This window comes from Vagococcus acidifermentans (assembly GCF_003987655.1).
Classification (GTDB): Bacteria; Bacillota; Bacilli; order Lactobacillales; family Vagococcaceae; genus Vagococcus_B; species Vagococcus_B acidifermentans.
The window spans coordinates 57672-115342 of the sequence record NZ_NGKC01000003.1 but is presented as its reverse complement, the minus strand read 5'-3'; the positions used below and the strand labels follow the sequence as shown (position 1 = coordinate 115342).

45 protein-coding genes, 4 pseudogenes and 1 other annotated feature (2 of these 50 cut by a window edge) are annotated in these 57671 nt (G+C 38.7%); of the genes and pseudogenes, 15 read left to right on the top strand and 34 right to left on the bottom strand.

The annotated features are described in order from the left end of the window. The 9 genes from CBF27_RS04025 to CBF27_RS03980 form a co-directional block, all read right to left on the bottom strand. A protein-coding gene (locus tag CBF27_RS04025; RefSeq protein ID WP_000804748.1) for a CD3337/EF1877 family mobilome membrane protein crosses the window boundary here: on the bottom strand, positions 1 to 370 show its beginning. It extends 1808 nt beyond the left edge of the window; only the first 370 of its 2178 coding nucleotides appear in the window; it begins with the start codon at positions 368 to 370; the stop codon falls past the left edge of the window. Positions 371 to 372: 2 nt separating this feature from the next. Further along, positions 373 to 2820 (bottom strand): conjugal transfer ATPase TcpF, encoded by a 2448-nt coding sequence (gene tcpF, locus CBF27_RS04020; RefSeq protein WP_000331160.1) that lies wholly within the window; start codon positions 2818 to 2820, stop codon positions 373 to 375. Then, a complete protein-coding gene (locus CBF27_RS04015; protein ID WP_000723888.1) occupies positions 2804 to 3196 on the bottom strand; it encodes a conjugal transfer protein in 393 nt (130 codons plus the stop codon). Before CBF27_RS04015 ends, tcpF begins: the two co-directional genes overlap by 17 nt. 88 nt (positions 3197 to 3284) lie before the next feature. Beyond that, positions 3285 to 3782, bottom strand: a complete 498-nt coding sequence (locus CBF27_RS04010) for an antirestriction protein ArdA (protein ID WP_000342539.1) — start codon at positions 3780 to 3782, stop codon at positions 3285 to 3287. Positions 3783 to 3898: 116 nt separating this feature from the next. Continuing rightward, positions 3899 to 4120, bottom strand: coding sequence for a hypothetical protein (locus CBF27_RS04005; protein WP_001009056.1), 222 nt, complete (start codon positions 4118 to 4120; stop codon positions 3899 to 3901). A gap of 42 nt (positions 4121 to 4162) precedes the next feature. Then, positions 4163 to 5368 carry a MobT family relaxase gene (gene mobT / locus CBF27_RS04000; RefSeq protein ID WP_000398284.1) on the bottom strand — a complete coding sequence of 402 codons (1206 nt, stop codon included), beginning with the start codon at positions 5366 to 5368 and terminating at the stop codon, positions 4163 to 4165. A 177-nt stretch (positions 5369 to 5545) separates the two neighbouring features. Further along, positions 5546 to 6931: an FtsK/SpoIIIE domain-containing protein gene (locus tag CBF27_RS03990; RefSeq protein ID WP_000813488.1), complete on the bottom strand. Its 1386-nt coding sequence runs from the start codon at positions 6929 to 6931 to the stop codon at positions 5546 to 5548. Positions 6932 to 6959: 28 nt separating this feature from the next. Continuing rightward, positions 6960 to 7346 carry a YdcP family protein gene (locus CBF27_RS03985; RefSeq protein ID WP_000985015.1) on the bottom strand — a complete coding sequence of 129 codons (387 nt, stop codon included), beginning with the start codon at positions 7344 to 7346 and terminating at the stop codon, positions 6960 to 6962. A 15-nt stretch (positions 7347 to 7361) separates the two neighbouring features. Further along, positions 7362 to 7676, bottom strand: a complete 315-nt coding sequence (locus CBF27_RS03980) for a YdcP family protein (RefSeq protein WP_000420682.1) — start codon at positions 7674 to 7676, stop codon at positions 7362 to 7364. Between the two features lie 806 nt (positions 7677 to 8482). Between CBF27_RS03980 and CBF27_RS03970 the strand changes: the two genes are divergently transcribed. The 3 genes from CBF27_RS03970 (at position 8483) to CBF27_RS03960 (ending at position 13185) form a co-directional block, all read left to right on the top strand. Beyond that, positions 8483 to 11137, top strand: coding sequence for an adhesive domain-containing protein (locus CBF27_RS03970; protein WP_126812660.1), 2655 nt, complete (start codon positions 8483 to 8485; stop codon positions 11135 to 11137). 121 nt (positions 11138 to 11258) lie between these two features. Continuing rightward, on the top strand, positions 11259 to 11474 hold the full coding sequence (locus CBF27_RS03965) for a hypothetical protein (RefSeq protein WP_148112276.1): 216 nt from the start codon (positions 11259 to 11261) through the stop codon (positions 11472 to 11474). 37 nt (positions 11475 to 11511) lie between these two features. Next, a complete protein-coding gene (locus CBF27_RS03960) occupies positions 11512 to 13185 on the top strand; it encodes a hypothetical protein (RefSeq protein WP_126812656.1) in 1674 nt (557 codons plus the stop codon). A gap of 75 nt (positions 13186 to 13260) precedes the next feature. Here the strand turns inward: CBF27_RS03960 and CBF27_RS03955 are convergent, their stop codons facing one another. The 3 genes from CBF27_RS03955 to CBF27_RS03945 all read right to left on the bottom strand — a co-directional run bounded on the left by CBF27_RS03955 (position 13261) and on the right by CBF27_RS03945 (position 15431). Beyond that, positions 13261 to 14202, bottom strand: a complete 942-nt coding sequence (locus CBF27_RS03955; protein WP_126812653.1) for a Rossmann-fold NAD(P)-binding domain-containing protein — start codon at positions 14200 to 14202, stop codon at positions 13261 to 13263. Between the two features lie 131 nt (positions 14203 to 14333). Continuing rightward, complete coding sequence (locus CBF27_RS03950; RefSeq protein ID WP_126812651.1) at positions 14334 to 14633, bottom strand: nucleoside triphosphate pyrophosphohydrolase family protein; 300 nt, start codon at positions 14631 to 14633, stop codon at positions 14334 to 14336. A 21-nt stretch (positions 14634 to 14654) separates the two neighbouring features. Continuing rightward, complete coding sequence (locus CBF27_RS03945; protein ID WP_126812649.1) at positions 14655 to 15431, bottom strand: MBL fold metallo-hydrolase; 777 nt, start codon at positions 15429 to 15431, stop codon at positions 14655 to 14657. 269 nt (positions 15432 to 15700) lie between these two features. Here CBF27_RS03945 and CBF27_RS03940 point away from each other — a divergent pair, with 269 nt between their 5' ends. The 6 genes from CBF27_RS03940 (at position 15701) to CBF27_RS14475 (ending at position 19281) form a co-directional block, all read left to right on the top strand. Further along, the gene (locus tag CBF27_RS03940) at positions 15701 to 16525 is read left to right on the top strand and encodes a MerR family transcriptional regulator (protein WP_126812647.1); all 825 of its coding nucleotides are present in this window, start codon (positions 15701 to 15703) and stop codon (positions 16523 to 16525) included. A 3-nt stretch (positions 16526 to 16528) separates the two neighbouring features. Then, on the top strand, positions 16529 to 17032 hold the full coding sequence (locus tag CBF27_RS03935; RefSeq protein ID WP_126812645.1) for a ClbS/DfsB family four-helix bundle protein: 504 nt from the start codon (positions 16529 to 16531) through the stop codon (positions 17030 to 17032). Between the two features lie 118 nt (positions 17033 to 17150). Further along, entirely contained in the window at positions 17151 to 17771 is a 621-nt protein-coding gene (locus tag CBF27_RS03930) for a pentapeptide repeat-containing protein (RefSeq protein WP_245985944.1), read from the top strand. A gap of 76 nt (positions 17772 to 17847) precedes the next feature. Further along, entirely contained in the window at positions 17848 to 18258 is a 411-nt protein-coding gene (locus CBF27_RS03925; RefSeq protein WP_342774785.1) for a DUF1622 domain-containing protein, read from the top strand. Positions 18259 to 18460: 202 nt separating this feature from the next. Further along, a complete protein-coding gene (locus CBF27_RS03920; RefSeq protein WP_245985941.1) occupies positions 18461 to 19114 on the top strand; it encodes a diacylglycerol/lipid kinase family protein in 654 nt (217 codons plus the stop codon). 44 nt (positions 19115 to 19158) lie between these two features. Then, positions 19159 to 19281 (top strand): hypothetical protein, encoded by a 123-nt coding sequence (locus CBF27_RS14475; protein ID WP_281273644.1) that lies wholly within the window; start codon positions 19159 to 19161, stop codon positions 19279 to 19281. A gap of 103 nt (positions 19282 to 19384) precedes the next feature. Here the strand turns inward: CBF27_RS14475 and CBF27_RS03910 are convergent, their stop codons facing one another. Both CBF27_RS03910 and CBF27_RS03905 read right to left on the bottom strand, forming a co-directional pair. Then, complete coding sequence (locus CBF27_RS03910) at positions 19385 to 19909, bottom strand: DUF3267 domain-containing protein (RefSeq protein ID WP_126812637.1); 525 nt, start codon at positions 19907 to 19909, stop codon at positions 19385 to 19387. A 24-nt stretch (positions 19910 to 19933) separates the two neighbouring features. After that, positions 19934 to 20593 carry a GPP34 family phosphoprotein gene (locus CBF27_RS03905; protein WP_126812635.1) on the bottom strand — a complete coding sequence of 220 codons (660 nt, stop codon included), beginning with the start codon at positions 20591 to 20593 and terminating at the stop codon, positions 19934 to 19936. A gap of 150 nt (positions 20594 to 20743) precedes the next feature. Here CBF27_RS03905 and CBF27_RS03900 point away from each other — a divergent pair, with 150 nt between their 5' ends. After that, positions 20744 to 21619, top strand: a complete 876-nt coding sequence (locus CBF27_RS03900; RefSeq protein ID WP_126812633.1) for a helix-turn-helix domain-containing protein — start codon at positions 20744 to 20746, stop codon at positions 21617 to 21619. A gap of 62 nt (positions 21620 to 21681) precedes the next feature. On the opposite strand, the gene CBF27_RS03895 is transcribed toward CBF27_RS03900, so the two are convergent. The 7 genes from CBF27_RS03895 to CBF27_RS03865 form a co-directional block, all read right to left on the bottom strand. Beyond that, positions 21682 to 23853 (bottom strand): sensor histidine kinase, encoded by a 2172-nt coding sequence (locus tag CBF27_RS03895; protein ID WP_126812631.1) that lies wholly within the window; start codon positions 23851 to 23853, stop codon positions 21682 to 21684. Further along, a complete protein-coding gene (locus CBF27_RS03890) occupies positions 23828 to 24526 on the bottom strand; it encodes a response regulator transcription factor (protein WP_126812629.1) in 699 nt (232 codons plus the stop codon). Before CBF27_RS03890 ends, CBF27_RS03895 begins: the two co-directional genes overlap by 26 nt. A gap of 828 nt (positions 24527 to 25354) precedes the next feature. Continuing rightward, positions 25355 to 26764, bottom strand: a complete 1410-nt coding sequence (locus CBF27_RS03885; RefSeq protein WP_126812627.1) for a PTS mannitol transporter subunit IIBC — start codon at positions 26762 to 26764, stop codon at positions 25355 to 25357. A gap of 15 nt (positions 26765 to 26779) precedes the next feature. Next, positions 26780 to 27214, bottom strand: a complete 435-nt coding sequence (locus CBF27_RS03880) for a PTS sugar transporter subunit IIA (protein WP_126812625.1) — start codon at positions 27212 to 27214, stop codon at positions 26780 to 26782. Beyond that, a complete protein-coding gene (locus CBF27_RS03875; RefSeq protein WP_126812841.1) occupies positions 27207 to 28385 on the bottom strand; it encodes a mannitol-1-phosphate 5-dehydrogenase in 1179 nt (392 codons plus the stop codon). Before CBF27_RS03875 ends, CBF27_RS03880 begins: the two co-directional genes overlap by 8 nt. An 8-nt stretch (positions 28386 to 28393) precedes the next feature. Next, positions 28394 to 28951: a 6-phospho-3-hexuloisomerase gene (gene hxlB, locus CBF27_RS03870; protein WP_126812623.1), complete on the bottom strand. Its 558-nt coding sequence runs from the start codon at positions 28949 to 28951 to the stop codon at positions 28394 to 28396. Then, the gene (locus tag CBF27_RS03865) at positions 28941 to 29651 is read right to left on the bottom strand and encodes a ribulose-phosphate 3-epimerase (RefSeq protein WP_126812621.1); all 711 of its coding nucleotides are present in this window, start codon (positions 29649 to 29651) and stop codon (positions 28941 to 28943) included. The genes hxlB and CBF27_RS03865 overlap by 11 nt, the downstream gene beginning before the upstream one ends. A gap of 238 nt (positions 29652 to 29889) precedes the next feature. On the opposite strand from CBF27_RS03865, the gene CBF27_RS03860 reads away from it, so the two are divergent. Continuing rightward, the gene (locus CBF27_RS03860) at positions 29890 to 30639 is read left to right on the top strand and encodes a DeoR/GlpR family DNA-binding transcription regulator (RefSeq protein WP_126812619.1); all 750 of its coding nucleotides are present in this window, start codon (positions 29890 to 29892) and stop codon (positions 30637 to 30639) included. 150 nt (positions 30640 to 30789) lie between these two features. Here the strand turns inward: CBF27_RS03860 and CBF27_RS03855 are convergent. From CBF27_RS03855 to CBF27_RS03840, 4 genes and pseudogenes are all read right to left on the bottom strand, one after another. Then, positions 30790 to 32115: pseudogene (locus CBF27_RS03855) on the bottom strand (family 4 glycosyl hydrolase). Positions 32116 to 32144: 29 nt separating this feature from the next. Then, positions 32145 to 33566: a PTS transporter subunit EIIC gene (locus tag CBF27_RS03850; protein ID WP_126812617.1), complete on the bottom strand. Its 1422-nt coding sequence runs from the start codon at positions 33564 to 33566 to the stop codon at positions 32145 to 32147. A gap of 3 nt (positions 33567 to 33569) precedes the next feature. Beyond that, on the bottom strand, positions 33570 to 34373 hold the full coding sequence (locus CBF27_RS03845; protein ID WP_126812615.1) for a carbohydrate deacetylase: 804 nt from the start codon (positions 34371 to 34373) through the stop codon (positions 33570 to 33572). A 200-nt stretch (positions 34374 to 34573) separates the two neighbouring features. Beyond that, the gene (locus CBF27_RS03840) at positions 34574 to 35287 is read right to left on the bottom strand and encodes a MurR/RpiR family transcriptional regulator (protein WP_126812613.1); all 714 of its coding nucleotides are present in this window, start codon (positions 35285 to 35287) and stop codon (positions 34574 to 34576) included. 297 nt (positions 35288 to 35584) lie between these two features. On the opposite strand from CBF27_RS03840, the gene CBF27_RS03835 reads away from it, so the two are divergent. Further along, positions 35585 to 36478, top strand: a complete 894-nt coding sequence (locus tag CBF27_RS03835; protein ID WP_126812611.1) for a VOC family protein — start codon at positions 35585 to 35587, stop codon at positions 36476 to 36478. Between the two features lie 509 nt (positions 36479 to 36987). On the opposite strand, the pseudogene brnQ reads toward CBF27_RS03835, so the two are convergent. Next, positions 36988 to 38258: pseudogene (gene brnQ / locus CBF27_RS14330) on the bottom strand (branched-chain amino acid transport system II carrier protein). 171 nt (positions 38259 to 38429) lie between these two features. Then, positions 38430 to 38686, bottom strand: a binding site (T-box leader). 158 nt (positions 38687 to 38844) lie between these two features. Next, positions 38845 to 39219: pseudogene (locus CBF27_RS14580) on the bottom strand (transposase); the annotation flags it as partial. Between the two features lie 316 nt (positions 39220 to 39535). Between CBF27_RS14580 and CBF27_RS03810 the strand changes: the two are divergent. Further along, on the top strand, positions 39536 to 40849 hold the full coding sequence (locus CBF27_RS03810; protein WP_170174997.1) for an ISL3 family transposase: 1314 nt from the start codon (positions 39536 to 39538) through the stop codon (positions 40847 to 40849). Between the two features lie 114 nt (positions 40850 to 40963). Here the strand turns inward: CBF27_RS03810 and CBF27_RS03805 are convergent, their stop codons facing one another. Next, entirely contained in the window at positions 40964 to 42151 is a 1188-nt protein-coding gene (locus tag CBF27_RS03805) for a Cna B-type domain-containing protein (RefSeq protein WP_342774786.1), read from the bottom strand. An 11-nt stretch (positions 42152 to 42162) separates the two neighbouring features. Then, positions 42163 to 45717 (bottom strand): collagen binding domain-containing protein, encoded by a 3555-nt coding sequence (locus CBF27_RS03800; protein WP_126812606.1) that lies wholly within the window; start codon positions 45715 to 45717, stop codon positions 42163 to 42165. 212 nt (positions 45718 to 45929) lie between these two features. Here CBF27_RS03800 and CBF27_RS14575 point away from each other — a divergent pair. Then, positions 45930 to 46088: pseudogene (locus CBF27_RS14575) on the top strand (IS256 family transposase); the annotation flags it as partial. Between the two features lie 802 nt (positions 46089 to 46890). Here the strand turns inward: CBF27_RS14575 and CBF27_RS03790 are convergent. Together CBF27_RS03790 and CBF27_RS03785 are read right to left on the bottom strand one after the other, a co-directional pair. Continuing rightward, a complete protein-coding gene (locus tag CBF27_RS03790; RefSeq protein WP_425469917.1) occupies positions 46891 to 47757 on the bottom strand; it encodes a GIY-YIG nuclease family protein in 867 nt (288 codons plus the stop codon). 72 nt (positions 47758 to 47829) lie between these two features. Continuing rightward, the gene (locus CBF27_RS03785; protein ID WP_126812601.1) at positions 47830 to 50442 is read right to left on the bottom strand and encodes a DEAD/DEAH box helicase family protein; all 2613 of its coding nucleotides are present in this window, start codon (positions 50440 to 50442) and stop codon (positions 47830 to 47832) included. A gap of 303 nt (positions 50443 to 50745) precedes the next feature. Here CBF27_RS03785 and CBF27_RS03780 point away from each other — a divergent pair, with 303 nt between their 5' ends. Further along, positions 50746 to 52248, top strand: coding sequence for a transposase (locus tag CBF27_RS03780; RefSeq protein WP_126812599.1), 1503 nt, complete (start codon positions 50746 to 50748; stop codon positions 52246 to 52248). 215 nt (positions 52249 to 52463) lie between these two features. Here the strand turns inward: CBF27_RS03780 and CBF27_RS03775 are convergent, their stop codons facing one another. The 3 genes from CBF27_RS03775 to CBF27_RS03765 all read right to left on the bottom strand — a co-directional run. After that, positions 52464 to 54437: a DNA methyltransferase gene (locus CBF27_RS03775; protein ID WP_126812597.1), complete on the bottom strand. Its 1974-nt coding sequence runs from the start codon at positions 54435 to 54437 to the stop codon at positions 52464 to 52466. Positions 54438 to 54509: 72 nt separating this feature from the next. Continuing rightward, entirely contained in the window at positions 54510 to 57113 is a 2604-nt protein-coding gene (locus tag CBF27_RS03770; protein ID WP_126812595.1) for a DEAD/DEAH box helicase, read from the bottom strand. Further along, positions 57113 to 57671, bottom strand: the final stretch of a protein-coding gene (locus tag CBF27_RS03765) for a HamA C-terminal domain-containing protein (RefSeq protein WP_126812593.1). The gene runs 917 nt beyond the window's last position; the window shows 559 of its 1476 coding nt (coding positions 918-1476); the start codon falls outside the window, past its right edge; the stop codon is at positions 57113 to 57115. Before CBF27_RS03765 ends, CBF27_RS03770 begins: the two co-directional genes overlap by 1 nt.

Below are 57671 nucleotides of genomic sequence, written 5' to 3'. Positions count from 1 at the left end.
AGGAATAGGCTTCCTGTACTAAGTAACCTGTCGCATTGGAAACATACAAACTGATTGTCCAAATAAAATTGGTAATGGCATATAGTCCATACATGACCTGTTTTCCAATCCCGTCCGACCAGTTCCACGGAAGCCAGCCCCAGCTATTATCCACATAAAAATCCAGTTGATAGTTTTCAAGTGGGTATCGGCTGTATTCATTTGCCACATTGACCGTATCATCTACCAAGCCCGCAGCTTGAACCACCGTTCCCAGCATGGCTAAAAGAAAAATGGCAATCACAAGTGTGAAAGCCACTGTCATTGCCACTTTACCTAGACGTTTCAGCGTCCAGTTTGATTTTATTCTGTTTACTATTGATGGTTTCACATTTACACCTCTTTTCGCACAGGTGGTCTGGTATCAAAGGCATGGAGCAGTTCTTCAAATACAGGGTGGAACTGTATCACACCGACACGACCATATAAATCACTGATAAGGCATTGCCCGTTTTCCAAATCACGCAATCGCTTCTGATTGTTTTCGTCCTCTGGGTCTACACCAAAAAAGGCTAAGGTCTTTTTAATCTCGTTAAGGTCAGTGGAACGAAATGCAAATTTTAAGCCGAGGTTATTTTTCAGTTTTTCATCTAAGAGGTCGTCTGTATTTTGGGTCACGAAATATACCCCAGCGTTCATAGCACGACCAGCCCGAACCAGCTTCATAGATAGTGTTTTTCCTTGTGCTACCTGTAAAAAGCTCCATGCTTCGTCTAAATCTACAATCTTGAAAATGCTTCGGTCTGTATGGATAAAGTCTAAAGCAAAGGTACTAATGACAATCAGCATAGCAACGGATAAAAGCTCCATAGTGGTATATTCCTCAAAGGAAGTTTCCTTGTCGGGAAGTACCAAGTCCGCAACCTGTATAATGTTCAGTTGTTTTTCTAAGCTGATAGACTGCTCCACATAACCATTACTGAATAATAAATGTGCAAAGTCATAGTCTGTAAAACTTTCGATATGGTCGGCTATACTGGTACTTAGTGGCGTATTCTCAACCCGTAATTCCTCAATCACTTTCATCAACCCTCGTACTTCACTATTGGTTACTGCACGAATGGCTTTTCTAAGGATTGGGAAGCGTTCCCCATCACGAGAGGAAATCCCCGTAAGGAATGTCAGAATATCAATAGCCAGTGATTCAGAATCTTTGGGATTTTTCATAATCACATAAGGGTCAAGTAAGCCTTTGTTTTTCTCATCAGAAGTCAGAGTGACGATATTGATTTCATGGGAAATCTCTGGCAAGGTTTCTTTCCATCTGCCACGTTCTGCTTTTGGGTCTACAATCACTGCTTGTGCCCCATAAAGCACCGCATAATAGACGATAAGGTTATTCGCAAAGGATTTACCACCACCCAGCGAACCAACAAAAGCCGACGCTAACGCATTGGTTACTGAACCCTTAACCCCTTGACTGGCAAGAGCAGGTTTCAGATAGACATTGCGTCCAGTATCTAAGCTGTAGCCAACATAAATCCCCTCATTTTCCCCCAGCATTTGAGTAGCACCAAAACCTAAACCAGCGAGGAAATCAGAGGTCACGTATTGAATATAATCATTCATATAACGCTTGCTGGCAGGTAAAAATTCTTCATGTAAGCCGAGCATATCCCCAAATGGTCGTACCAGTTTTACGCTTAAATCGTCATAAAAATCTTTCACTTCATTACAACGACGTTTGAGTTCGTCAAGATCATTTGCTGATACCCTTACCACATAAGACAGCTTGTACATAGATTCCTTGCTTTGGTCTAAATTGGTTTCCAGCTCATTCACACTTTCCAGAGCTTCCGCCACATTGGAGCTGGTTTCATTATCACTTTGCCAAGCGTGGTTATCCAAGTCTTTCAGTTCTTTCTTTTTATTGCGGACAGTAGATAGGGCTTTACGATTCGCTACAATTTCCACATTCATTGACGTATCAATCGGGAATGTAAATTGCTGTTGCTGGTAGTAGAAGATTTCAGAGGACGGGAAGTCCAGTTCTCCGACAATGCTGTTAATGGTAAAGTAAGCTACATAGACGGTTTCATCTTCCTGCTGGATTTTCAAATATCGCTGTTTTTCTTCCACCAAACAGCGAGTAGGCTTAATCAAGTCATAGTATTTAATCAGCGTTTCATTATCCAGCTTTTTCTTTGATAGATGGTACTCATACTCTTCATAGGCAGTGCCTGTCTGTCCGTAAAGGTGTTCAATCAGATAGCCGAAGTCGTCCTTATCTAACCTGCGGATTTTGAAACGACGAGAGATTTTATTTTCTAAGAGCTTTTCCATCTTCTGAAAACGCAGGATTTCATCATTACTCATACTAACAAAATCGCCCATCAGCTTATGGTTCACATCATAGACAAAATCAGACAAAGCATTTTTTGCTTCAACGGTAAGACTTTTCATAGAAAACTCCTGATCGTTGAGAAGCAACTTAAAGCCGATAAAGAAACGGTAGTTCACTTGATTTTCGCCAATCATGGATATTAAAGCGTCTGTCTGTTGGTCGATTTTGTCATAGGCAACCGCTTTGAGCTTGCCAGTGACTTCATTTTTGGAACGCTCTTGTGCAGAACGTATGCTGGATTCTGTACTGATTTGTAAAGCATGAATTTTGCCATCACGATTTTGTGCGATAAGCTGTCTGAAAGAATCATGCACTTGTATTTTCTGTTCTGGACTTAGAAATGAGTAATTGTAAGGAACAAGCTCATAGTAAGCATAACATTCCCCGTCTTTATTCCAGACGAGATTGTTTTCAATGTATTTAATTGGATATGCCATAAAATTCACTCCTAACTGCTGTAATGGCTTCTTGTGGCTGGTTTCTGCCAAGCGTTACTTTTTTTCCTGCATAGGTCAGCTTTGGTCGCAGTGCATAAGCAATGACAGACTTCAAAAATCCATAAGGCTTTTTACCATCAAAAGTTTTTGTAGACATAAACCATGTGAAAGCCACAGGAATCCCAAAGTATTTGAGAAATGCTCCCTCTATCATGGAAAGAGGGGGCAAGTTGCCAAGTATCATCACTGCAAAGAGTGACACGACAAACCATGTCATTTGCGTAAAGGTTATGGGAAACGGAAGTCTAAAATCATTGATAGAATACAGTACCTTTTCCACAGACCAGATACTGGTATAGCTTCGTATTTTCTTCATGTAATCAATCCTTTCATAAAAAATAGGGGTAGCTGATTGAGCCACCCCGTAAAATAGAAAATCTGCCAGTAGTAATGTACCGACAGATTTAATAGACGATTTCAAAAATCCCATGATTGGTTGAGATAAACGTTCCTGAAAGGTCTAAATCCCGACCATAGGCTTGATAATCAATATAGTTTTGAAGACTAGCTGGTACTTCGCCTAAAGCACCCGTTTCTTCAATGTAGTAGCGTGCCACGTCATACATATCATCACAATCGGAATGAATGATAATATCCTCTTGATGTTCGCTTAGTTCTTCAATGCTTGAAAAATGAGTGAGCAGAGCAGATAGCTCCGATTGTAATTCTTCGGGTAATTCCGATACCATTTCCCATAGTCGATTGAGTTCGCCAATGGAAGTGTATTCGTCAACCGTAAAGGGTAACTCGTAGTCATGAATGGCGTATTCCTCATATTCATCATTCAAGCCGATTTTCTCTTTGACTTCCTCAAAGTCAATGGGAAAGGTAAACCACGCACCGACCAATTCGCCCTCATTGTATTTGCCTAAATTCGCAATATAGACTTGCATATCGTCCATATATTCACGTCCTTTCTTTGTAGAGATTCAAAAATCCCTACCGCACTTCGTTTGGTGTACCATTCCTTTGCGGAACATAAGAAAACCACTTATATTCCACAAAAGAACGGTTTTATTTAAGCACCAATAATGCGATTGAATAGCTCTAGTAAAATGTCTTTTACTCCAGCAGCGTTGAAGACTAAGCCAACCGCAATAATCGCAATAATTAAAAAGCCAATCAGTTTGCTAAACTCACGCTTGAAGCCAAGATACAAGCCAATCACAACGATTGCTAAAAGCACCAGTGATTGAGCGTTTGATAGAAACCAGTTATAAAGGTTTTGTCCAAAATTCATAAAAATGTTCTCCTCTCTATATTCAATGAATTTGTATTTGAGTTATTTTTTTGTTGTTATCACGTCCTGTTCTTTTACTGACTGTTGCTTCAAAATCTGCTTGTGTCGGTCTGTCAGTTTCGCATGGTCGAGAATGTCTTTTACAACCTGCGTCTGGTTGATTTCATCAAGTTTAATCGCAACCTTTAAGGTCGGGGCAACTTGATGAGATAGCCAGTTCAGCGTCCTTTGGAAGGAGTAAGGCTCTGGTTTTGTGGTTAGTTTTAATCGTTCACGATTGTTCCCAATAAACCAAGCCCATTCTTCATTCAGTTTCCAATCAGAACGAGGTTTGGAATCGTCTTTATCTACAAAACGGATATACCGATTGATAATTTTAAAGGCGGTATGCTCTGGATTGTCATAGACGAGTAAATCACGGACTGCATAATAGGCACGCTCATTTTTCAATCGAATCTCAAAACGGTTTTTTACTTCTGCGTCTTCAATGGGAATATCATTTTTCTTGTACTGCTCGTAGTCCTTTTCATAGATACAGAAATAAACTTCACTTTGTAATGAACCGATATAGAGGGTGTTTCCCATACATTCCTTTTCCTCTTTGCGTACCAGTTCGCCACTGCGATAGCTTTTAAAACTGCGGAAGACGGAGATACATTCTTCCTGTTGGCACTTTTCAGTGAGTACAGGGATATTTAAAATCCCTGTCTTATCGTTAATGGCAAGGTCAAGGCGTTTCATCACACCGCCAGCCACCAAAACGTCCATAAAGAACTCATACCAGCTTCTTTGTTGTGCCAGAAGATAGCTTTCAAATTGTCTGCACCCACGACCTTTCAATTCCACCAGAACTCCTTTGTCCAGTTCATGGGAGCAAAGGACGAATATGTCGCCTAAAGCATAATGCTCTGAATAAGAATAGAAACCATAGTCCTCATGAAGAAAATAGGACAGTTTCAGTTGTAAGATGTTTTCGACCACCTGCTGTACGTCTGTTGTCGGAAAGCGAATTCTTACATAATCAAACAGCATTTCAAGGGGAGCGTCGGGATTGAAGCGTTCCAGAGCTTCCCAAAGGGACTGCTGTAAATCCTCTGATGGCTTGACTTTTCCTGTTTCAATATCGCTTAGATACTGCCTTGTAATACCAGTCGCAACAGCTAAACGGTTTTGAGATAGTCCATAAGCCAAGCGTTTTTCTTTTAAATGCTGTAACCAAGTTTGTTCATTCAGTAAAAATCCCTCCAATCAAAAAGGCGTATGTCAACTTTTAAAGCCCATTTGACATACGCTGAAATTTTGTAAATCCCTTGTAACCAAAGGATTTTCTAATGTTTTTTTGACTGTTTCCTGTCGATTTGTACCCCCCTGTTAGATACGGGGGGTTAAGTGCTGGCGTGGCTATTGCCACACCAGCCAGCAAGATCAGTCCACACCTGCGACTTCCGCTTCGCACGTCGCCTGCGTGGACTGTCTGCTGTTGGATAACTTTTTAATTTCCTCCAAGAAATCATATCCTTTTGGTACAAGGGGAGTATAAAACTCTGATATGACACTTGTTCCTACATCAACATAGCCACGACCTTTGATTCGCTTTAAGAAGAAATCCTTTTGTACGTCACTGCCAAACATCATGCCATAGCCCATTTCAGACATACGACCTAAAGCCACTCTGAAATTAAACTGATCACGGATTCCGTCGCCTAAATATTTTGCGTCTGGACGTTGACAAGCCAGTATTAGAAAGAAGCCAGCTTGACGACCTAACATGACAATCTGTTTCAGCTTATTCATAACTGCGGTGTTTTCTTTTGTTCCCAGCATTTCCATGAAAGCGACGTATTCATCAAAGATTAAGAAGTGTGCCGGGAGACCTAAGTAAGCATAATTTTTGCCAGTCTTATAGTTCTTCATCTGCTTCATTTCCTCACTACGTTTCATCATTTCTTCATAGAATGTTTCAATGCAAGAAAGCAAGTCTTCTTTTCTATAGTAGACATTTGCCATCACAGAACCTAAGTCCGCAAGATCAGCATTTTTCGGGTCAAGAATATACAGTTTTGAATCTGTATGAAGCAAGGCTTCAATCAGTGTCAGTATAAAGTAAGTTTTACCGCCACCTGTACCACCAGCAATCAACATATGAGGGAGCTTATCATATTCCCACCATACGTTTTTCATTAAGCGAAGTTTACCATCTTTAGCTTCTACTTCATCAATAGAAATACGACTGGCTATGGTGTCATAGAGCAAAGTATATTCCACATAGGAATCCTTTAACTCTTTATCCGTCAGCTCACAGTACAAGCCACTCTCTAATTTCTTTTCCAAGTGTAAGAGTTGGTCTTGATATTTTCCCAGCGTGATTTCCACCCGTATCTGTATCAAGCCATTTTTAAGTCGATAATACATTTTAGGGAAGTAGGTTATCTTTTCCTTTGTACGACCAGCACTATCTTTAAAGAAACCCTCTGTTTTGACCTGTTCAGATTCATACCACTTGTTTTCAAGTATCATCTTTGCCAGTTTTTGACGGTGGTAAAGTTGTTTAACCGTATCATAGCGAACCCGTTTGAATACAAACGCTACCAGCAAGCAGATAAGAATTGCGACACTGAAACTGATAATTAAATAGGGAATGTCAATCTTATCTGCTTGTGATAGGTTAAAATCCTGCCAGTTGATCTGCTGGATTGTCTTCACATGAAACAGTCCGACAACCAGCAGGAAAACAGGCAGGAGTGACGCTATCGTAAAATGAAAGACTAAATCTTTACCAGATGGGCGAATCCTTTTACCACGCTGTTTCATGCGAAAAAGTCTCCTTTCTACCTAGCGACTATTTGTCTTGTGTCGGTTCTTTCTTTGCTTGTGGTTGAGCTTTGAATGAACTAGAATCCTTTGTCAGCACAATATCGTCTGCCTTGATATACCAGTCAACATCTGCTCCTTGATAGGTGGCAGTAGCAACGGTGTCCGCAATGGGATTGATAAGTTCCACCCGTGCGTTATAATCAAACTCTTTCAAAGGCACGCTGGCAGGAATACTTACTTGAATCATGCGTCCTTGTCCTTTGGATTTTAAGTCATAGGTACGTTCCTTGATTTCATCTGAAACCGACCCGTCTTCATTTTGGATTCTCACTTCACGACGTAGAGCAGAGAATTTCAATTCTCCAAAAGTCGTGTCTTTATCTAATACAATGCCATTTGCTAATCTCATCATTTTTCCTCTCTTTCTTTATTCTTTTATCATGTCGTCAGCATGTAAAAGGTAATTTGTAAAACCACGAGTGCCGATTTTGTAGCCCTCTGCGGTAATACGTGGATTGACTAACTTCACACGTTCCTCAAAGCCGAAATGTTTTTCGCCAGCTTCAGCAGGAAGCACCACCACAATATCATCTGCTCTTTGAACATCAGAATAGAGATTATAGCTTCTTGATAAGACAGTTAGCCGTCCGTTGATTCTTCGCTGAACGACTTTATCCTCGCCAGCAAATTCTAAATTGCCGAATGTTTTTTCCATGTTGGGAATCACAAATTTAAGTTCCATATTTTTACCTATCCTTTCTTTTTTATTGGCTGAATGAATGTTTGATGGTCTTAAAGAGTGGGGAACGACCTTTTGATTCTTGATTTTTTGTTTTCATAAGTTCACTTCCTTTCAAAATCGGGTAAAAAAATAGACACCTCATTTTTTGAAGTGTCTACCTATTAAATATTCAAATTTTATTGGAAGTATCTTTATATCTTCACTTTTCAAGGATAAATCGTCGTATCAAAGCTCATTCATAAGTAGTAAATTAGTAGTAAATTGAGTGGTTTTGACCTTGATAAAGTGTGATAAGTCCAGTTTTTATGCGGATAACTAGATTTTTATGCTATTTTTATAATAAAAAAAACATCAAAACACACAAGTTTAGCGGATAATTCACATTAAAAAGCCCCGGATTTAATCTTTAAAAAATTCATTTTCACTATTCAACTAATTAAACAACGTGTTTTATATATTACAAAAACACATAATTGCTTATTTATTAATAATAAAATACGTTATTAAAAAATGTTGATTTTATGAAAATTAACTGTAAATCAACATTGTTTAAACCTTACGAAAAATAGACAATAATGTTTTTTTAAAAGTAGATTATTTTGATTTAGAATACAAATAAAAAAACTTATTTTTTTATATAATGAAATTATGAAAAGAAATATTTTCATTTTTTAAATAAATTTTTGTCTTGATTTATTTTTTGACTTGTCCCTTTTTAATCACATGCCTCGCCGCTCTAAACACATGCGACTGCCGCTTTTCTCATTTGTCCAGACTCTACGTGCAAAAAATACAAGGAGAAACTTATGAAAAAAGTAGACTATAAAACTCAAATGAACCAAAAAGCGTTAAAGAAAAATGTCAAACGGGCGCTTACTTTGTCCCTTGCTTTGTCATCCGGTCTGGCTCTTTCAAATGTAGTGAGCACTACTATTTTTAATCAGACACCTATTGTTGCTAAAGCTGCTGTTATTGATGGTGAGATACTTACTAATTTAGAAGTGTCAAACTCCAGCGGCACATCAGCAGCAGCTCCTTTTCCTATCGCCGGAGCCTCTCACAACGTTGATTTCACTATTTCAGGAACTGAATTAGCAGGTGCCTCACTAGTACTGGCTGGCAGAAAAGCAGCTGTACTAAATATCCCGGCACCAATGGCCGGACTTGTTAAGCCTAACGGCGAAGCGCTGATCGATACTAGTGTCACACTCAGATTGGATAACATGCAGTTGGTACAAAATGTCATAACTGCCGTTGAAGAACTTACTGAATTATTAAATGAAATTGCTAATGGTGCTTTAGGAAACATGACAGGTGTCACTCTTAATACTGATGAAGTGTTGGAACAGCTGGCACTACTGGACAATCTATCCAATATCGGACAAGCTGAATTTACAGCTGAACAAGTACTCTCACCAGATGGGAAAAGTATTTATGCCGTGATAGATGATGGTTTAGGGCTGGTGGTTTCACAAAATATTGTCGACATTTTAACTGGCTTGCAAAATGCCGTCAATAGTCTTGAAGCAGAAGGCAGCGATATAATTTCGATTCCTGTTGCAGCAGCTATCAACACTGCACTTCTACCCGTCAAGGCTACCATTAATACTACAATTGATGTAGCCGTTGGCGCTGCCGGAGTTGGCGGACAACTATTTAATGAAGTTCTGGATGCTGCTGTTTTGGGTGACACAACCGTGACCATGCCGACTATTGTTCAAGACCCGACTTTTGAAGATTTGGAAAATGCAGGTATCGACACATCGCAACCATATGAAGCTGTTTTTCCTGGAACTGTTGTAAAAGATGATTTAGTGGATTTGTCAATTTTTGCCGATGCGGACGGCAGAACATCTATCTGGTTCGCCGCCAGAGCAGCTCTGACTCCCCCTACAGTCACAATCACAGGCAATTCTACAGATGGTTACACTGTGACCGGTGTTGCCGACCCAAATGTTACGGTGGAAATTAAAAACAGCGACGGCGAAGTTATCGGTACTGGACAATCTGATGAAAACGGAAATTATATCATTACTTTGCCTCCTGGAAAAGTTGCACCGCTCGAAGAAGTGACTGTTAATTCCAGAGATGACCAAAATAATGTCAGCCCTGATGTAGAAGCGATTATCCCGGATGATGAAGAAGCTGATGCAGATGCGGATGCCGATGCGGATGCCGATGCGGATGCCGACGCGGATGCTGACGCGGATGCAGATGCGGATGCCGATGCGGATGCGGACGCGGACGCCGATGCGGATGCCGACGCGGATGCCGATGCAGATGCAGATGCTGACGCGGATGCTGATGCTGACGCCGATGCGGATGCCGATGCGGACGCGGACGCTGATGCGGATGCGGATGCGGACGCGGATGCGGATGCGGACGCGGATGCGGATGCCGATGCCGATGCTGACGCGGATGCCGATGCCGATGCCGATGCCGACGCTGATGCCGATGCCGACGCTGATGCGGATGCTGATGCTGATGCCGATGCCGACGCTGATGCGGATGCTGATGCGGACGCCGATGCGGACGCTGACGCCGATGCGGACGCTGACGCCGATGCGGACGCTGACGCCGATGCGGATGCTGACGCCGATGCGGATGCAGATGCGGACGCGGATGCTGATGCTGACGCCGACGCCGATGCGGATGCAGATGCGGATGCCGATGCGGATGCCGACGCGGATGCAGATGCCGATGCCGATGCCGATGCCGACGCTGATGCCGATGCCGACGCTGATGCGGATGCTGACGCTGATGCCGACGCCGATGCTGACGCTGATGCGGACGCTGATGCAGACGCAGATGCCGACGCTGATGCCGATGCAGATGCGGATGCTGACGCCGATGCGGATGCCGATGCAGATGCCGATGCGGATGCTGATGCGGATGCCGATGCGGATGCTGATGCGGATGCCGATGCCGATGCGGATGCAGATGCCGACGCGGATGCCGATGCTGACGCCGATGCGGATGCGGATGCAGATGCGGATGCAGATGCGGATGCCGACGCTGACGCCGATGCCGATGCGGATGCAGATGCTGACGCCGACGCGGATGCGGACGCAGATGCTGATGCTGATGCGGATGCCGATGCCGACGCCGATGCGGATGCCGATGCCGACGCGGATGCCGATGCTGACGCGGATGCCGATGCGGATGCTGACGCGGATGCGGATGCTGACGCAGATGCCGATGCGGATGCGGATGCCGATGCGGACGCTGATTCGGATGCCGATGCGGATGCGGACGCCGATGCCGACGCGGACGCCGATGCCGATGCGGATGCTGATAAAAACAAACCTACCAACTTGGCAAAACCATCTGGCGGTTATTCCCTAGTTAAAGGCAATTACTTGCCAAAACTAAATGATTCTGCTGCGACAATGCTGTCAGCTCTCGGTTTTGGGTCACTTCTGACTGGCCTGGCTGGCATTTTCAGGAAAAAGAAAAAATAAAGCGACGGTTTAGTTTGTCAGGGAGGCTTCTCTCTGACAAACTCTTCTTAAAAACTATCTAAAGAGGCGAATAAACATGCTAGTATCACCAATAATGATAAAATTTTTCATTTTTTTCCTAATGACTTGTTTGATTTGTTTCAAAATAATCACTCGCAAACTGACCTCTAAAGAAAAAAAAGATACAGCAGATGACGATGTGCTGCAAACGATGTTCTCAAAAGATGACAACGGCAAGTACCCTTGGGAAACGGATACAGATGATTCCCCGGATAGAATCAACAAAACCACTAGACGTTTGAAAGATTCGACCGGCGCCAAACGCGGCCGGTGGTAAATGAATAATTTTTATGATTATACTGGAGTGAATAGTGATGGATAAACAAGGAAGGGATAATCTTCAAACGTTACAAACTTTTTTTCAGGAAGAGCAACTCAAAACCAACTTAACAGATGTCACTTTTTTTCTGTCTTATACGAATGGCCCGGCTCGCGCGAGTGTTTGGCAGACATCCGCTCAAACTTTTGATGCTGCCTGGTACAAAGTGGAACGTCACTTGATGAAGTATCATCACATGCCAAAATGGGTGAGAATCGACATGATTGTCGCAAAACAGACGTATTCCCGACAGGAAGCGCTTGACCAGATAAGCAAGGTAAAGAGAAACAATTATTTTTCCTACGGGATTTCATTTAAAGAAGACGGCAGTTGTCAGTTTCTGGAAGAAGAAATTGCGGGAAATGCATTGTTGACACCTGATGCTTCGCACATCGTTGGAAAAAACAAGCCAAATTTACAGCTGAATCAGCAAAACTTGCGGCAATATATTAGAAAGAAATATAACCGAATCATCCTGAATCCAGAAAAGTATGTTGATGACAATTGGACTTTTTTCAAAACCCGCGCGGCATTCCTTTCTTCCGATGTATTATTTTTAGATGGCCCGGCAGTCCAGTTCGGCAGAGGCATCCGGCAAATATCGGAACATGATTTTCAAAATGAACTCGAACTGGCTATTCGTCAAGGGGGAACGTATTTAGCCAATCAGCTGACACCGTCAGGAAAATTTATTTTCGGCTACTACCCCGCTTATCATCTGAATCTTCCGGGATATAATAGTGTGCGGCATTTTTCATCAGCTTATGCGTTACTGGAAACAGCACAATTCACCGGGAACGCAGACTTTTTAACATCTGCGGAAAAAAGTCTGGTTTGGGGGCTGGAACATTTGACCGAAACAATTGACGGCCGCCTTTACGTCACCGAGCAACTGAAAAAAAGCAAAGAATTGAAACTTGGCGCCCAGGCAACTGCCATTCTGGCCCTGGCTAAATTTGAGGAGCTGACGGGGCGAAAGCAATTTGTCCAGCAAATGGAATCACTGACAGCCGGCATGTGTCAACAATTTATAGATGAAGACGGAAATACCACCCATGTCTTGCACAGCGATTTGACAGTTAAAGAGACGTTTAGAATTATTTACTATGATGGGGAAGCACTATTCAGCCTGCTCAGAGCATTCGCTATTACCGAAAATCCGCAATTACTGGAAACAGGCAAACGTCTCATGAACCGGTTTATTGAGAACGGCTACGAAAAGTACCACGACCACTGGTTAAGTTATTCCGTTAATGAACTCATCCACATCGACCCGCAGCCTGAATACTTTGAATTTGGATTAAAAAATGCCTTTAACAACTTGAAATTTATTGAACATCGCGACACTGCTTATCCGACGATGCTGGAGCTGCTCGTTGCGGCCGTCAGGATGGTCGGCTCATTAAAAAAACAGCCTTATCACGCGGAACTGGTGTCAGAAGAGCAGATTGAAAAACTTCAGCAAGTGATGAGGAAACGGGTTGTTCATGAGCTGCGGACAGGCATCATGTGGCCGGAGTTGGCAATGTTCTTTAAAAAACCCGACCAAATCGTCAGCGGTTTTTTTGCCCGTCATGACCGCTTCAGGATGCGAATTGACGATGCCGAACACTTTTTGTCCGGCCTGATCAACTTTTCGCTCATTTCCGATGAGAAGACCGACAAATGAACAGGCATCCCCTTAACGGCAATATACCTTGATTTCCACCTAACATAATTTGGATGGAAATCAGGGTATATTTGTTTACAGGTTATCGTGTGCGACTTCTTTAAATACGGCAATACTCTTCTTGAAAATGTACTTGCTGAACTGTCTGCTCAATACTTTGCTGACGTTGCGATAGGCAAGCGCCGGTGTATTAGGGACAACAAAATAATACACGCCGTCTTCTTTGTAAATCGGCTCATCAAGCGTGGTGAACCGAGTACCTTCAATTGCATTGCCTGCATCGGCGGCAACGTCAATGACAAATGCACCTTTTTTCAGTGTTTTTTGCTGGGCTTTGGTCATGATGGGTTTGCCCCAGCTGCCAACTTCGATGCCGTTGATAATCATATCGTAACTTGGCGCCTTCTTTTCAAAATCCGGCAATGTCCTGCGATAATAGAGTTTCACATTACTGGTAAATTTCGAAACACCGTGAAAGGCGCCTTGTGCCACATTGCCAGAACCCAAAATGGCAACGCGTGTGTTGTCGTCAGGAATCAGGCCATAACTCAAAAAAGCGTGAAGAACACCGGCGAATCCGGCGTAAAAACTGTTTTGATAGACCGCGTTGGCAGGTATCCAGTCGGCGCGAATCATTTTATCATGGTAAAAAATTTGCGGGAAACGATTGTCTAAATCGACCACTACCAAATCTTTCGGGTAAGCCTGCTCCTCCATAAACGGTTTGCCCGAGCCTAACGGATGTGTCCAGCCGATGATGATCTGACCCGGACGGATCAACGCGTAATCTGTCGGTTGAATCAATTTTAGCGAAAAGATGCCATCCGCCCGGCTGAAAATCTCCTCACGGCTCATTATCCGGCACCCGGCTTGCTCATAGTCGGTATCAGCAATATCCATGAACTCGCCGAATCCCGTTTCAATCAATAGCTCGTTCTCAAAGTCCCTGATGTCCTCAGGAAGTAGCGGAATACGGCGCTCATTTGGAAAATTAGATTTTATCATCCCTAATTTCATCTTTATTCCTCCCATATTGTGCGGCTGCTTGTTGACTGACTTTTGCGTGATTGTAACAAATCAATGTGACTGATGCTGTGTGTTGAATCAGCATTGGATGGCGGACTGACGAGTTAAGTTGAGCGAAAAAGCTAGTCGAGTCTGCCCTGTTGGCGTGAATAGTCCATATAGTGAGAGACTTTGGAAAGTTTTTGTTCTTTGATGCGGCGAATCGCTTCGTCGGTTGGTTTTCTGATGATGTGTTGACGCTGGAGTTCCTCAATCATTGCTGTCAGCTGATAAAATTCATGCAGCACGTCATCCTCGTTCGTTTTATCCGGACGGTCAGGGTGATGATCATCAAACCCGAATCTCACAGCCTTTGACAGTGCCTGTTGGATTTCGGCACATTCTTCTATCGCAACCAGTGTTAAATAGTCTGATTTGTTCACATCATACCTCCTTTCACTGCACTAAAAATGAATCGTAAACTGCTCAAATATATGCTGGCCGCTCCCCTGGCTAAGCAGGCCTTTTAGTTCGAGCTGGTTAACGGCTGATAGAACATCTTGAATGATTCCTGAGGGCAAGCACGTATCAAAATGCCCGGGAAATACACAGGATACCGGCAGCTTGGCAATTTTGCGAACAGAACGGCTAAAATCTTGCGGATTGGTTGAAGGGTAATAAACATCAAGTTTTCCTCGGTAAATCAAATCTCCAGTAAATAAATACCCCCGCTCCTCTTCATAAAAACAAACATGTCCAGGCGAATGACCCGGTGTATGAATCACCCGTATTTGCCACCCCCCAAGCTCGATACATGCGTTGTCGCTAAACATCTGCAATGTCTGTTTGTCGCAGCAAGGCAGTTGATACGTATCAATATCAAATCCTTCCGGCGGGACAAACGGCTCTTTCAGCAGTTCATGTTTGACCGCAGCCAGTGTTAAAGGGAAGTGACCCGTCAGCCACGGGACTTCCTCTTCAAAAACCGCGATATCTGAGAATTCGTCATGGCCGCCGATATGGTCCCAATGAACATGCGTACTGGTCACCAAAACAGGCAGACGTGTCAAACCGCTTACAATTTGACGAATACTGCCAATCCCGGTACCCGAGTCAATCAGCAATGCCCGTTCGGAACCGGTCAATAAATAACTTCTTGGTTGTTCCCAATGCGAATTTTCGCTAATCGCCCAAGTGTGTGTATCAATTGGTTCAACTTTAAACCATTCACTGTTTTTCAAAAAGAACGACCCTCCCATTTTCTTACCAAGTTGCAGTCTATAAAAAAGAAGAAGGCTTTGCCATTCTCTGCTGGAAAAACCCGCTGCTCCTTAATTAATTGTAACAGACAACTTTCATTTATGCACAAAAAACAACAGTGTCCTTGAAAAAAAACACGTTCAAAAATAACAGCATTTTTTATCAATGAAACAATGACAATAAAAATGTTTTACTCTGACACTGTGTCATAGTTTATACTAAAGAAAAACCTGTTGTTAGGAGGATAACTATGTTTAAAATTGGACACTTTTCTAAATTATCTCATACTAGCGTTAGAATGCTGAGATACTATGAACAAATTGACTTGCTGCAGCCGGACAATATTGATACAGACACGGGCTATCGTTATTACTCTGCCGGCAGTTTGAAAGAAATAGGAAAGATCAAAAAGCTGCAGGAATTAGGATTTTCTTTATCTGAAATCAAGCCGCTGATGACAGCGACTCACTTATCTGAGATTCAATCATACATTGCCATCAGACGCGCTCAGTTGACGGAAGAGTTGGCCCGAGTGACCACTCAGGCAAAAATGCTGGAATCAATGCAGACTTTGGTCGCTAAAAACAGCGACAGCATGTCCTACAATGTTGTCTGCAAAGAGCTTGCCGCCCGAGATGTGATGAGTATTCGCCGTGTAGTGCCTGACGAATCACACGAAGCGTTATTATGGCAAGAATTATATCATGCCTCGCTGGCACTTCAAGTAGCACTTGCTCAACCGCCATTAGGTATCACTGTTTACCATGATGAAGAATACAAGGACGACCAAATCGATATTGAGGTGCAAAGCTCTGTTGCTGCCCTTCAACAGAGCACAGAAGAAGTTGTTTTTAAACATGTCCCTCCTGTCACAGTTGCATCTGTGACCTTTCACGGCGGTTTTGAACAGATGCCCCTGGTGATGGAGGCTCTCGCCCACTGGGTCGAAGACAATGACTATCAGCTGTATGGGCCTATGTTTAATATTTCCCATGTCTCACCTGCTCAAGATTCCGAGCCGAAAAATTGGATTACAGAAGCCTGTATCACTATCAAACAAAGAGGAGATGAATAGACCTTGGCGCGACCTCAAACTAAACAGGACTTGCTGCAAGCTGCACAAACGAATTTTGAAAAAATGACCGACCTGATAGACAGCATCCCTTTGGAAAATCAGGAACAGATTTTTCCCTTTGATGACCGGGATCGTACTATCCGTGATGTGCTCGTCCACCTTTACGAATGGCATCGATTGCTTTTGAATTGGGTTGATGCCAATCAAAACGGACGCGCCCGTCCTTTCTTTCCTGCCCCGTACAACTGGCGCAATTACGGTGAAATGAACCTGCAGTTTTGGAAACAGCATCAGCATACACCGCTAGTTCAAGCAAAACAACTGGTCAAGTCAAGTCATCACGAAGTACTTGACCTGATTGACGACTACAGCACCGAAGAACTGTTCACGAAAAAATATTTTTCATGGACAGGAACCACATCACTGGGTTCTTATATGGTTTCTTCCACGTCAAGTCATTATGATTGGGCCATCAAGAAAATCAAACGGTTTAAAAAAGAACTGTAACGTGACGTGAAAATGCGGCTGTACTGTTCCTTTCTCCTTTTTGGCGAATTTGTAGTATAATATATATGACATGTGATTGTTTTAACATATAGACAAGCCATGAAGGAGTGACATGACCATGATTCAGACAGCCGTAAAGGAACGTTCGCTGCAAGGGGCCGATTACAAAAATGCTCAGTTGGAGCATCTTGATTTTTCCCATACTGATTTGAGCAATGCTGATTTTTCCAATAGTCTCTGTGTGGATTGCAATTTTTCCCATGCTGTTTTAAGGAATGTTGATTTTTCCGGTGCTGATTTAAGAGGCTGCAACTTGTCTTATGCCGATATTTCCGGTGCAAACATGTTCGCATCACTTCTTGAACATGCCAATCTGGAACAGATTATCTCTGATGACAACACGCAGTATTTTGCGCTGCGCTGCCCGGAAAAAGGAGCATTCATCGGCTACAAAGTCTGCTTCGATTACCGCCTTGTCAAACTGCTGATACCTGCGGACGCCCGGCGCGTATCGGCCACGGGTCTCGCCTGCCGCTGTGATAAAGCAAAAGTACTGTGGATTAAAAGTTATGATTTCAGCAAAAGTTATAACGAGGCCTTTGCTTATGTCGACCCTAACTTTGTTTATCGTGTCGGTGAAACCAGTTATGCCCATTATTTTAATCCGGACCGCTGGGTGGACTCGACTGGCGGCCTCCACTTTTATATGACTCGCGAAGAAGCAATGGGCTATATGTAAGCTGGCTGATTGTCAGCAAAAAAAGATAGTCATCACCGGATTCTCCTGTTACAATACAAACAAGGAGGAGATTGGTTTGGAAGAATTGACCGCTCAGCTGTTCGCTTGGGTATTACCAGTGTTTCATTTTTTTATTTTTATTCTGCACATCTTTTCTATTCTGATTTTGATGTGGGGACTGATAATTGTTGCCTATGACTTTTTCAGGACCCAGCTGTCGACCAAAAACCGTCTGCAGCTGGCACAAAAAACCACTTATATCAAAAATTATTTCGGCAGCTATGTCCTGTTAAGCTTGGAGATTTTAATTGCCGCGGATATTATCGAATCAATCATTAATCCAACCGCCGCCGACATCTTCAAACTTGCTGCGGTCGTTGTGATTAGAACACTGATTTCCTATTTCTTGAACAAAGAAATCCGGGAAACAGAGATTGATGTCGACTTAGCTTTCGACAAAGAACACGCTAAACGAAAAACTGACTAATCCTCTCGACGCATCATCGCGTAAGAGGATTAATTTTTATTATTAAACAATATCATCAGCCGACAGCTGTTTTTTTACAACGATTTTTTCTTGTTATCAGATACTATCATAGTGATGAAGGGAGTGAGTTCCAATCAAAAAATTTATTATTTATTTTAACGCCAGTGCAGGAGGTTCTGACATTCAAAAAACTGCCGAACATGTGCAAGCTGTTATGCGGGAAAACGGGTTTCAGGCCGATTTGTTAGTCGAAAAAACGGTGGAAGACGCACTGGCAGCCCTGAAGAAACAAATTCCTCGCTATGACGGAATTATTTCAATAGGCGGGGACGGAACGCTGAACGTCGTTATCACTGCGTTTATACAACTCAAACAAAGCATCCCTCTAGGCATTATCCCCAGGGGGACGATTAACAATTTTGCCAAACGGTGGAACATTCCAAATGACGTTGACGAAGCGCTCAACATCATTGTTGACGGACAGACAAAAAAAGTCAGCATCGGTTCTTGTAACAACGAGAAAGCTATTGTCAGTTCGTTTACAATCGGCGTTCTCGCAGATATCTCTAATGATGTCCGGCAAAAAGAAAAGAAAAAATTCGGGCTGATTGTCTATCCGCTGGCAGCTTTCCGGAAAATCGGCCGTAATAAAGCCCACTCCACTCTATCGTCTTTGAGACCAGTTCCGGAAAAGAAAGACTCAAAGTCTGGATTGCACTGGCAACAACGACTGATTCAGTCGGGGGCATCAAGTACGTGGACGATGACCATGATACATTTCACATCAGCATCTTGCATGATATCGGTATCAAAAAAGTACTTTCTTTCATCCGTTATGCCTTTACAGGTGAATTAAAAGAAGCAAAAAGCCTTACCTATTTAAACGCCGAGCAGGTGAAGATGGCTCCTGCCAATCAACACGACACTATCTATTCGCGGATAGACGGCGATGCCGGTCCTGCCCTGCCGCTGACATTAAACTGGCATAAAAAATTTCTTACGTTGTTTGTCCCCAAAGACTAAGAACGCAGCAACAAGCAAGCGGGACGTTCTTCAGAAATACATAGAAAAACACACACAAAATGACGACGGAATGTTCGTTTTTTGTGTGTTTTTAGTGTGCCGGCTATGCTACTACTGCAAATCCCGCCTTGTCCGGGTGATCGATGATTTTGTTTCTGCGGTAAGGAAAGAGCCTTAAAAACAGCAGGATATCTCCGCCGCACAAAGCAATGTTCACAAGAGCGGCAAATAATGTCACGTTGCTGGGATAGAGAAACGATAGAATAATCGTACTGGTCACTAGGACAGCAAAAGGAAATACCAAGCCAAACATATAACGACTGCCCAATAACGGCTTGTCGCAATGACAAGATGCCATCAGCATCCTAAATTTCAGATGGATATTTTTAGCGGCACAGCCCTTTGTCAGCACCCAGCCGACACCATGCAGTACTTCGTGTACGGCTAACGAAATAATTAGCAACCCCGTAAGCAGCAGCGTCATGTTAATAGGGACTTCAGCTAGTTGTTTGTAAAAAAACAGTCTGTAACTCCACATATAAGCTACTAACAGAGGGACAACGCATAAAAGTCCGATAACGTTTACCATCATTGCACTATAAGTTACTTCTTTAGTAATTTTCGACATATCACATATTCCCCGCTTTCTTGTTTAGTTGACAGTCGCAGCCGTCAACAGGACTAAAAATGTTGCTTCTATTTCTTTTTCCATGATTTTCAAGTCGTTGAATAGCGGCTGGTCAGTCAAATCTGCTAATTTCTTCCGCACTTGATTGAGTGTATCTTTGGTAAAATATTTTCCTGATAACTTAGTCTTTTCCAACAGCACCCATAAAGCAAGCATTTTGCCGTTTGGCGCCTCATCCGTTATCTGTTTTATGACATCGTCCAACAGCAGTGCCAGCTCAGCCTCGTCCGCGGAGTAAATCGACTGCTTCCCGAGATAACCTGCTTTTTGTGTCACTTGCACCAGCTGTTTTTGCAGCAGCTCGTTCCTGATACTTGTTAAATATTTTTTTAATTCCCTGTCAGTGAATGTGCCGCAGTATTTGTCAGCTATTTTTTTGAGAGTCGGCTTTTTCATCTTGGTTATCAGCTCATGAAGCGGCTGTAAAAATAGCAGGTCACCCGGCAAGCTGGTTGCTTTTACTATGACAGCCTGTTGTGCTAATTTGATAATGCCTGCTTCTTCTAAATCCAGCAATCCCGCCATCACCAGACTGATTTGCATGCGGTACCGATTGCCAGCGACACTCCCCCGCCTATCCATCGCTAATAAAAAAAGTTGTTCACTTAATGATGTCAGTTTCATTTGTTTCACTCCTATCTGTTAAATTGATAATAGCCAAAAAAATGAACACGATGGAAAAAAAGATACTATCTATTCAAAACGTTGCAAAAAAGCTTGCATTTATCAGAAATTAACAGGAAAATGATACTATAGTTACTTGGAGGGATTTGAATGAGGCATTCCGGGGATATTTTTCATCGTATTAGACAAAACAAAGGACTAACAGCTAAAGAGGTGGCCGGTGATATCGTTTCCCCACAGTTTTTGCGTAAATTTGAAACGAACGTAAGCGACATCAGCTTCAATAACCTGCTCAAGCTGCTTGTCCGGATGGACACCACCATGCTCGAATTTATCTCGGAAACCGGCAACGCGTTAGATGTCTGGTTGACTGCTGTCGAAGATGAGCTGGATAATGCCTTTAATTCAGGCAACTCTTTTCTGTTAAAAAAATTCATTGAAGAAAATGACAGTCAGTATGCTGAAACAGGTGAAAAACGATTTTTCCTGATAAGTCTCGTGGGAAAGCAGTATTACGACTATTCATTTCCGCCCGTTTATCATGCGGATACCGAGCCGCTGCTGGCACATTTGCGAAAAATAGAACAATGGGGAAAATTTGAATTGTTTCTCGGAACGTACATGTACTTTCTCTTTGACGACGATGAAGCATATGTCTACGCCATGCAGTTGTTGAAAAGACGGCATCCGTCTGCTGACATGAATCACTGGCGCAACGATTTAGCTCTCCATTTTGCGCTAAAATTAATCAAAAACAGCAAACTCGGCCATGCCGAAAAAATACTGGACATTTATTTTACAAATATTGCCTCACAACAGCAGACACACAATATCCACTTCGATTTATTTGCCCGCTTTGTACAAGGCATCCTTCAAATGAAGGACGGACATCAACAAGGAGCGGCACAAGTGGAAGAGATTCTGCGTATTTTCCACGATGTCCTTGGTTATGTTAATTATGCGAATAAATTGAATGCACTCTATATTTATTTCAAAACAAATGATGCTGCTTGTTCTGACAGCTGACAAAAGAGCACATCCGACAATTGCTATGACGCGCTTGTCGGATGTGCTTTGCGATTATTGACCTACAGCCCTTGCGGCAGCGACACATGCAGCTTAAACATATCTCCGTCGACAGTGACTGTTAACTGGCCATGATGCAATTCAACGATTGAACTGGCAATCGCCAGCCCTAAACCCGAGCCCTCCGTATGACGGGAGTTGTCTGCCCGCTTAAAGCGTTCGACTAACCCGCTGGCTTCCTGATTTAATTCATAATTTGCGATATTTTTCATTTCAAGTAATATATCTTGACCCTCTTGATAAAGCTTCAAATGAATCCTCGTTCCTGACATGGCGTACTTTGCTGCATTACTGAACAGATTATCCATCACCCGCCAGATTTTATCGCCGTCCACCAAAGCCTCTATTTTTTCATGCGGCTTGTAGTACATCATTTTTAAATTTTTTTCTTTAAAAATATCCTCATACTCCGCAACGGCCTGTTCCAGCAGTTGATTCATATTAACCGGTGACTGATTTAAAGTGATTTCGCCATTGTCCATTTTAGTCACTTCAAACAAGTCATCAATTAAGCGTTTCATACGCAACGATTTTTCATGAATGATTTTCCGGTACTTTTCCTTTTCTCCCTCTGAATGGGCCGGCTGATTCAACAATTCGCTGTATGTAATCAGCGAAGTCAAAGGCGTCCGCAAATCATGACTGACATTGGTAAGCAGCTCGCTCTTCAAGTGTTCGCTTTTCCGATTCAATTGTTTGGTTTGCTCCACCATCTGGCCAAGCTTTGCCAAATTGTCTGCCACGCCGTTCATACCGTCATCCGGTGAAAGAGCTTCACCATGTTGTGACAGAATAGCTGCCGGTTGAGACAACAGCTGCATGGACCGCACGTAATACTGCCGGTGCACGTACAGTAAAATCATGCCCAATACACACAACCCGACTAACACAAGCCGACTATTTAAAAGCAGGTCCGGGCCGAGCGACATGACTAAAACAAGGCTCAACAAGACCAGCGCTGCTACAATCACAAACGGCAGCTTGCGATAATAGTAGCGGATGATTTTCCAACACCTCATAAAAAAAGTGTCGTTGAACTTAGCCTTTAGCACCAGCGGCCATTTGTTGTGCTGCAAAGCCGTCAAAAGTTCTTTGAGCTGGATCAAGCATAACATCAGTGCAGCGCCGAACAAAGCTGCCGCAAGCATTATCTGAACAATCCCTGCCCATGACAGAAACACGCGGTACAAAATAACCCCTTCAAACAATCCTAAAGACAAAAAACTGACCACTAACATCACAAGCACCAACACATCCAAAGGGATTTTTTTGAGCTTGTCTAGTCCCTTATGCGGTGCCCCGTCATCTGCTTTGACATATCCGTATGCACACAATGACCCTAATATCATCAGACCTAAACCGGCACATGCCAGTACTTGCATGATGCTCTTGAGCCGTTTTTCTTTTTTCACCAGATTTAATAATGGTGACGTCCGTTTTAAGCCATAGGAAACAGTCACCGCCTCATTCATCCCGGCAAATAAATAACTGTGCGCATCACTTGACCCTATCTCTGAATACTGAAAATCAACCATGTAGTCTTTTTGTGTGCCGGGCTGGATGGTTTCTTTCTCAAAATAAGCTGCAATCATTTTTTGGTCCGTCTCCGTTGCCAGCTGTGACACATTCGTGATTACCTCACCGTTTTCCCTCATGACATAATAACTGTAATCACGGTCAGCAGACGCAACTATATCTGACAAATACGTTAACAGAGCCTCGCGATTAGCCTCCAGCCATTTGGTTTCTTCCTGAACGATTTTCTCCCTGACAATATCGGCATCACTGTAGTTCGCAATGATTGCCTGCATTTTTTCGTCCCGCTCTTTTTTGAGTGCTTCGACTTTTTTTTGATTTTCAGCTGCATCTATTTTATCTATATATTGTGTGAAGATATCGCCCAGCTGTGTGCCCAAGTCTCCGTAATATTCACGATACTGCTGAACCTGTGCCGATGAAATATTTTCAAAAGAAACATCCGCCAACTTATCATCTGCTAAGACCTCTTCTGTGTAAATACTAGACACAGCATCAAGAAAGGCGCTTGACGGATCGTTTCCCCCTGTCTGTTCCTTCAACCAGCCGACTGTCGAGCAAAGAATGAACCAGCCGATTGTCATTAGCAGCACAGCACCCAATAAAAAATCTTTACTTTTCAATTTTGTAACCAACACCCCACACCACCTTTAAATATTTTGGCTGTTTCGGCACCACTTCTATCTTCTCCCTAATCCGTCTAATATGAACGGATACAGTGTTGTCTGAATGAAAGCTGGGTTCTTCCCAGACGGATTCATAAATGTCGTCAATGGAAAAAACTCTGCCGGGAGAAGACATCAACAAGTCCATGATTTTGAATTCTTTAGGCGTCAGCTTGACCTCCCTGTCTTCGACAAACAACTTTTTTTCCAGCTTATCCAGAAGCAGCCCATTTACTTCGACCAAATGAGAGGACTTCTCCTCCGGCTGATAATTGCCAAGCGTCAAATAACGCCGCAACAGCGATTTGACCCTTGCCAACAGTTCCATCGGACTAAACGGCTTAGTCAAATAATCGTCCGCACCGACTTGCAGCCCTGAAATTTTATCTATCTCTTCGCTTTTGGCACTTAACATTAAAATCGGCACACTATTCTTTTTCCTGATATGATACGCAGTCAGTGTCCCGTCAAGATTCGGCATCATAATATCCAAAATAACCAGATGCGTCTCTTTCTGCGACAATATTTCCAGCGCTACTTTTCCGTCTGAGGCTTCCAACACCTCATAACCTTCCTGCTCCAAATAAATGCGTATCCCCTCACGGATTTCTTTGTCATCATCCACAACTAATATTGTTTTTTTCATTCTTATCTCCTAACTGTCTTATATCCTTCGTTCACTATACTGATTATATATAAAAATTCTGAATAAATGGGGTACTTATTTCTTAAATTATTCTTACTATTTGAGGTGGAAGGGATTATTTTAGATGGGGGTGGGGGATGACAATATTGTGCCATTGTTTAAATAAAAGAAAATAAGGTTGGAAGTAAGTAAATTATAGAAGTGTAAAGTAATGAATATCGTTTTTTATTTTCGCGAATTTTAAAAATAAAAAAATTTTTTCAAGGAATCAAACCCACTGAAATCAATAACCAAATGAAACGGACGATTCAAATGATGTGCAATATAGTCATTCATTTTTTTACAAAAATCATGACTATCGAATATTGTGAACGACATTTGGTAGAAAAGATGCCAAATGTCCGTAAAACTTCTGATATAGAAGATGTACAATACCAATGGTTTCGACGTTTCCTTGCGATTTTTTTAAATCTATCACTCTTGACTATTTAAGTCTTTTTGAGCTCTATACAAGGGGCGATTGGTTCTAACTTAATTTGACAAATGGAAAATTAAGAAAAAAGTGTATGTTTATTTTTTTAAATGGTTAGCAATATAATCAAGTTAACCACCCTAAAATAAAAAACACCATAGTAAAATTTCATATATCAAAGCAGCACCCAACCAACAATGAAAGAAATTTTTGCCATGATGCAAAGTAAATATCCACCCATGAAAACGGGTGGATATTTACTAATTTGCCTCTAATATTTATAAGTTACAGTTATTTGCTCTTTTTAATGATTTCAATACTTATTTATTGTTCTTAATATCGCTCTGATACATTCATTACTTTCCCTCTACAATTTCTTCTACCAGACGGTCAATCGCTGGATCTTGCAGATAATTTTGTAAAGCTACTATTTGGATATCTGGATGTGATTTTCGCGTCCTTTCTTCTAAATCTTTGTGAACTACAATAATATCACTATCAGTTGGAACATCTTCAATCCGATAATTTTTTATTTCTATGTCTTCAATACCAGCTTTTTTCAATTTGTTTTTCAATGTAGTTGCCCCCATAGCACTACTTCCCATGCCAGCATCACAAGCAAAAGAAATCTTTGAAAGTGAAACAGATCTTGCTCCAGACAACTGTTTTCCTTCTTGTTTCATTGATTTTGAACGTTCAACTGACTCCTCAAAAACATCTTCATCAGCAGTTTTATCAGCTTTTAAAATTACTGAAGTCACTAAAAATGAAACGATTGTAGCTATTGTCACTCCTGCAATCACACCAAGAAAGTTTCCTTTTGGAGTCAATGCTAAATATGAAAAGATTGACCCTGGACTAGGACCAGCAACCAATCCGACACCAAACAATTGAAAGGTAACTATACCAGACATTCCTCCGGCAATCATCGAAATAATTGTAATCGGCTTCATTAGAACATAAGGAAAATACAATTCATGTATACCACCAAAGAAATGAATAATGATTGCTCCAGGTGCAGTTCGTTTGGCTGCTTTTTTACCAAAAATTGAGTACGCTAGCAACAAACCTAAACCAGGACCAGGATTTGAAGCAACCATGAAATAGATGGACTTTCCTGCTTCAAGTGTTTGCTGCATACCTAGCGGATAGTAGACCCCTTGGTCGATAACATTGTTCAAAAATAATACTTTAGCAGGTTCATTAATTAATGAAAGCAATGGTAAAAAACCTGTTGATACTAATGCTTCGATTGCATTTGTAACTAGCTGATTAGCCGCTTGAATCGTTGGTCCAATTAATAAATATGACAAAATCATCAATATAAAACCCAGGATTCCAATTGAGAAGTTGTTCACTACCATTTCAAAACCAGCAGGAATTTTTCCCTCAAGGAAGTTATCTGTTTTCTTCATAATCCATCCGCCTAAGGGCCCTACAATCATTGCTCCCATAAACATTGGAATATCCGAACCAATTATTAAACCAATCGTCCCTAATGAACCCAGAACAGCACCTCTTTGACCGCCAACCATTCGACCTCCTGTATAAGCTAACAATAATGGCAATAAATAACTAACTGTTGGGCTTACCAGTTCATTCAAAGACTCATTAGGAAACCAGCCTGACGGAATAAATAAAGCTGTAACAATTCCCCAAGCGATAAACGCACCAATATTAGGCAATACCATATTTGTTAAAAATCCGCCAAATGCTTGAACCCTAGCCCGCATGGATACTTGTTTTTGCTCGTTCGTTGTATTCATGTTTTTCTCTCCTTTTTATTTTTTATCAAAAATAGTTAGTAATTCTTCCTCCGTTTCAATTTCCAGCAAAGTTTCATATACTTCTGAATCACTCAAAGCTTCCGCTAAATCTGCTAATAATTCCAAGTGCCCTTCGGGTGTGTTTGATGCAAGAACAAAAAATAACTCAACCGGTTCATTTTTTGGAAACATGACAGGTTCTAACAAACGTAGAAAACTCATACCAACTCCTTTACTGCCATATTCTGAACGTGCATGAGGCATAGCTACTTTAGGCAAAATAATAATGTAGTTACCGTTATCCAACACATTTTGAATCATCGCATCAATATATTCATTCGTAATAATCCCTTTTTCTAACAATGGCTGTGCAGCCATCCTGATTGCTTGTTGCCAATCAGGGACATGCGAAATAAAAAGGCTATTTCCTGCAAGATATTCTTTAAGCATTTCCGCCTCCTTGAAATATCAATTCTTTATTCTTTTTAATTTGTTCATACATAGCTTCAACTTCCTCCAACAACGTACCTTCTAGTCCTGAAACATTAGAAATCACACTGAGAGCCGATTGTTCCCTCAAAAGTTGCTGTAATGCTAGAGCTTCTTCGTCTTTGGGATTACTATAGAGATATGCTGCTGCAATGACTTTCACACCATTTACATGCGATATCCCTAAATTAGCAAGTTTTTTCACAGGACCGACTAAACGGTCATCAGTACTAAGTTTCCTAAGCGGGGAACGGCCGACGCGCTCTATAGAGTCTTCCAATTGTGGATTTCCCTGACGCATTAAAGTGTTCTCAATAAATCTTTCTAATTCCTGTTGATTGATTTGATACTTTTTCACAAAATACTCTTGATTCTCTGTTAAAAATCCGCGAACGATGTTCAGAATATCAGGAATTTCCATAACTTCTTGAATAGTCTGGCAATCAAATAGTGCTCCTAGATAAGCAAAGGCTGCATGGGCAGCATTCACGATAAAAAGTTTTCTCTCTATATAAGGTTCCATTTCTGAAACGTACGTGACATCTTTTAACTCAAAGTCTACATTAGGATGCCATTGTGATTTATTAATTATCCATTCATAATAAGGTTCGACCACCGCAATACTTTTAGCTGTTTCTTCCTTGGACAAAGCTTGACGATCAATTGACGTGTCCACAAAAGAAACGTATGTATCAAAAAGTTGTCTTGATATTTTGTCTAATTCCTGATACACTGCTCTTTTCAATAATGTGCTTGCATTGATAACGTTCTCATTAGCCAAGATATTGATTGGTTTTACATTTTGTTCGAACCGTTTTTTTAATGCTTCAGTCATAGCTGGTGCTATTTTTTCTAAATTATTAACACCTACTGATGTGGTAATCAAATCTGCTGTTTGAATTTCTTTTATTAGCTGCTGTAAATCATTAATACAAATTGCATGAATTTGGTCAATAAAAACTGTTGTTCGATTTTTATTGATATATTCTACCCAATACCCGTTATCCTGATTTAACTGTTCGACAATCGGATAAAATGTATCCACAAAACAAATTTCAAAATCATTATTATGCAGCACTTGTCCGATTAAACCGCGTCCAATATTTCCAGCTCCAAAATGTACTGCTTTCATCAAATCACCTACTCCAAATTAGCATGGTATTTCCATAAGCCCATCATGTCTATGTTGTTCTCTTCTATCAATGAAAGTGCAATCGCATCACCTAACAACAATAAACTTTGTTCAAACAAGCTAGTCATTGGCTGAATAGATGGAACCTCTCCTGGTAGATTTAATTTTGTCTGGACAGGTATTCTTACAAACACATCCGAATACTTTCTCATGGAACTCTCTGGATTAGAGCCAATATGCGCTACCTTTGCATGGAAAGACTTTGCTTTTTCAGCAATAATTAAAGGAAAAGCACTTTCTCCGCTTCCTGATCCTACAATCAACAAATCTTTTTCTGTTATTGCTGGTTCAGTAATTTGTCCGACAACTACTGTCTGAATACCCAAATGTGCCAAGCGCTTGGCGATTCCTTCCAATGATAACAGTACTCTTCCTACACCAATAAAAAAAACCTTATCAGCTTTTTGAATTGACTGAACCAATTGAGCTACTTGTTTTTCTGATATATTGCCTAATGTCGTTTCTATTTCCTGTATGATTTTTCTTTCAGATTTTCTAAATGACATGATTATTCACCGTCTCAATTCCCTTAATAACCGCTCTTTCAACATTTAGTTTATTCACTTCCAAACTATTCCCAGGAATGAATAGACTAGTACTGCCAAGTACTAAATTATCCGCACCTGCTTCAACTAACTGCGGAATACTGTCTAATGAAACACGCCCATCAACTTGTAGTGATGCTGACGGATTTACTGCTTCAATCATCTGTTTTAACTCCCTAATTTTTCTTGTTGCATAAGGCACTTGTTTTTCATTCTTATTAGTTGCAAATCCTGGATTGATCAACATTAAACAAATCATATCAACTTCCGGCAAAACATAATCTAATGTAGATAACGAAGTAGAGGGATTTAATGCCACACCGACTTTACTACCCGATTTTCGGATCAATTGAATATGTCTGTCCACATGCAGGCTAGTTTCATAATGAAATGTTATATTCTCAACCCCGATTTTTAACATTTCTTGAATGAAAAATTCGTTGTCATGAGCCATGATATGTATATCAAAGTTCATATCAGTAACTTCACGCATCCGCTTGATTGTTTCAATTCCTAAAGGCATGCTGGGACTAAAGCTGCCGTCTATCACATCGATATGCAGCGTATCCAAGCCAGCTTTTGACAGTTCCTTTATCCCTTTCTCTAAATTAACCAAATCAGCACACATGATTGATGGCGACAATCTTACTACTCTTTCCATAAATTCAACTCCCAACTTTTTTTGGAAATATCATGATATCTTAGCAAGTTTTAGTACTGCTAGTGTTGATAATTCCTAATCTCACATCTATTGTAATCGTTATGCGCGCAAAAGTCAACACAAACATGCATATTAATTGATTGCATTTGCGCTTTTATGCGCATTCAGTGGAGTTTTGTTGACATAAAGGTGCACACATGAGAAAATTTAAATAAATATAAAACTTAAGGAGTATCAAATGTTAAAGGAAGAAAGACAACAAAAAATTATTGATATTTTAAACATAGAACAAAAAGTGATTGCGAGTGATCTTAGCAATCGTTTTAATGTTTCTGAAGATACTATCCGACGAGATTTAAAGGAATTAGATAGTCAGAAGCTTTTGAAGAGAGTGCATAGCGGTGCCCTAAGAGTCGGTCCGCCAATTACTGATTTTGCTTATCGAGAAAACCTGAACATGGAAAGAAAAAAAGCACTTGCCCACAAAGCATTGCCTTTTTTGAAAGAAAATTCTGTCATTATTATAGATGGTAGTACAACCAACCTTGCGCTTGTCAAAGAAATTCCTCTTGATTTCCATGCGACTGTTATTACTAATAGTCCTCCTATTGCGGTAGAACTTTCTCAACACGCCCATATAGAAGTCATTAATATCGGTGGGACTCTGTATAAACAATCAATGATAAATTTAGGTGTGGAAACATATAAATTCCTGCAAAATATACGTGCCGACCTCTATATTATGGGAATTTATAATATTGATATAGAGGCAGGAACAAGCGTGCCAACAATGCATGAAGCCGAAATAAAACAGCAAATGGCCAAAGTTTCAACAGAAGTACTCGGCATGATTACCAATGATAAATTTGGCACAGTCAGCTATGCTATTGTCGGACCGGTAGATGATTTAAGTTTTCTCATTTCAGAGAATATACCGGAAAAAGTACGTAAAGAATATAACAAAAAAAAATTGTTGTTGATTGATTAAATTTCATAAAAAAGAGACCGTGCTATATGCACCGACCCCAAAAGTTAGTTTTTTGTTCTAACTTTCGGGAGTCGGTACAAGACGCACGGTCTCTTTTAAATGACATATTATTTGCTGTTGCGGGAAAATCAAAACCTATTCCATCCTCACCTACACCAACTCCGGCCAATACTCCTTGTTAGCCGCATACAAATCATCCAGCACAGCTTTTCCAACGGTCAAATTAGGAATGGTTTTATTGAGTAAAACCGCTTCTAATGCTGTTTGGTAAGATCCTGTCAATGCGGCTTGGACAGTCAATTTTTCATACGCTTTTTGCATGTCCATCAATCCTTTTTGGAAAGTTGGGATTTCACCTATCACGACGGGCTCCGCTCCGCTCGCACCAACGTATGCGGGTATTTCAACAACCGCTTTTGGGTCAAAGTTGGAAATACTGCCATTATTTGTGATGTTTACTGTAAACCGTTCACGTGTATCATGGATGATAGCATGACAAATATCTACAATGTAGTTGCCGTGTACACCGGCATGCAGGCTGGAATCTTTGGCACTGCCGTCAGCAATGACCCGCCGGCATTCATTATAAATAGATGTTTCACGGCCGTTGACAACAAAATCGCCGCGCGTAAACGACAGGTCGTCGTGGGCGACCATTTCGTCCGGCGTTAAATACTATTGCAAATAGCAGTTAGGAAAGAAAGCCGGAAAACGTTTGAAGAGCTTTATCATTTGTTTGTACGTGTCAATCCAGTATTGGTCTTCTTTTGTGTCTTCATTCGACATCAACAAGGTGTCGATTTCCCCTGAAAGAACGTCCTCTCTGAGAAGCGGCAATAAATCCTGTCCCTTCTCATCTATGATGGCCGTCCACCAGCCAAAATGATTCAATCCGAAGTACTTGAATATCAGCTGCCGCAAATCTTTGTTAAAATATTTGGCAATAGCTCCTTCTATTGAAATCGGCATATCGCAAATACATAAACACTTCGCCTCAGGAAAAACATGGTAGATCGCTTCTGATAAAATGGCTTCGGGGTTAGTGTAATTTAGAATCCATGCATCCGGGCACAGTTCTTTGACTTTTGTCATAATCTCAACAACAGCCGGAATGACCCGCAGCGCAAATGAAAATCCGCCCAGTCCACATGTTTCCTGTCCGACCACGCCGTGGCTCAGACATATTTTTTCATCAATTGCCCGTTGCTTGTTCAGACCCGGACGAATTTGCATAAACAGGAAGTCTGCGCCTATGAGTGCTTTGTCAATGTTTGTTGTGTATGAAACAGTGACATTTGACCCCGATTCTCTGTAATACATTTCGGTGTATTGCCCTAACAACGACACACGTTCCTCATCAATATCGTATAAAACCAGTTCTGTAAGTGCGAGCTCCCCGGCACGTTGCCGCAACACTTCTAATATACCTGGTGATTGTGTGGAGCCGCCGCCGACCATGACAAATTTATTACCCATTGTGTGAGATTCCTCCGATTTAGTTCTTTTTAGTTTAACATTGCTTCAAAACTTCTTATCACATGCGACACTTCTGGACCGATAATGATTTGCAAATTCTTCTTGTTTAGTTTAACGACGCCTAATACATTCAGCTGTTTCAATTTATCCACATCGGCCTTGTCAGTGTCATCCAACTCCAAACGTAATCTTGTGGCGCAGTTCGTCACATCCACCACATTTTCTGTACCGCTGATATGCTGCAATATTTTTTTGGCCAAATAATCATAGTCTTTACTTGCCAGTGAAAAATTAAGTTCTGCCTCATTTTTTTCCGCTGTTTCTAAAAAATCGCGTCTGCCCGGTGTTTTTATGTCATTCTTCAAAATAAGCAAGCGGAAACTGAAAAAATACAATGCGAAATAACAAACACCGACAATTGGTATCCAGTGGACATTCGTACCGATTTTCCAGTTTAATACCAAATCAAAGATGTTAAAGCCGAATGTGAATCCTATTTTTGTGCCTGTCACATATAAAATGGCGCCTGCCAAGCCGGTATAAAGCGAGTGGATGACATACAGCAGCGGGCTGGCAAACATAAATGTAAATTCAACAGGCTCAGTGGTACCGGCAAGAAATGCTGTTAATGCCCCTGAGGAAAGCAATCCCCGTGTCGCTTTTTTCTTTTCCTCATCTGCACAACTGATAATGGCAGCCGCCGCACCGGATATGCCAAATAGCATAATGACAAAAAACATGCTCATAAATGTCCCGGCTGTGGGGTCGCCGCCTAAAAAGCGTGCCACTTCACCATGGACCTCTTTGCCACCTTTTGGCACATAAGTACCTAGCTCATAAAAAATATACGCATTCAGCACATGATGCAAGCCTGTCGGAATGAGCAGACGGTTTAAAAAACCGAAGAGAAATACGCCAATCATCCCGGCTGTCCCAAGCCATAAAGCAAATCCGTTCAAGCCTGCTTCCATCGGCGGCCAAATCACACTGAACACCCACGCCAACGGCACCATCACGATTGGCCCAATGGTCAAAATCAGCTTTTCCCCGCCGAACAAACTAAAGGCCGTTGGTATTTTCCAAAATCTGCTTTTATCAAACAAATAAGCGATAACGCCGCCTGTCACGATTCCGGCAAAAACTCCCATTGAAGTTGATGGGTTAAAATAAACAAGGGCATCTTTGAACACCATTATCGACAGAACACCTGCCAAAAGCGGAATTGCTTTATCTTTCGTTTTTGTGTAAGCTAATATCATCCCGACTGTGAACAGCAGCGGCATTTGACCAAAAATCACATTTGCAGCAAGCTGCATGACCATCGAACCGAACAAGTCGTCTTGACCGAAACGAAACAGCAAACCTGCAACAGGCAGCGCTACGATTGGAATAAGCATCGCCTGTCCTAACTTTGACAGCTGGATCTTGCTTGTTGTTATAAATCTCCGCATCTATCATCCCCCCTTAAAATTAAAAAAACCGTAATGAACAAATTGATACCCTAACATCTCAAGCATATTCCTGACTTCTGGAGCAACTAAAATTTCTACTTCACGCATTCTTTGAAGATGGAACGACGACTGGTAATACAATGTTTCATCGACAAAAGCTGGATGAACCATCGCTTCAACGGTTTCGTAATCCGCAATGGCATTGAATGTTTGGCTTAATTCTGCCAAGCAAGCCTCTTTATCCACTGTATAAGCGCGGTCAAGTGAACGGATCATCTCAGTATTCATCATATCCACACAGATGTCATTTCTGTAATTTGCTGGGACAACTGCTTTTTTTTCAGCACCTCGACTGTTTCGAAACGGCAAGCCGTATCTCTCAGAGACAGCTCGGGCAATCAGCTGATTTTCGGGAAATGAATGTACATGATGATGCGAATCCAAATGGGTCAACGTCAGGCCTTGACGCATCAAATAATCAATTTGGGCACACCACTCGATAAAAATCTCTTCCTCCCGGTAAAGCGGACGTTTTTCGTGATAAGAGGGTAATTTGAAAAAATTGCCGTCATCGTCTGTCAACGTTCCCAGTTCTTTAATCACAGGCCGGCCAGCAGTTAAAGTCAGATGGGCACCGATACCCAAATCGGGATGCTGCTTCGCCAGAGCAACTGCTTCTTGCGTCCCGGGCATATTCGCCATCAATGTCGCAGAAGTTAGGATGCCGTGCTGGTGGCTGTAAATAATCCCGCTATTCACACCCGGGGAATACCCAAAATCATCTGCATTTATAATCAGCAGCTTCATACCGCCGCTCCTTTCATATTTTTATGGACTTCAGTGTGTCATGTTCAGCGCGCTTATGACGCTTTTTATTATATAGAGGATAAACATAAATAAAAAGCGTTTTCTTTGAAAAAGAAAACTGTTTCGTTTTAAGAAAATAGTTTACCTGAGTTAGCGAAAAAAAGTGTATCCCGTTTGAAATGGGATACACTAAATTATGGTTATTTGAAACAATCTGAAAGAAGAACTTCAATTAAATTGAGAGTGTTGCCGTAAAAGAATGTGCGTAAATTATTGGCTTGATTGCCGTAAGAGAGGTCCTCTACGCAAAATGCTATATCGCTTTTTTGGTAAAGCGTCGAGTGTTCCGAAGCGGTAAATCCGATGACTTTCCCCGATAACTCATGCGTCTCCGCCATTTTTCTCAAACAGGCTCTGGTTTCACCTGATTTTGAAAAGATAAAGACGAGCGGAGCTTGTTTGTCTGCATGTACCAGTTTTAACTCAACCATGTCGAGGTCAATCGTGTAATGCTTTAACAGCAGCATTTTTTTATGAAAATACCCGCTGATAAAGCGGCAAAAACCTTCTCCGTATGTATAACTCCGGTACTCTGCCAAATAAGCGGCAATCTTATGAACAGCCGACTCATACGGCTCCGTCAGCGACAAATATGGCAAGCCGTCTACCGTGTTATTTTCTTTCGAATGCAGACTTTGACGCAAAAAATAGAGTAGTTCACTATAATTATGATCGGTTTTCTTAGCCAGCTTGCTAATCGTTGAAGGTGAGGTAAAAGCTTTTTGAGAAACATCTTTAATACTGGTCGATTCATTTTTCTGCAGTGTCTCAATGATGACGGCCAATATGTTTTTCTCTGAATCGGATAAGTCGATATTTGGAAACAAGCGTTCAAGATGATAAATTTCATGCATTCGTATCGCCTCCTAACCCGGCTAATATTTATAAGGGCAGTTACATGAACAAGTTTAACTGCAGGCACGAATCACTGAACTTATTTTAGCCGTTTTGGTGTAAGAATACGATAATTTTGCATTCAGCTGACACATTGTTGTCCAGCCTAACGCATTTTTTGATTAACCGAGGCATGTTTGATACACTTAAAGAAACTTTTTTGAACAATTTTATCCGTCAGGACTAAGTGCGGCACTTAATGAAAACCATTGACAGAAGCATTTAGGTCATGATATTTCAACTTTAAGGAGGCAATCATGCAACCAATTGATAAAATACACCATATTTCTGCTATTGTGGGCGACCCCAACGAGAATATTATTTTCTACCGTGATGTCTTAGGGTTGAAATTAGTCAAACAAACCGTCAACTTTGATGACCCGCACACCTATCACTTATATTTCAGCAACCAATCTGTCGACAATGGCACAATCATGACGTTTTTCCCTTGGACCAACAACCGAAAAGGACGTGTGGGCAGCGGGCAAGTCGGGACGATTGCGTTTCGTATTCCCAAAGGCAGCCTGCCATTCTGGCACAGTCATTTGGCCCACCATCGCGTGAGCGTCAAGAAAACCCGGTTATTTAACCGTCCTACACTAGAACTATCAGACAGCCATGGCCTTGCTTTGGCTTTAGTCGAGAGCAATACTAACGCAAATTCGTCGGCTATTCTTGGTTTCCACGGGGCGGTACTGTTATCGGCTCATCCTGCGGAAACTGTCCGGACATTGACAGATGAGTTGGGCCTGAAAAAAGAACTAGAAACAGATGAGCAACATTACCTGCTTACTGCCGGTGAAGCACGCCACCATATTATCGTGCCGAAAACAGACATGCCGTTCGGACGTTGGGGTATTGGCACGGTGCACCATATCGCATGGTCTGTGCCGACATCCCAGGTGCAAAAAGAATGGCAGTCTTTCCTAGCCGAACATCAATACAGAGTGACTGAAGTAAAAGACCGGAAGTACTTTAATGCAATTTATTTCCCGGAACATGGCAATATCCTTTTCGAAATTGCCACTGAAGAACCCGGATTTGCAGTTGATGAACCTTTCGATGACTTAGGCACACACCTGATGCTGCCGCCGCAGTTTGAAAGCAGACGTTCGGAAATTACCGCTCACTTGCCAAGGTTAGATGTGTGAAGATGGAGGTTTTAAACTATCAAGCCTGTCTTTACAAATTATAAAATCATGCGGACACTAAAGTAAAAGCTAACTGCAAAGGGACGGGATAATCCAAACCCACACGACTCTCATCTCAAAACCTCCATCAAGCTTTTTTTAAAAACCAGAGCAAAAAGCAGCTTTGATACATGTCAAAGCTGCTTGACTGTTTTATAACACTGACTAGTTTCTGGTCAGCAATACTACACACTCCACATGTTTTGAGATGAGGGTATAGCTGTCAAATACTAGTAACCAAAATATTTTTATCAGAAATTCTCTTTGTGAGAACATATCCACTGTGGGCTTTCGTTTGTGGGAAGATATCAACGACATTATAACTTGGTAACTGTGTCCTTTACCGTAGATGACATTAACCAGCATCTGATATCATTAAAACCAAACTTATTCCCTCTTATTTTATAAAGCTTTTACTTGAGATTTTATAACTTCATATCCTAATTTATCGATGGCATTTTCAATATCTTTTATAGATACTTTTCTTCTTTCTCAAACCCCTTATTCCTTAAGTTTCCATAGATTAATCCTGCTATTGCCCCAACAGCTGCCGGGATAATCCAACCAAGTCCCTTTGAATAAAATGGTAGACTGTTAAAGATACTAATTTTTAGTCCAAATTGTCCCAAGGCTTCTAAGATACTAACAAAGGAAGTACATATCATAGTAAATAAGTATACATAAGAATTCCCCTTGAAAAGATTATTTAAAAGTGCAAGTACCATAAGAACTATCGCCATTGGATATATAGCAGTCAATGCTGGAACCGAAATCTTAAGTATTTGTGTCAATCCTACATTTGCAAATATCATGCTTGATACAGAAAGTATTGTAATCCAAGCTCTATATGAAACCTTTGGCATCAACTTTGCAAAGTATTGACTGCAGGAGGTTAAAAGTCCTACTGATGTTGTTAAACAAGCAAGAGAGAATATTACCCCTAGTAAAACTGATCCCTTTTGTCCAAATAAGTAAAATACTACATTTGTAAGTGTTTGAGCTCCATTTTCAGTTGCTCCAAACCTTGTCTGTGAAACAGCTCCTAAATATGCAAGCATTCCATAGATAATGGCTAAAAACAATCCAGCCATCAATCCTGCCTTTATCGTATTTGACACAAGTTTTTTTCTTCTGTTACTCCCATTCCTTTTAAAGCAATAGAGATTACAATACCAAAATTAAGTGCTGCTATTGCATCCATTGTCATATATCCATCTAAAAATCCTTTTAGAAAAGGGAACTGTGCATAATCACCAATAGGTGCTGCAAATTCACCTATTGGTTTAAATAAACTAAATAGAAATACACTTGCTATTAAAACCAATAGCGCAGGTGTTAAAGCTTTTCCAAATCTATCTACTAGTTTTGATGGCGTCATACATAGCCAATAGGCTATCCCAAAATATACTAGTGTATATATAAATAATGGCAAATTACTTTCACTCAATGTATTTGATAAAAAGGGTGATATCCCCATTTCAAAAGCTAAGCTTGCTGCTCTTGGAATACCTAGTAAAGGTCCTATTGATAAATAAATCAAAACAGTAAAACCAAGGGCAAATCTTGGATGCACACGACTTGCCAGTATATGAAGTCCACCAGCCTTAGCAACTACAGCAATTGCGATTATTGGAAGACCTACCGCTGAAATTAAAAATCCTCCCATTGATACCAGCATATTTGTTCCTGATAATTGTCCTAATTGAGGTGGAAATATTAAATTTCCTGCGCCAAAAAACATTGAAAATATCATTAAACTTACAAATAATAACTTCCTACTATCCATTTTTTCCATTTTAAAAACCTCCAATTTGTCTTTTTCTTATAATGAGTACAGTTTATAATTCCAATATCACTTTCCATGATGCGCCCCCTCTATTAATTATTTTTGAAAATAAAAAACCCGTCCCCAAAAAGGGACGAGTTATACTCGCGTTACCACCCTAGTTCTATAAATTTAAATACAAAATTTAATTTATAACATTCATCAACGTACATTATAATACGTGTTCCTATTAACGGTGGACCACCGACATTACTTAATAAAAAAATTTCAGCTCTGCTTCTCCGAGATGATTTTCAACTAATCTTTGAACATTGGCTTTCAGCATAATGCCAACTCTCTGTGGAACAATAAACTGGCTTGCTCTTTCTCTTCATAGAATTTATATATTAACTTGTTTCTACTAAATCTTTATACCCTATATTATGGTCATTATCAATAATTTTTTTACGATAGAAAGAAAAACCTGAAAATAAAAAGCTCAGAGAGGATATTGGAATGTCAACACTTTAACGGACATTTTTTATAGTTACATTGATTGGGCATATGAGACGGGTGATTTGTACCCTAGTGATGAGTGTAATCTCTCATTGTTATACCACCAAATATGCCCACCTAATTCTCTTTGTAATTGTTCTAATGTTTCAAATTTATTTTGGTATAAGAATTCAAATTTTAAACTCTTAAAGTTTGCTTCAGCTACTGCGTTATCATAGGGAGTCCCTTTGTGACTTAATGAGCGCTTAATATCAAAGGTTGATAAGAGTGCTTCAATCTGTTCGTTTATAAATTCTTTTCCTCTGTCGGTATGGAATAAACCAATTAGAGCGAGATCATGCTTTATACTGCTGAATGCTTTATAAACAAGTTGGGCATTTTTATGAGGACCGGCGTTATAACCTATGATTTCTCGATTATACTGGACGGTTCAAAAGTAATGTATCTCACAATACTCTCGACCCCTTCTTTTTCCAGCCCACTTATTGAAACAATATAGTCTATTATCCTACTCATTGGCAGAATTATTGTGCTATTTCTCAATCTGACTAGCGGGTCTTTTATCGTAATACAGCTGAAAAAATGTATATAGCAAAGTGCTGCGATACATGTCGGGTGTACACTTTTTGATGTTGGTGAGTAAACCTCATTAGCATCTTTTTTTGTAAGAAGAATTGAGACATGTCAGAAATTCCCTTATGATTAAGCTACCAAATACAACCAAAAAGGAGTCCAACATGTCTCAACAACAGTCTATCCTAAATCTCATCGGAATTAAAGATAAAAATATTTCTTTTATCAGTTGTGAACTCGAAAAACTTCCCCATAGAGGTAAACTTATCGAACAAAAAGTCATCTATGCTGCACTACAAGCTCCTCATAATCCCAAATGTCCACGATGTGAGGGCATAACCATCTCTTGGGGAAGCACGCCTTCCAAGATTCGCGTACCACAAGCCTTTGATCATCCCACACTCCTTCATCTCAAGAAAGCGCGCTATCGCTGCAAGAGTTGCGGCTATACCCACACTCTAGAAACTTCTCTTGTAGCCAAAAACTGCTTTATCAGTAGGGCAACGAGAGAGTCCATCATGATCCGCTCTCTGGAGACCATCCCCGAGAAAATCATCGCAAAGTTAACCAATGTCTCACCCTCCACAGTGTCAAGAGTTCTTAACCCTCTTCTCTATGAAAGAAAGACAAACATCAAAACCTTACCAAAGAACATCATGATAGATGAGCTGAAGCTGATGAAAGACACAGAGGGTGCAGCCATGAACTTCATCTTCGCTGATGCTAAGACTCATGAGATCCAGGATATCTTACCTGATCGAAGACTCCATCATCTTGAAACCTACTTCAGACAGTTTCCTAGGGAAGTACGCTATCATGTGGAAACCGTCACCATGGATATGTATGCACCTTACATTCAACTTGTAAAAGAGGTCTTTCCTAAGGCAAAGATTATCCTTGACCGCTTTCATGTGGTTCAGCTCCTCCTTCGGGCACTTCTACAAACAAGAATACAAACCATGAAGAAGTTCCCTAAAGATTCCAAAGAGTATAAGCTTCTCAAGAAGTACTGGAAACATCTTCAAAAGAAACATAAAGATCTTGACTCTGTCTACCGCTTCTACTGCTATCACACACGAAGCTACAGTACAAGCTTTGAGAAGGTAGAGGAACTTCTCGAGATTGATGAGGAGCTCACGAAAACCTACTGGAGAGTCCATAGCCTCATTCAAGCTTTTATGGAGGGGGATCAAAAGAGGTTTTTTGACCTTTTACATCAAGAGACCACGGAGGTTAGCAGCTATCTGGTGACTGCTATCCAAACACTGAGGAAGATGGAAGACTATCTAATAAACAGCATGGAATACGGCTATAGCAACGGACCCCTAGAAGGACTAATCCGTAAGGCAAAGACTCTTTCTAGAGTCGCTTATGGCTACAGAAGCTTTGAACGGTTCAAGAATCGTTTTCTTCTCATCTGTCATCAAGTTATGCCGGTCACTGGAAGACCTCTTTACTACAAAAAGAAAGCGAGTTGATTGTGAGAACATCTCACAACCAACTCGCATAGAGTCAAGTTAACTTAATCGGGGATACAATTTCTATCCACCAACATCATTTGACAAAGACCCGTAAAAACAGTACCCTTTCTGCTAATTATGTTTCCTTCTCTTTGTTACCAATACTGCTCCAAGTATAATCATTGCTGAACCTAACAATAATAGATACATTTCTGAAAACATTGATACTCCTGTTTTTGGCAAAACACCGTCTTTTGGTACGGATGGAGTTTCCACTGGTGGAGTATATTTGTTCTCAAGATCGAAACCATCTATCTTGCTTACATAATTATCTACAGGCTTTTCTTTTATAGAGTAAACAAGAATCTCACCGTCTTCATATTTTGGTAATGATCCGAAACTATACACCCATTCACCTTTATTGTTTGGTTTAACTTTAATATCTGTTATTTTTATCGTTTCACCGTTATGAGTTTTATAAAGTTCAATCTCAATAAATTTAGGACGTTGTTTAGCTTCATTATTATTATCATCCCATGTTTTTGTCCCACCAATTTCTATTAATTCAGGACTATGCTTGTTTACAATATCAAAGCCAGTAATTTCTGTTTCATAGAATTCTACGTCGTCTTCTGAAATTGTATATTTTATCTCTTTTCCACTATCATATTTCGATAATTCGTCAAATTCGTATTTCCAATTTGTTTCTGATGTAACTTCTATTGATCTAATTTCTTCACCATTTGCATAAAGACGAACTGTAATTGAATCTGGACGTTTACCATCTTGATTCTCTGCGTCATCCCAGATTTTTTGTCCCGATACTTTTATTTTTTCTGGAATGTGAATGTTTGTAATATCAAAACCATTCACTTCTGATACATAATCTTGGACTTCATCTTCTTTTATAGAATATATAATTTCCTTTCCATTCTTGAATTTTGGTAATTCCTCAAATTTGTAGCGCCATTCTGATTCTGATGTAACAATAATGGAATCTATTTCTTGACCATCTGCTAATAGCCTGATGGTGATACTTTCAGGTCTCTTACCATCTTGATTATTATTATCGTCCCATGTTTTAATTCCTTCAATATCAATCATTATAGGATTGTGCTTATTAGTAATTTGGAATGTGTTATCTTCAGATTCAATGATACTTTCATATCCTTCGACATCCAATTCCTGAACATCATAAGCTATTTCATCATCATTACTATTGAATTTTGGTAAGTCTACAAATGTGTACTCCCAGTTGTTTTCCTCACTAAGTTTGATTTCTTTAGAAACCTCTCCATCTGCAAGTAAGTTTACTTTTATATCATTGGGTCTTATTCCTCTTGATTATTTTCGTCATCCCAAATTTTAGATATTGAAATAGATATTTTTTCGATTCTGTGGTTTACAATATCAGCAATTTCTTCTGATAAACCAAGTGTTCCATTTTCATTTCTTACTACGTTAAATAGGATTTCTTCTTCGACTCTCTCATAACCCTCAGGAGCCTTAATTTCAACGATTTTATATTCCCCTTCATCAAGTCCACGTATCACAACTAGACCATCAGAATCTGATCTAAACACTAAAGCTTTAGTTTCTGATTCTTCCCATATCACTTCTCTATTGTTATCTAGACCAGCATAGTATTTATTACCTTTTTTTATATTAAATTCGGCGTTTTCTAAGCCTTGATTGTTATTCGAAGCAACTTTTCTGAAACTAATCATTGATAGTTCATTAGCTACTTGAATTATAGTTCCAGCTTCTGTATTCTTTGTGATTTTAATATTCATACCATTTAATAATTCTTCACTAATGGTATATCCTTCCCCTGCTAATGTCTCAAATAACAGATAGTCAGTTTCTGTTCTTAAACCGCCAAAAGAAACCCTTCCATTTTCATCAGTAATTCCTTCACGAAGTTTCACATTTTTTTGACCATTTCTAGTAGACCATAATTCTAACTTTACTCCAGATAATTTCAAGTCTGTATTCTCTGAATCTACTTTTTCGAATGTAATGGTTGTTGTCTCTCCTTGACCTGTACCACCTGATGTGATTACTACTTCATCAATTTCAGTTTCAGTTTCTATCATTTCTGTACCTGAACCAGTTAATTTGACGCTGTTAGTGATTGACTCTGATCCAGTATCATTCGTTGGAATAATGTCAGAGACGTATTCAATAATATATGAGGTATGAATATCGTCATTAAATTTAATTGTAAGTGTTTGTTCACCTGTATCATTATCCATAACTAAATCTATTTCAAAATCAATATCTGCTTCGTCACCTTTATTGAAGTTTCCTGAATTATCATTAGCTGCTATTGCATTATAGATTTTTATGGAATCTTTATTTATAATTTGATTATTTGATGGGTTATCCTCAATTACTAAATCTTTAATTGTTGATTGAGATTTATTAATCATCAATTCCCATGTAATTCTATTCGTTTCTTTCAGTTTTGACTGCTTTTCTAGATGATTTCCTTCGTTAGCAACTGATACACGAGCAGTAATTTCTTGTTCTCTTCCATCATTGGTGTAGAGAGCCTTGTTTACATAAGGATTTTTAATTACATGATCTTTTAGACTTGTATTAAAAATCAACGCATAAGTTTTAATACTTCCTTCTGGTAAATTTACAACTACAGTCTTATCAGCACCATTGGGTTCCTTTATATCAGCATTTAAAACTTCATCACCGAAAGTGATAGAACCATCTGGATTAATGCTTACTTCTACTAATTTGGCACTTCCTGTCACATATTCTTGAGGTACTTGAATTGTATCAACAATACTTGCGTCCACTAATTTTTCTTGACGATAATTCGTAATAACTCTCCATGTAATCTCTTTTGTTCGAGCGTTGTAACTTCCACTTTTATTTGAATCAATTACAAATTCAGACTTAATATCATGGCTTGCCCCTCTTGTTGCTTCATGTTCGTTACCATTTTCATCAATCCATTTATGACTAGCTACATTGATAACTTGTGAGATACCATTTTTAGTTGGTAGTTCAAATGGTTCAAATTTGGTTTTATATCTAATAGAAAATCTTTTAGAAGTCGGAGCTTTCAAACTTATTTCGAACCCATCATCTTTGAGAAGTAAATCATATTCATCCTTTTCAAATTCACTGATTTCAAAGGAATTATCTACATATGTTTGTCCAACAGAAAAGGTGTCTACTAAACTCCAATTTTCCATATAATACATTGCTCTATTTACTTCAATTGTCCACGTAACTTCACGAGTGTCATAATTAATAGCAGAAACCCATTTAGATAGACCTTGTTCAGTGATTCTTCCTATTCCTTCTGACTCAAAGCCTTCACTGGTTGTAACATTATTTTTAAATGTTAGTCTATCATCTCCACTACTTATTATTCCGTTAAACTTTGTCTGATATTTGATTTCGACCTTAAAATCTATTTCTTCATTAAATGTTACTCTAAAGTTTCTATCATTTTCATGAGTAATTGTATAATATGAGCTATCTAACTCCTTGCCGTCTGCTGTATAGACTTTTATTGATTCCCGAATAATAGTTGAATCAGAGTTAACTGGCATTTCATCTTGTACCCACACACCAGCAGGAAGTTTCTTACTATTGTTATTAAATCTAATTGACCAATCATAGATATGTCCCCAAGATTCACTATTTTCACGAGAGTCTGATTTGATTACAAATTTTTCATAAGTTCTTTTTGCTGTTGCTCTAGCTTCGATTGGTTGATCTCCATTGGTAAATTCAGCAATGTTTTCAAATCTCAATTCTCCACCATCAGCAGGAATTACTTCTTCATCAAAAGAAGTCTCATAAATGATTATATATGACTTATTTCCTTGAGTGCCATCGAAAATTATCGTTGAATCTTCTATACTTACACCCGTTGCTTCTTTTCCTCGTCTAATCACATTGCCATTCAGATCAATTTCTTGTTCATAGATTTTGATATTATCAAGAGTCAAACCATTTGGTAAAATATCTTCCACAGTCGCTCCTGCTTGTATCTCGTTCATTTCTGTATTCACTGATACTTCCCAAAGCACTTTATTATCATTTGTAATTCCAGATGTGGTTTTACTAATGGATGAACCACCTTTTGGTTTCACATTTATAATTATTTTTTCTTCTTCACCAGATATGGGAACTATGATTTCTTTTTTTCCTGTTTCAGTATAAGTTTTGATTGTTTGAGTAAACTCTACCGTTCCTTCAATATTTTCATCGGTTTCTATTTTTGAATTAAACGTTAATCGTAGCTTCCCGTCAACAAAACTAAATGAGCCATAGTCTCCTAAACTTCCACTACTAACTATTGGTGAAATTCCTTGCGGTTGATCTATCTCAATATAGTCACCTTCCTTAAGTTCGTCAGTATTTAATATTGAGTTAGGAATAGACCAATTGTAAACCACTTTTAATACGTCATCAGTGGTAGCATTTATTTCGCTATCTACTTCACTACCATTCAAATAGAATTTAACCGAATTTATAATTTTTGCAGATGGAAACATTGAAGAAATATCTCTTCCCTCTGTTTCAGCTTGCACCTTATCATTATTTTCAGTTATAGATTCCGTGTCAATTGTATTCTCAATTTCCTTACTTTCTTCTACAATACTATCACTACTATCTTCAGTAGTTTCAATACTAGTACTTTCTTCAATTATCTCAGATTTTTCTTGATAATCACTTTCTATTGTTTCTTCTGAATCTGTTGTTATTTCAGTAGAAATAGATTCAGTTCCATCTATACTATTTGCATGAACGAATGTTCCTAAGTTAGTCAATTGAAATATTAGTGATAACAAAAGAATCATTGTTGTTATACTTTTCAATAAACCTTTTTTCCTTGTTTTCCTTCTATTCATAATTAATCTCCTCCACCTATATTAAAAAACGAAAAAGAGTAATACCGACAATTATTCCATGATACTCAAATGCTTCACATCGTTATATATCTATACTACCCGTAGCATGGACCTATGTCAATTGGATAGGCTACACTAAATAGGACAGGTTTTCTCCGAACATGATATAATATTATTAGGAGGAGAAAATCATGTCAAGAAAATATTATGAGGAAAATTTCAAAAAGCAACTGAAACGTCTAACCAAGAGAAAAGAGCAGTTCCCCAATGAGGCATCCTTAGACCGATTCGTCTACACCATTTGCTTGGAGTATAATCGCAAGTACTCGCAACGTGTTCACAAGGGATTTGGACAGTTAATCAACGAGTAAGCTAAGCATGACGGGGTTGGACTTTACACAAGATTCTTGACACTATCAAGGGCACTAAAATACATCATAACGCTATGTCCAATTTAATTTATTACATATGTAATAAAGGTATACTTATGACGGCCTACATCTTTTTGATAGTCATATAGTCAACCCACTCTTGTTTTTGCCAACCATCTTATCAACTCACTTAGTCATCGTTGATATTTGTTGATGATTTTTCTAATCCACCAATCTTGGATCACTTCCCTCATAGTAAAAATCCGCGATTATCCTTCCGGCTTAGAACCAGACCTCAAACCACGGAAATCCTATATTTACTTATCTTATTACACCCTTACTTATCTACCCTTGACATCAAGACGACACACTCAACATGGGTTGAGAGAATGTCCTTGATGTCTAGCCCTATTTTACTACTTTTATCGGTATTAGGAAACAAGTCGAGAGAGTTTTTGATAAAAGTCTAGTCTTGGGAAACAGGTCGAGAACAACCACTCCACTACCCCAGGCTGGCTCTATGTTCTTACCGTCTTTGATACAATTTTATAATGGAGAATTTATATGTTGGTAGGTTTTATTTAGCAGGAAAGCCCTTATATCAAGGGCTTTATGAGGTTTAATTCTATTTTAAAAAGTATATTTGTTTAGGTAATCTATGGAGAGTAGATCCATCTCTACTAAGTTTATTCTATTATAATTATTATTGCACACACCAGCAGTGCTAATTATGTCAATAATTGAAAAGTATAGATATAATTAAAAGGTTCTAATATTAAAAAGCAGATAAGATAAAACCCACTTAACTTGGCTCTTTATTTTCTATTTCTTTTAGAGTTGTTCCATCTTCTGTTTTCCATTCTACAAGCCCATTTGCATGGCCACCAATAACAAAAGCTGCAGCATATGAAGGGCTATTAACTAAAACATTTTCTTGCAAAATACCATGCTCATCTATTTTTGCTTTTAACCTTCGTTCCTTTATTCCTGGTGGGATACTTTCAGAGTCAATGGTTTCAATAAGACTTCCCTTCAATATAACAAAACCTTCTCTTGTCTGCTTGCAACTTGCCTCAATTAACTTCCCACTTTTACGGCTATTCCTCTTCATAAAAAGTGTTAATTCATCATCATCAATTATTTCTTTTACTTTTGGTGTGCTGGACTTTTCAGCTAAAGCCTCAAATAATTTATGCCCCAAAGTCCCCATTACAATCTTGGCATAATCTATAAATTCTTCTAGTTCACTTTCTTTTTCTTCTGTTATATTCCCCATGGTAGGATCATTGCTGTTTTTTACTAAATAACGACCTGCTTCTGTTGCCATTCCAACAAAGCGATTTTCAAGGTAGCTTATTTCTGTCGGTCCAAAAGAGTTGTTAGAAGTTGTAAAAACGATAGCTTCCGTCCAATAATCTTTGTCGGGATTTCGTTTATGCTCTATTAATCTATATAAAATACCTTCTCCATTTTTACGAGTTCCTGCCTGTCCTATATAAACGACATTTTCTCCTGTCTGGTCAGAAGTCCCAAAAAGAAAATAAACGCCACTTTGCTTAAGATCATCCCGTTCTTTACATTTATCTAGTTCTGTTCTAGGTATTTTATATGCAACGCCTGTCCAATTAGCGAGAGTGCATTTTATCCTCCCAACAGCTGTCCCATCCATCAGAAATAAGTTTATGCTTTTCCCTCGTACAGCCACAACAAAACCTCCTTTCTACTTTACTAAAGCCAAAATTTAAATTGTATCTATCCATGCAGATACTTTTTCTAAGAAGTCTTCTCTTCGGTATTGATCATTATAAAAAGGTAACCCCATTATTTTATACTCATTTCCAGATATTAAAGTTTTAGAAATATAATGCTTTTCCCCTATTTCATTTAAAAATTCCTCTTTCCATTTATCTTCCTTAAGTAAATGATTCCCTTTAGGTTCAATATAGGTTTGGTAGTTAGATATATTATCACTGTTCTTTTTAGCCACAAAAAGCAGATAATCAGGCTCAAATCGTTCACCATGTTCAAAGCTATAAATAGCAAGTTCGGGTATTCTTTCATTTCTAACTACATAATACTCTAATCCCTTAGCCTTTAATTTTGGTTCAATATCAGTTTTGAAAAATTTAATAAATAATTTTTCTTCACTAGTTCCATAATTATCGTTGAAAACATACCAACTCTCTTTTGATAAATCAATCTGATATTCTGGATTGGGACAATTCACTTGTGATATACCTTTCCCACCATTTTCATCAAGCCTAGATAGATAAATACTTTTATCCTTAATAACAGATTTAATTGCTTTTGGCTCAAATTCAGTCGTTCCAATATATTCTGGTTTCAAGGAAATTATATAGCTTGATACTTTCTCAAATGCTCCTATACAAGCCTTAAATAAATCCCTACCAGTGATGTTTTCAGTAAAATATTTAATCTCAATCGTAGAGTTCCCCAGGTATTCTTCTGAGGTTAAAAATTCTTTCAACGTTTTTACATGCGGGAACTTGCTTTGTATCACACTAAATCTAAGTTCATTAAACTTTTCACTTGCACCAAGCAATACATTATAATCAATATCTTTAAATTTTATAGTTTTTATTTCTGAAGCAGTTGTTGATGTTTTATTATCCCCAATTAAATTTACTACTGCACCTCGGGTTGTTTTTTGTGTATATCTATATACCTTATTTCTAATTCTTTCTTCTAATGATTTTACTTCATCTCTTCCTTTTGGAATACGCTTATTTGAGAATACTAATCCTTTTTTATAAAGCTCAGTATCTTTAAATTCCTTTTTTAGTTTATATTCTAATTTAATAGGATTTTCATCCTGAAGCCCTGTTGCAATTAAAGCCTGTCTTAATTCAGCTATATAACGTGAATCATTTCTGCTATGAAAAAACATAGTTTCTAATATGCGATACTCATTGTTAAGATCATTGTCATATTTTCTTTTAAATCGATCTTGTTCCTCTGAAACTTTAAATGGACAATATCTCGCACCACGACCAATTAACTGAGCCTCTTTTATAGTGTATGCACCGATTTTACCAGCTTTTCCACTTGCTTGTCTCGTATCATAAAGCCTTACTATATCGAATAGATTAAGCACATCCCAACCTTCATTTAACATATCTACAGCAAAAATAAGACGAATTGGATTGTCTTCGTCCTCTAGGGAGTTAACAAGCAATTGATTTTCTCTGCTATTATCTGCAGCTCCATTAATAATAATTGAGTTATCCTTAGTAAAACTACTTTTTAAACTATGTTCTAACAGTTGAAAGCTTGAGTCTTTAGCTTTAAAGTAATCTAATGCTTGTGTAAGTATATCTATCTTTGCGGAATAAAGTTCTTGTATTTCTGAGCCTGTTAAAGAATCTATTTTAGAGAAGAACTCCTCGTAAAAGTCCTCCGATTCTTTAATTTTTTGGGATTTAAGCATAATAACGGGTTTAATATTTAGCTTACAGTCTGCAAAAAGATACTTACGATATTCACTCATAATAAGAGCTATCAAAGTTCTCTCCCATGGTTCACTGTCTGTTCCAAAATTTTGAAAATCCTTAGTGTATCCACTAGACCTAAAGTTAATGAGTGGATAGTTGTAGATTATTTTATCTAGGTATTTATTTTTAACATTTGTATCTTTTAAATCTGCTGTAGCAGTAAATTCGAGCATTATATTGTCTCTATTTCTGTAAAAAGCATTAGTAACAGAATACTCCCAGCTATTTTTAGCTTCTTTTTCCGCTTTTGATGCCCTTTTGGTAAGAGTATTTACATGATGACTTTCATCTGATATAAATACAATTTTATTATTTTCAAAATCTTCATATGTTAAAGAGTTTTCTTTCGGTGTGAATAAATCCATATGAAGCTTCTGTGTTGTAGTAAAGCAAATTTGTATATCTTCCTCTAAATCATTTCCACTAAAATTATCTACCATTTTAATATTAATTTTATTCCCTAAATATTCAATTACATCATTGAAAAGATACTTTGACGATAGAGGATTAGTAAAGTTTTCTTTTGTTTTTTCCAATATATTAGTTTGATTAACAAAGAACATGAAATTACGATACCCTTTAGTATACAAATAAAGAATTAAGCCCGCCATAATCACTGTCTTTCCGCTACCTGTAGCCATGTGAAAAAGATTATGTATTTGCTTATTTTTCCTTAAGTTTTCTTCCTCAAAATAGGTAATAAAATAGCGAAAAGCCTCTTCTTGATACTCACGAAGATGAATATGGGGTGCTAATCCTTTTTCAATTATTTCAGGTATATCTTTTAACTGACCTAGTTCTTTTACAACATTTAATTTTTCATATAAAAACCTTTGTTCCATTAATTAAACCTCCCTTTTATAGAAATATAAATTCGAAAACTTATAATGTCTCCGAATGCTATATTAAAGGCTTAGCAATTTCTGCTTTACCTCCAATATTCTCCACTTAATTCCAATATAATTTCCAGTTTTCTTTTTCCGAAAACATCGTTTCATCTATAAACTAATTTATTAACAAAAAATTTACAAAATTTCTCCTAATAATACCCATATATGGTTGCAATCTCTCTTGACAAACATCAGTTCGCCCCATAATTGAAGTAGATGGTATTTTCTACCATACTTTATTTATGGAGGTTTCATATGCTACAGGAATGGATTGCTCATCAAGAGTATCAGAACAACCTTTTGTTAAAACTTTTATCTTTTTTATACAGTGATAGGGAAAAGGTGGTCAGCTTAGATAAATCTATCTCTAAGCTTTACCTGCTTAACCTAAACCCGCTTTATCCCATCATCAAACCACTATATTCTAATACAGGTCGGCCAGCTAAAAACCAGCAGGGTATCATCAGGTCACTAATCCTGATGTTAGACCAGGATGAACACGATATCCCCAAATGGGCTGTAAAGGTCTCCTCGGACCGCCTTCTTTGCGCTATCTGCGGTTTTGAATACGGAGATGCACCTGCTTTCAGTTCTTATTACGATTTGGTAAAACGCCTATGGCAAGCATCACATAAAGTACAAGTAAAAAGGAAGAAAAAATTGCGTAGTTTCTATGCCAAACCCAGGAAAAAGCTTAAAGCAGGGAAAAAGTATACCTTGCCCAAACATAATGGTGTTGTTAAAAAATTCGCTTCCCTGGCTATAAGAGATAAATTACCAAAGTACCGTCCTGAGTTTGTATTGCAGGCTTTTCTTGCACGGTGTGTGGTTGATAAATCCCTTGATATGGGATTACTTGGGGATGCAAATAATTTTTCTATTGCTGCCGATGGAACTCCTTTCTACTCCGGTGCCAACCATTATGGTGTAAAGGTTTGTGATTGTAAATCCAAAGGTATTTATAATTGCCATTGTCCAAGGCGCTATTCCGATCCCGACGCTACCTGGGGCTGGGATAGCTACCGTGAACAATGGTTTTATGGGGATAATTTGTTTTGCACTACTGCTTCTGACAGTCCATATGATTTACCTATATATTTGCGCAAAGCACAAGCGCAGAGGCATGATAGTATTATTGCCATCTTTTCACTGGATGAGGTCAGAAAACTCTATCCTAATATCCGTTTTAAAAATTATATTGCAGATGGTGCAATGGACAATTATCCAACCTATAAACTCCTCCAGCACTACAACATGATCCCTTTTATTCCTCTTGACTCTGATGCTAAGTACCCTAATAAAGACTTACCACCAGGTGTACTTTGCTTTGATGACAATGGTAACCCTATCTGCATGGGTGGTATTCCATACCATAACTGCGGTTACTCCTATCCTAAAGGCATTAAATACAGGTGCTGGTTTGATTACCATGGGATTGAAAAACCCTGCTCCTGTTCAAACAGTCCTTACGGTAGAACTATATACATAAAACCTGACTATGACCCCAGGCTCTTCCCACCTGTTGCACGGGATTCTAAGACTTTTAAAGAAATGCTTAAACGCCGTACAACTGTGGAGCGTACACATAAAAGGTTATTCAAGGATTATGATATTGAAGCTGGTAATTGCCGTAGTGCCAGGGAAAGGTTTACCAGGGCTATAATGGCTGCTGTAAATGTCCACTTGGATGCATGGATTAAGCATACCGGATTTAGTATTCTTCCTCTTATTGAAGAACTACCCGGTAAAATTGCTTAAATAAACAGCAATGTAACTCCAATTGACTTTACTTTTTCAAAAACCCCTACTACATAGGGTTAGCTTTGCTATTCCCTATTTTTCATTTACAATTTGTTTTCCTATAGCATATTCTGTTTTCAATGTTCACTTATTTTCATATATAGGTTGTAATTGGCTAAATTTGTACTTTTATTTAGCTGTTTGAGTTTTTCCAATTAGTTTTCGAATTCATACTAGAAGGATTCTGTAAATTTTCTATCTTTATCACTAATATTGTATGCTTTATCGTCAATATCAGATAAATTAACATACAGCTTATTTTTATCTACCAATGCACATAAAGCCATCTTTTTCTCCTCGAGGGTCAACTTTTCAAACTCTACATCAACCGCCTCTAATTCATCTCTCGTAATATATGGAACTATTCTTTCATCTCTATATATTTTTTCTTTTATATCAGTAATTGTTGCATCCGTTGCATTTTGAATTTCATCAATAAGCTCTTTGGAGTTTTCTAGGAGTTCACAATAAACAAAAGATCCCCCACCTTGCCAGTTAACAATTTTTGAAATACCTGATTGGTCTCCATTAATTACATTGTTTAGTCTAATTATACAATCATTTTTTCCATAATCGAGTTGTTCTACCCCTATGTATTGTCTTCCTATTTTATGAGCTACGGCAGCTGTAGTTCCTGACCCAAGATGAAAATCCAAAACTAAATCCCTAGGATCTGTACTTAATTCTATAATTCTTTGTATTAGCTTTTCAGGTTTTTTTCCACCTTTTAGAGTTACACCACCTTCAGATGCAATACCTTCATACGGCGTATCCGACCAAATATTTGTAAGTTGCATACTAGGGGTTAAAACACCATCAATCTCTCGCACCTTTTTAGAATAGAATGCAATCTCGTTACCATTATAAACATAAACTGTATACTGACCCTCACGCTGAACTTCAAAAACTATATCTCTATTTTCTCTAGATTTTTCTCTTGCTTCAACAACCTTCTGTCCAGCATCATTTCCTATAGCGGTTAACCTAAATACATTATCGGCATTTTCCAATGCATATTGCCCAACAAGATTATTAAATACTTCCCTTCCTAGTTTACTTCTTGCATTCCTAACAGAATCAAATCCATGTTGATTAGCAACAATAATATTAATATCTTCAATCTTCCATTTTGAATGATCTTCCTCTTTATTTTGTATAATCCATTTATAATTCGTATCATATAAAGATGCTGTATATTGTATATTGTATGTCCATTTTTTCTTATTTTTTGCAAATGATATTATATATTCTGCTGTTTCAAAAACACCAGCATTTACACTCGCAAATCCAGATGGCGATTTAGTTCTAACAGTGATTTTGTTGAGAAAATTATTTTCACTGTCATTAAAAATTTCTTTCATTAAAGTATGCAGCTCTCCTACTCCATCATCACTAATTTGAACAAATATAGCACCATCATCACTCAAAAGTTTTTTTGCAATACTAAGACGATTTTTCATAAATACAAGCCATGTAGAAAGCTTAAAATTACTGTTATATGCAAAAGTATCTTCTTTCTTGTTGGTATGGAAGTAATATGGTGGGTCGATATATATTAATTTTACCTTACCTTCGTATCTTTTTAATAAGCTAGATAGTGCGACCAGATTATTGCCTTTTATAATTAAATTGTCATCATCTTTAAACTCAATATTTTCTTCGACACCTTCTTTTGTATAACGTTTTGCATTTGTAAAAACTTTAGGGGCAAGCATTCTAGTTACTTCATCACTCGCAATAGTCTCGTGGTAGAAAATTTCTTCTCTTTTCTGATCTTCCTTATCTTGACCGCCCTGCAAATAACAATCTTTATAAGGAAAATCTAAAACTACGTCGTTCTTCTGAGAAATGAAGTTCCCATTTGATGTTAAACCTATTTTATTAGAATATCGAGTATAGCTGTCTGGTAGAAATTCTTTGGATTCAATAAGCCATGCAAATTTTTGTTTGTCAAAAACTAGAGTATCTTTTACTTTCGTAAAAAATTCATCCTTTATTCTCTCATTGCTTAACAAAAGAGATAGCAACTCTTCATCCATCATCATTACGTCCGAGTACACTTTAGCTTTTAACAAATTGTTATCTTCTGATTGGTACTTATCAGCACTTAAAAGTATCTCTTCTACTATTTCAAAAATATTTTTCATTTTCTATATTCTCCTTCTATTCAAATTTATTTATTTTAATCATTACCCCTCATATATCAAGCTCTATATTATTTAATGCACGAATAACTCTGGTATATTGTATTTAATATCTTCAACTTCTTTTTGGACACTGACATTCCCACAATCCGCTAAACTGCTTCTTAATTTTATATCCCCTGCATTTGTTTTAACTACATACTCATCCCTATTCCTTCTTATATAAGTTGAAGTTTCCCTAGAAAATCCATTTCTTTGAAGCATTATAGATAGTGGATTTGTTGTTCCATACTCTACATATTCATACCAGTCATTGTTAAAGGACTCTACCTCATGTATCCGTTTGTATTCTGTCGAGAATCTTAAAAAATAATTAGATATACTAAAGAGAATAACATTTTCTATTGCATCTAAAGCTTCTGATATTGCAATATTCCTATGTTCTTTAGAGTCATTGTAATCTAAAATTTTTCCGTTTACTCGGACACCAGTCTTGGGTCTATTACGCTTATACTCTAAACCTTTTTCCATTATATAACTCAAGCCTGTCCCCTTAATCCATTGAGATAATATAACAGCATACCATCTTAATTTACCGTGTCTTCCATCTTTACTCCTAAAACCTAGAGTAGATTTTTCATATATTTCCCATTTGAATATTTTGCAAAGTTCTTCTAAAAAGTCTAATAATTCACCATACACAACATTATTATTTTCATTAATCGTAGGATATTTTAGCCCTTTCATGATTGCTGTTGTTAAGTTACTTGATTGATCGACTGAAACATTAATGTCATCATCTGGTCTATTTTCTCTTTTATTAAACACATTCCTTATATCTTCCTCTATCTCTTTATTCAGTAGATGTGAAAACTCCTTCCACACTAAGCTTTTATTGCTCTGCATTATATCTCTTAATAAAATTCCAGTAAATTTCCTCATAAGAGAGTACTCTTCAACAGTTTGATTTTTAGGATATTGAGTCAGCTGAACATCGCCCTTGACCAAACTTTCAACTATTTTTACTTTTTGATTGTTTGACAATTCAGTTACAACCGATAGCTTCTGTTCTTGAATATCTTCCTTTAGTAGCTCAACAAAAATTTCTGATTTTATTTTTTCTTCTGGCCGCATGAGAAATACATTGCCATAGAGGTTATATTCTATTCGTCCGACCCTTCCAATAAGATTCTTAAAATCTATGGCTGACATTCTACCTCTTCCAATTTTATAATCTGTAACAAACAAATTATCTGCTGGCAAATTAACCCCTTCCATTAGGGTACTTGTGCAAAACAAAGTTTCAATTAAGCCTTCTCTATAAAGTTCCTCGATACGCATTTTTATAGTTGAAGGCAAATAACCGATATGATAAGCGACACCTTTAGGAATTAAATCAGCCAAGTAATAATCCCTATGAACTTCATTTTTTATATCCTTAGCTAAAGTAATAAGTTCCTGATTATCTTTTTTTCCTTTGTTTTTAGCGAAATCAAGTGCGTATGTAATTGCCTTGTTTATTCCAGGGCAATAAATAATATTTTGACCATCCCCACCCAATCGAGTTATTAATTCACATACCGTTGCCTCTCTGTTAAGTTTTGCAACTTCAATAAAGTTTTTGTTACTATCATTAAATATTTCTATTTTCTTGTTAGGCAAATCAATCAAATACTTCATTTGGCTTACTGGGGCAAAAGAAGTAGTTAATTTTTGTTCATTAATGTTATATGCTTCTGGAATAAGCTTTAAATATATTTCTGGATTAGGGATATTTGGTGAAGCAAAAATAACATGAGGTTTTTCCTTTTTTCTACATAACATATCCACAACTTTATAGTAAAACGCACTACGACTTCCTTTAGTTGAAATTTTATGTGCCTCGTCTATAAACAAATATTCAATATTAATTGCTGGATTGTCTATTAGTAAATAAAGAAGTCGCTCAGGAGTAAGCACAAAAATAAAATTATGTTCCTCTTTTAAAGATAATGCTCCTGCCGAAGTAATTAACCTATAGTTGTGTTCCTTAAGAAGCTCTTTCAAATCATTAATTATTTTACTGCTAACTTCATTAATTAAGGCTTTTGTAGGAACTATTAAAGCAAAGTTAGAACGGATACCATCCATAACTTGTTTTTTCAAAAACATACGCATAATAAACGATTTTCCCATTGATGTAGGTCCCGAGTAGCTAAAGTAAGAATCCTCTAATCTATCATATACAATCTTTTGCGAACGAAAAAAATGTTGTTCTGGCTCTGCAGGAATACTCAAATAATCTTTATTAAATCCTGTATATAGTTTTTCCAGTAATGTCGTAGGCTGGAAATCTGGGGTAATCATATCCATCCCACGGTAATTACCTGTACTTTGAAGTACCGACCCCATATAATGTTTAATCCTATAATCCTGTGGATAAATCATATGTAATAGAGCAACTATTTCTTGAGCCCAAATCTTATGCTTGTCTGATTTTTCTTTATGTACGGACTTTGAAAGTATATCAGCAAAACGTAAAGCTGCAGATATATCCAACTCACGACTTTCCCTGTTAATTTTAAATAATTTCAAGGAATAATTATATAGGATGTTTTCATATAGCTCATTAAGATATTCATTATCATCAATATCTTTATAAAGTAATTCCCCAAAAACAACATTGTCATATCCACCCATTAAGACACACCTCCTGTTAGCATATCTTGTATTATTTCTTTCTTCTCTACAGGAGCATCATTAAATGGTAGGACATAAAAATAAAATGAATATCCCCCCATGCCCATACTATTTATTTTATCAACAATGTAAGGTGTAACAGACTTTATATCCTCTTTCATCTTATTAACTGCTTCAACACGGAATTGAGGATTTGATAACACCGATGAGTCAATCTCCAATGTGTAACCTAGGAATATGCCATAAGCATGGTCTATGGCACCAAACCCACCCTTACTTGGTATAATAATATTTTTCATATATTCTGCTGTTGAATTGTCAAATACTCGTCCAAATAAAGTGCTATCTACAACACTTAATTCAGCTGACGGATCTTCCTTTATTTCTTTTACAGTATCCATTGCTCTATCAACTGCATTACGCAAATCACCAATGATCTGTGACGCTCCAAAAACTAATTGATGGTATGGTTGTCCCATGCCACTATCAATCGCCAACAAATGTATACCATCACTTTTACACCCATAATGACTCGCCGTAGTAGTTAACTCAATTTTA

What these genes read in the sequence shown, in the direction of transcription:
- tcpF (WP_000331160.1), bottom strand. Translation starts at nt 2,820, where the DNA reads ATGGCATATCCAATTAAATACATTGAAAACAATCTCGTCTGGAATAAA.
- CBF27_RS04015 (WP_000723888.1), bottom strand. Translation starts at nt 3,196, where the DNA reads ATGAAGAAAATACGAAGCTATACCAGTATCTGGTCTGTGGAAAAGGTA.
- CBF27_RS04010 (WP_000342539.1), bottom strand. Translation starts at nt 3,782, where the DNA reads ATGGACGATATGCAAGTCTATATTGCGAATTTAGGCAAATACAATGAG.
- CBF27_RS04005 (WP_001009056.1), bottom strand. Translation starts at nt 4,120, where the DNA reads ATGAATTTTGGACAAAACCTTTATAACTGGTTTCTATCAAACGCTCAA.
- CBF27_RS03990 (WP_000813488.1), bottom strand. Translation starts at nt 6,931, where the DNA reads ATGAAACAGCGTGGTAAAAGGATTCGCCCATCTGGTAAAGATTTAGTC.
- CBF27_RS03985 (WP_000985015.1), bottom strand. Translation starts at nt 7,346, where the DNA reads ATGATGAGATTAGCAAATGGCATTGTATTAGATAAAGACACGACTTTT.
- CBF27_RS03980 (WP_000420682.1), bottom strand. Translation starts at nt 7,676, where the DNA reads ATGGAACTTAAATTTGTGATTCCCAACATGGAAAAAACATTCGGCAAT.
- CBF27_RS03970 (WP_126812660.1), top strand. Translation starts at nt 8,483, where the DNA reads ATGAAAAAAGTAGACTATAAAACTCAAATGAACCAAAAAGCGTTAAAG.
- CBF27_RS03965 (WP_148112276.1), top strand. Translation starts at nt 11,259, where the DNA reads ATGACTTGTTTGATTTGTTTCAAAATAATCACTCGCAAACTGACCTCT.
- CBF27_RS03960 (WP_126812656.1), top strand. Translation starts at nt 11,512, where the DNA reads ATGGATAAACAAGGAAGGGATAATCTTCAAACGTTACAAACTTTTTTT.
- CBF27_RS03955 (WP_126812653.1), bottom strand. Translation starts at nt 14,202, where the DNA reads ATGAAATTAGGGATGATAAAATCTAATTTTCCAAATGAGCGCCGTATT.
- CBF27_RS03940 (WP_126812647.1), top strand. Translation starts at nt 15,701, where the DNA reads ATGTTTAAAATTGGACACTTTTCTAAATTATCTCATACTAGCGTTAGA.
- CBF27_RS03930 (WP_245985944.1), top strand. Translation starts at nt 17,151, where the DNA reads ATGATTCAGACAGCCGTAAAGGAACGTTCGCTGCAAGGGGCCGATTAC.
- CBF27_RS14475 (WP_281273644.1), top strand. Translation starts at nt 19,159, where the DNA reads ATGGCTCCTGCCAATCAACACGACACTATCTATTCGCGGATAGACGGC.
- CBF27_RS03910 (WP_126812637.1), bottom strand. Translation starts at nt 19,909, where the DNA reads ATGTCGAAAATTACTAAAGAAGTAACTTATAGTGCAATGATGGTAAAC.
- CBF27_RS03905 (WP_126812635.1), bottom strand. Translation starts at nt 20,593, where the DNA reads ATGAAACTGACATCATTAAGTGAACAACTTTTTTTATTAGCGATGGAT.
- CBF27_RS03900 (WP_126812633.1), top strand. Translation starts at nt 20,744, where the DNA reads ATGAGGCATTCCGGGGATATTTTTCATCGTATTAGACAAAACAAAGGA.
- CBF27_RS03890 (WP_126812629.1), bottom strand. Translation starts at nt 24,526, where the DNA reads ATGAAAAAAACAATATTAGTTGTGGATGATGACAAAGAAATCCGTGAG.
- CBF27_RS03885 (WP_126812627.1), bottom strand. Translation starts at nt 26,764, where the DNA reads ATGAATACAACGAACGAGCAAAAACAAGTATCCATGCGGGCTAGGGTT.
- CBF27_RS03880 (WP_126812625.1), bottom strand. Translation starts at nt 27,214, where the DNA reads ATGCTTAAAGAATATCTTGCAGGAAATAGCCTTTTTATTTCGCATGTC.
- CBF27_RS03875 (WP_126812841.1), bottom strand. Translation starts at nt 28,385, where the DNA reads ATGAAAGCAGTACATTTTGGAGCTGGAAATATTGGACGCGGTTTAATC.
- hxlB (WP_126812623.1), bottom strand. Translation starts at nt 28,951, where the DNA reads ATGTCATTTAGAAAATCTGAAAGAAAAATCATACAGGAAATAGAAACG.
- CBF27_RS03865 (WP_126812621.1), bottom strand. Translation starts at nt 29,651, where the DNA reads ATGGAAAGAGTAGTAAGATTGTCGCCATCAATCATGTGTGCTGATTTG.
- CBF27_RS03860 (WP_126812619.1), top strand. Translation starts at nt 29,890, where the DNA reads ATGTTAAAGGAAGAAAGACAACAAAAAATTATTGATATTTTAAACATA.
- CBF27_RS03850 (WP_126812617.1), bottom strand. Translation starts at nt 33,566, where the DNA reads ATGCGGAGATTTATAACAACAAGCAAGATCCAGCTGTCAAAGTTAGGA.
- CBF27_RS03845 (WP_126812615.1), bottom strand. Translation starts at nt 34,373, where the DNA reads ATGAAGCTGCTGATTATAAATGCAGATGATTTTGGGTATTCCCCGGGT.
- CBF27_RS03840 (WP_126812613.1), bottom strand. Translation starts at nt 35,287, where the DNA reads ATGCATGAAATTTATCATCTTGAACGCTTGTTTCCAAATATCGACTTA.
- CBF27_RS03835 (WP_126812611.1), top strand. Translation starts at nt 35,585, where the DNA reads ATGCAACCAATTGATAAAATACACCATATTTCTGCTATTGTGGGCGAC.
- CBF27_RS03810 (WP_170174997.1), top strand. Translation starts at nt 39,536, where the DNA reads ATGTCTCAACAACAGTCTATCCTAAATCTCATCGGAATTAAAGATAAA.
- CBF27_RS03800 (WP_126812606.1), bottom strand. Translation starts at nt 45,717, where the DNA reads ATGAATAGAAGGAAAACAAGGAAAAAAGGTTTATTGAAAAGTATAACA.
- CBF27_RS03790 (WP_425469917.1), bottom strand. Translation starts at nt 47,757, where the DNA reads ATGGATGGGACAGCTGTTGGGAGGATAAAATGCACTCTCGCTAATTGG.
- CBF27_RS03785 (WP_126812601.1), bottom strand. Translation starts at nt 50,442, where the DNA reads ATGGAACAAAGGTTTTTATATGAAAAATTAAATGTTGTAAAAGAACTA.
- CBF27_RS03780 (WP_126812599.1), top strand. Translation starts at nt 50,746, where the DNA reads ATGCTACAGGAATGGATTGCTCATCAAGAGTATCAGAACAACCTTTTG.
- CBF27_RS03775 (WP_126812597.1), bottom strand. Translation starts at nt 54,437, where the DNA reads ATGAAAAATATTTTTGAAATAGTAGAAGAGATACTTTTAAGTGCTGAT.
- CBF27_RS03770 (WP_126812595.1), bottom strand. Translation starts at nt 57,113, where the DNA reads ATGGGTGGATATGACAATGTTGTTTTTGGGGAATTACTTTATAAAGAT.